We start from the raw sequence: 56,435 nt of genomic DNA, 5'->3' as shown, positions 1-56,435 counted from the left end.
AGCAGATCTGGTGTTCCCCAAACGCAAAGTCGCGGTCTACGTTGACGGTTGCTTCTGGCACAGCTGCCCGGTGCACGCGACCAAGCCCCGCAACAACGCTCAGTGGTGGGCCGACAAATTGGCCGCCAACGTCGCCCGCGATCGCGACACCGATGAGAAGCTCCTCGCGGAGGGCTGGCGCGTGGTGCGCATCTGGGAACACGAAGATCCCGCCGTCGCCGCCGACCGCGTTGAGAACGAACTCCAAGCTGAATAATCTGGGTCATTCCGCGGGCTCCACTCCCGCCTGAAACCCTTTCCCGTCCCCGCGCGTCCAACCCCATGATCGGTCGATTCGAGTTCGGGGGAAAACAGTGCGCAGAAATTGGTTGCTCGCGGCAGTGGCGCTGGCGATGTCGGTATCGACGAGCGGATGCGCGGTGGTGTTGCTCGGCAGCGCGTTTCCCGCTGGCAGTTCGTCGCCCACCGGCAGTTCTTTACCGCAGAACAGGTACGGATTCGAGATGTCGGAGTCAGACCGGTATCTGGCCGACACGGCAGCATTCGTACGCAGTCTCGATCCGTGTGGCTTTCTCACCGAGGACGATCTCGCTGCCCTCGGCACCGTGGTGCAGCTCCGCCCCGACGGCGAGTTGAGCACGTGCTCGGCCAGCCTGAACCCTGGGAGATCGAGCGCCACCGACTCCGTCTCGATCGATCTGAACGGATATCAACCGACGTCCGACGACCCGGACTACGAGCAGATCACGATCGGTGACGAACAGGTGTATCTGGACAACTCGTCGCAAGGGTCGTGCCGCATCGGGTTTCCGCTCCGCGACGAGTTCGACGGCTCCACCCCGGGGCCCATGGACGGTTTCCTCACCGAATCCGGCCGCGGCTTCGCCACAATCGACGTCTATCGCGCCGACGCGGACGCCTGCTCCGCAGCAAAGTCGGCGACCGAGACCGCACTGCGTCTCTTGGAGGATCCACCGCTGCGCGCCGATTCGAAGTACAACCTCCCGCTTGCCTCGAGAGATGTATGCGCCGTCTTGGAACACTTGCCCGCAACCTGGACGGTGGACCGCTGGAACCCTCCCTCCGATCCGTACCGTTGCCACTTCACGGCGTCCTCGGCAACGTTCGAGGACAACGTGGCGATGCTCGACGTCACTCTCGACTACGTCGACGGTGACATGCGTTCGAATGACCGCAAGACCGTCGAGCAGGGCGGCTACACCGTCGAAACACGCGGCTCGGAATCGGCGTGCTTCGCGGACATCGTGTTGGGCAACCCCGTGCTCGGTATGCCCGAGAAAGACGACACTGCCGCCCTCTTTGCCCGCACGGTTCCCACACTGACCGTCCTGACCGACCAGTGCGAGTCCGCGGTCGCACTGGCGGTGGCAGCTGCCGATGTACTGACTGGCTAGCCTTGATCGGTGCGTTCGAAAACTGAAGGCGTTGATATCCGCAGCGTCGTAGTGGCGATCTGCTTGATCCTCGCCGGCCTGCTGTACTCCGCGTGGGTGGCCGAATTCTTCATCGACACCGGTCTCGACCCCACCACATCGTTTCTCAGCGAACTCGACGCCCGCGATCAGCCGTACCGCGAATTCTTCTCCACCGCAGACGTCGTCACCGGTTCACTGATGATCGTCGCGGCGGTCCTCGGCTTCCTCGCCACCCAGCGTCGACGGCTCGTCGTCACCGGCTGGGTGGCGTCGGGCATCTTCGGTATCGCCACCATCGCCGACGCAAAACTTCCCCTCGAGTGTGTGGCCGCCGACGATCCGACCTGTCCGATCGAACCCAGCGGATTGTTCCCGCAACTCCATCACCTGCACGCACTCACCAGCACCATCGCGGTGTTCGCGATCTTCACGGTCATGATCGCGTTCACGCTCGCTGCATTCCGTTATGAGCCCTATCCCCTCCTCCGGACGCTCGGTGTCGCGGTGCTGGCTGTCACGACCCTGGCAACGGCATGGCTGATGATCGCCGACAATGTTCCTGGCGATCACGGCCTCGGTGTTGCCCAGCGGGTTCAGGTGGGCGGTATGTCGGCGTATCTGGTGGTGCTGGGGTGTGCGCTTAGACTCGGTGCATGTCTTTCACCGCGACCGAACTGAACGGGTCCAAGGTAGAGCAGTATCAGCAGCTGGCCGAGCAGGCCAAGGGCCTCGTCTACGAAGAGTCGAACCTGATCGCCAATGCCGCCAACCTCTCCGCGTTGGTCTATCACGCTCTGCCGGAAGTCAATTGGGTCGGATTCTACCTGTACGACGGCACCGAACTCGTCGTCGGGCCGTTTCAGGGGCAGCCGGCCTGTGTCCGCATCGCGTTGAGCAAAGGCGTATGCGGCGCTGCCGCCACCACCCGCGAGACGCAGCGAGTTGCCGACGTCCACGCCTTCCCGGGTCACATCGCGTGCGATGCCAACACCCGCTCCGAGGTCGTCGTACCGCTGTACCAGGGCGACACTCTGATCGGTGTGTTCGACTTGGACAGCCCCGTGCCGAATCGCTTCGACGCCGACGATCAGGCCGGCCTCGAAGCGATCGCGGAGGTCTTTCTCAGTTCGCTGAGCTAGCTGCCGCCTCGAAGAACCACGCCATGACGAGCGCACCGGGGTCGACGACGCCTCGCGCGGCCTCACCGACGTAGCTGGCGCGACCGCGGTTGGCGGTCATGTCCTTCGTCGATTCGGCTCCGGTTTTCGCGGCGTCGGCGGCCTGCTGCAGGGTGCCGCCGTCCTTCTCGAGCGCCTCGACGGCCGGGGCGATGGCGTCGACCATCGTCTTGTCGCCCACCCGTGCGCCGCCGAGTTCGGTGATGCTGTCCAGTCCCGCCCGGGCGGCCTGCCCGATCGCCGCGCGATCCGGCTCGGATTCCAGCATCGACCGGTAGAACTGGCGGAACCAGATGCCGAACAGCGCGCCGGACGTACCGCCCGCATGGCCGAGGTAGGCCTCACTTACCGCCTCGAATACCGTTGCTGCCGAGTAGGTTTCCTTCACGGCGTCCAGATCGAGTTGTTCGAGTGCGGCCACCATGTTGGTTCCGAAGTCGCCGTCGCCCGCCTTGCGATCCAACTCGGTCAGTGCCGGCTCCTCGTCGAGTACGCGCTGCGCCCACGACCCGATCCACTCGGAAACGAATGCCGACTTCCCACCGGTGTCGGACGGCGAGAACGTCGGTCCGAATCCGCCACGCTCGGCCACCGGCTTCGCGCCTCGACTGTGAGCGTTCGGCCAGCCGGGAGCGTCGGTCGGCTCGTCCCAGAGTTCGAGCATCTCGTCGTCGGCGCGCACGAGGGTGATCGACGCTCCGCCCATGTTCAACGCGGTGACGAAGCTACCGACGAGCGAGCGGGAGATCTCGATCCCTTTGCCGTGCAGGTACTCCGAGAGTTCACCGAACAGCAGGTGCAGCTCCAGCGGGTGCGTTGCCCCGAGCCCGTTGACCACCGCGATCACCGATTCGCCCGAGTTCAACCCGAGTGAGTCCACGATGGGATCGGTCAGTTTCGCGACGATCTCCTGGGCAGGCAGCCGGGGCACGCGGTCGGTGCCGCGTTCTCCGTGGATACCGATGCCGAGTTCGATTTCCTCCTTGGGCAATTCGAACGACGGTTCGTCCGCTCCAGGCAACGTTGGCGGATTCAGTGCGACCGCCATACTGCGTGCGTTCTCCGCTGTTCGACGCCCCAGTGCGACGACCGCCTGCAAACTGTCGCCGCGTTCTGCCGCTGCGCCGCAGACCTTTTCGACGACGATGGTCGCTGCGGTGCCGCGGCGACCCGGACCGTCCTCGCTCTCACTGGCCACGTCGTCGTCGACGAGAACAACGTCGGCGACGATGCCGTCCTCCTGCAACAACTCTCGGGCGATCTTGAAGTTCATCACGTCGCCGGTGTAGTTCTTCACGATGTGCACCACTCCGCCGCCGGAGTCCACGGCCTTGGATGCCTCGTGCACCTGAAGGGCGTTCGGTGAGGTGAAGACCAGACCGGGGCACGCTCCGGTGAGCATGCCGCGACCGATGAATCCGGCGTGCATCGGCTCGTGACCCGATCCCCCACCGGACAGGAGGGCAACTTGCCCGTCGGAGATGCGATAGCGGCGGGTGAGAAATCCGGGATCGGCATGCCAGGTGACGTCGTCGGTGGCGGCGACGAAGCCGCGGAGGGCGTCGGCAACGAATGTTCGAGGGGAATTGGAGAACATGGCTCCACCCTAACCACCTGCGCCGCGTCCCTTCTTCGGTTCTGCGGGACCGATACAGTCGGGGCATGACTACCGCGACCTGGACGCTCGACGCATCGGACGATGGACAGTTGGCCGTTCGGACGGATGTCACCGGACGGGCAGCCAAGATGGGCCATCGCCTCACGATTGCGGTGACCTCCTGGACCGCGACAGTCGAGTGGTCGGGGGAGGCACCCACCGCGGTCACCCTCGTTGCCGAGGTGAGTTCACTCGAGGTGGTCCATGGAGAGGGTGGACTCACACCCTTGATCGGACCGGAGAAAATTGTGGCGAAGGCAAACGCGCTCAAGAGTTTCGAGGCCGACCGATATCCATCGATTCGATTCGTTTCGGAAGAGATCACCGCCGTCGACTCCGGATTTCGACTGGCCGGCACGGCCGAGATTCACGGCGTGTCCAGGGAGATCACTGTGGATGTGACCGCCACCGACCTCGGTGATCGATGGCACATCGAGTCCGAAACTATTGTGCGCCAATCGGATTACAAGATCACTCCGTATTCGCAGATGTTCGGAGCCATGAAGGTGGTGGACGAGGTGACCGTGACGTTCGACGCCGACTACCGCAAGCCCTGAGCCTTTCCAATTCGCCTGTCATGATGGACACTACGGCGATGAGTCGAAATCGATGGATGATCGGATCGTGCGCATCGGCCCTGGTGCTGACCGTGGCCTTGACCGCGGGCTGCAGCAGCCCAGCGACGTCGTCCCCCGATGGACCTCCCGGAGTGAACGTCAACGGCGTGGGAGAAGTCCAAGGTGCACCGGATACGTTGACGACCCAGATCGGTGTTCAGGCCACTGCCGAGTACGTCACTTCCGCGATCGAACAGGCCAATTCTGCCGTCAGTGAGGTCACGGACGCAGTGATTGCGGCCGGCGTCGCTCGCGAGGACATCCAGACCCAACAGGTGTCGATCGATCCGCAGTACTCGGGCGCATTGCCGGGCGGCACCTCGGCCATCTCCGGATATCAGGCCACCAACACCTTGCAGGTCACGGTTCGCGACCTGTCGAAGGCCTCCGCGGTGTTGGGCGACGCCACAACGGCCGGCGGAAACGCGACCCGCATCTCGGGAGTCTCCTTCAAGATCGACGACGATTCCGAGCTGATCTCCGATGCCCGGTCCAGGGCGTTCGCCGATGCCCGCGATCGCGCCGAGCAGTACGCATCGCTCGCAGGTGGAGAACTCGGCGACGTTCTGTCGATCACCGAGTCGATCACCGGCCAGGAGCAGCCGAGGTCGTTCGGCGAGTCCGCCACTTCGTTCGACACGGCGGTGCCCATCGAACCGGGACAGCAGACCGTCAGCGTGTCCGTGTCGGTGAAGTGGGCGTTGAACTAGATCCCGGCGGGCGGTGCCAAGCGGTAGTTCACCGGAGTGGCCGAGAAGTCCAGCGGATTTCGGACGCCGTCGGCCACTGAACCCGGAACCTGCACTCGCGGTTCGAGACCGAGCGATTCCGCGAAGGCAAACGCCTCTTCGATGGAATTGACCGGCCCCGCGGGGACGTTGCGGGCCATCAGATCTCGGTACCATTCGTCCGCGGTACGTGCCCGCAGCGCCGAGGTCAACGCGTCGACCAGGTGATCGCGATGTTCGACGCGAGCAGAGTTGGTGGAGAAGCGATCATCCTCTGCCAGTCTCGGCTCGTTCAGCACCTCGACCAACGCCTGGAACTGCCGGTCGTTTCCCACGGCCAGTGCCAATGGACGGTCGGCAGTCTCGAACACCTCGTACGGCACGAGCGAGGGATGCTTGTTTCCCATCGGGACGGGCACAACGCCTGCCCCGAGGTACGCCGCCGACTGGTTGCTCAACGCGGACAGCACCGACGCCATCAGCGAGGTGTGCACCTGCTGACCAGCTCCGGTCTGTGATCGATGATGCAGTGCGGCAAGGATTCCGCTCAGCGCATGTAGACCGGTGACGATGTCGACCATCGCCACTCCCACCTTGGTCGGTGTCGAGGCGTCGGGGCCGGTGACGCTCATGAGCCCGCCGACGGCTTGGACCACCAGATCGTATCCGGGGAGCGCAGCTCCTCCGCCGGTGCCGAAGCCGGAGATCGAGCAGTAGATCAGACCCCGGTTCGATTGCGACACAGTCGAATAGCCCAGACCGAGGCGGTCCATCGTTCCGCCGCGGAAGTTCTCGATCACGATGTCCGCGCCCGAGACGATCTCACGTGCCTCAGCCACCCCGCTCTCGGACTGCAGGTCCAGGAACTTCGACGTCTTGTTGCGATTCACCGAATTGAAATACGTTGCTGTGCCTGCAGAGTCGTATGGCGGGCCCCAGGATCGGGTGTCGTCACCGATTCCGGGTCGCTCGATCTTGATCACGTCCGCGCCCATGTCGCCGAGCATCATCGTCGCGTACGGGCCGGCGAGCACACGGGAGAAGTCCGCGACCACGAGGCCTGCGAGTGGACCGGTGGCAGGTGTCATCGGTCCACTGTATTGCGCCACACGCTGCAGTTCAGTTCAGGTCCGGAACGAACGCTCCCAGAACGGCAACCATCGTCTCCACGATGTGCTCGATAGGTGGGCGAGGGGGATCGGTGCGGGACCAGTCTGAGACGATCTCGGTGAGCGCACCGAGGAATGCCGTTGCGGCCAAACGGTATCCACCTGGCGGAACGAAATCGGAACCGACTTCCGAGCGCAGGGTGTTCTCGAAGAACTCCACCCACTGTGCACGACGGCGCGTCCGGTGCTGTTCGACGGCATCGCTGACACCCAGCATTTCCAGATACGAGATCCGCGCGCGGCGCGGATCACCCCCGATCGATCCCACCAAGGCCGTCATCGCAGCGGCGACAAGCGCGCGGCGATCTCGGTCGACGTGACCGTCGAGTGCGGCGACGACCGCAGCCAGCGCGTCGTCTTGGATCAGGTCGTACACATCCACGAGCAGCGCCTCACGGTTGGCGAACTCGGCGTAGAACTGACTGCGCGCCAGACCGGCAGCCGCGCAGATATCCGCTACCGAGGTGGCTGCGTAGCCGCGTGCCCCGATGACCTCGATCCCGGCGTGCAAGAACCGTGCGCGGCGATCGGCTTTTCGCGCGGCGGACGATTGTCCCGCGTAGATGCGGCCCTGGTCGTCGGCGACTGTCACCGGCGGAGTCTACCGCCGGTGACACTGCGGCTTCCCGTACGCCGACCGGTTCCCTCACGCCCCGATCGGCTTACCGAACAGTCCGGCGATTATCTCGCCTACCGCATCGACGAAGAGCGGGTGTGCACTCGTGTCGAGCGCCATCGAGCCGACATCGTTCGTTCGGCAACCCGGTTCCACCGGAATACCGGCAAAGCGATCGCGCATCCACAGCACCGCGCTCGGAAAGGCGATCAATTCCAGGGTGATGTGCTCACTGAAATGGTCGCGGGTGTACGTGACATCGGCACCCGGACGGCTGCAATACGAATCGACCATCGCGTTGACCGGTCCGACCGGCACCAGCCAGTCCGGGTTGGAGTGATAGACGTAGAGCGGCATGTTCGGAGTGGTGTCGCCGAGCCGCATCGCGGACAGAGCCTTCTTCACCACTGGTTGTTGGATCGGGTCACCCTCGGTGTGCAGAAAGCCTTTCAGATTGACGAACGGCAGCAGCGCCGAGCTGTAACCGACGCAGAGATTGTCCTTGGCCGCGAACAACGCCCGGCCGAGCGGATCGATGTGTTCGTCGATGAAATCGGCCAACTCGGGATCTTCACGACTGGCACCGATGATTCCGGCAGCGACGATTCCCGAGCCGAGTGTGTTGTTCGCGTTGTCCACCAAAGCCCCGAGTTCAGCGGGGGTTCCGCCCTCGGTGACTCCGACGATGTCGAGCTCAGGGGCGTAGCGTTCGGCCAGTTCGGCTGCGTGTCCGGTCGCTATCGCGCCACCGGAGTAGCCGCTCATCCCCACCTTGGTGGCCTCCCCGGCCAACTGCATGGGCGCGAAGTTCTCGGCGGCTCGGATTCCGTCGAGGGTGATCCGCCCGGCGACCGGCCCTGCGGCGAACGAGTTGTTCGGACCTTGATGATCGGGTACCGATACCGCCCAGCCCTGCGCCAACGCTGCTTGCACCTCGAGGAACTGAGCACCCGACGTCACCGCGCCTGTGACCGGCCAGGGAATCGCACCCGCGCGCATCGCATACGAGGGCGCGCAGTAGGCCGCGAGAGAATCCTCGGCCAACTGAATGGATATCAAAGGCCGCGATGCGGCAGGGACGCCACGTGGCTTGATGACCGTGGTCACCGCAGCGATCGGCTCGTCGCGACCGTTGTTGGACCGGAAAGACAACTGCCACGCGTCGACCTGCGTGGGGATGACGTTGAGAGTGGCCAGCTCGACCGGCCGCGCAGCGATGATCTGACCCGGCGCTGCCGCGGCCACCACGTCGGCGGGCGGAACGTAGAAGTCGGTGTCGAACTCCGGAATCTTCGGCCACGTGAACGGTGCCAGAGGCGGCTGAATTTCCACCTCGGGCGAATCAGGTGCTGCAGCAGCGGGCGTCGTCATGGCAGTAAAAGCCGCAGCGGCGGTCATCACGCTGATCGCTGTACGCAGCGTCCACGAGCGGGCAGAAGACACGGGTGCACTCCTTCGCGCCGGAGGACGGGATCCACAGGAGGCGCGCCCGGCGACGGTTCGTACAGCGCATCCGTCCATCTTGGACACCGATGTCCGAGATGGTGCTCAGAACTGTAGAGCGAAGTGGCGTGGATAACAATCCCCGAATCGAAAGAGATTCAGAAGTGAACCGATCCCAAGTGCACTGAGTTACGCCGGTTCGTCACGCGACCGCGAATGACCGCTTCGCCAAACCGAACTGGAAGCCGGTGATCGCCGTGGCGACCGGGGCTTCCGGGTTCTCGGCGGCACCGAGCGTGACGAACAGCGGCGTGAAGTGTTCGACGGTCGGGTGGGCATAGGGCATTCCCGGTGCGGCACTGCGGAAGTCCGCCAGTGTTGCGACGTCACCACGCGCCAACGCGTCGGCCGCCCAGAGATCGAAGTCCTCGGACCACGTCGGGACCGTATTGGTGGTGAAGTTCGCGCGCGAGAGGAACGGCAACCCGTGCGTCATGAATCCGGATCCGATGACCAAGACTCCCTCGGCGCGAAGCTCTTTGAGTGCCGCGCCGATGGCCATCAACCGGTCGGGAACATGGGTCGGCAGGCTCAACTGGAGAACGGGGACGTCGGCATACGGGTACATCACCTTCAGGGGAACCCAGGCACCGTGATCGAGTCCGCGAGAAGTGTGTCGGTGCAGATTTTCCGACGCCGGGATTGCCGCAGCAACGCGAGCGGCCAAGGCCTCGGCGTCGGGTGTGCGGTATTCCATCGAGAAGTACCGCTGAGCAAAACCACCGAAGTCGTAGACCAGTGGGGTCGCGGCCGCCGAGGCAGACAGGCTCAGCGGAGCCTCTTCCCAGTGCGCGCTGACGATGAGAATCGCCTTCGGCTTGGGCATCGACTGCGACCAGGTGAACAGCTGGTCCATCCAGAGTGCGTCGTCGAAAACCGGGGGCGCGCCATGGCTGATGTACAAGGCGGGCATCGGGCCGTCGTTGGGGGTCCACATCTGCTGCGACCGGCTCGCGGGAGCGGTATCGGCGAGAAATGCGTCGAACGCGGCTCCCGCGATCGGCGGGTTGACGACAGATGTCATGGCGGGTCCTTCGAAGGCTGAAGTTGAACCTTCAACCTACCACTCGAAGGGCAGATCAGCTACCCCACTACTACGCGGCCACCACCAGGAAGGTTGGGAGTGTCCGTCGTGATCGTGAGATCGACACGGCCCGCACCGGTAGCGAGAGTGATCGGCTCGGTCGATATCCCACCCGCCGAACCGGATCGGCCGTTGTCGATGTTCGTCCACACCACGGTCACCGGAACCGGCAGCAGGCTCACCGCAGACGAGCCCATGTCACCCGCACCCGAAATCTTGCTCGCCGTCGTCACCGTGACTTCCCCTGCCTCGACGCCCACCGTCGCCGTTGCCTCGACTGGCCCCGACCCGAAGCTGACCCCGTGTTGGAAGAACAAGAATGCCTGCACTGGGCGTAACTCGGTCGTGTTCGCGGCCGCAGCGATTCCTGCCGTCCCCAGCGTCAAGGCCCCCGCCATCAACGGTGCCGCAACGAGGCGAATAACTCTTTTTCTCGAAAACACGATGCTCCCCAGTTCGTCGAATTCGTCCGATGTCCGAGTACATCGTGCAACGGACCAGAAGGTCTGTAAACCCCTCGGGCTCTAGGCTCGGCGATATGCCGAATGTCTATCGCGCACCGATGCCGGACGGCGTCGAGCGTGCCCTTACCTATGGACTGTTCGGCATGGCGGCCGACGACGAACGATCGCTACGACGGGTCGAGCGCTTCGAACAGGTTCCGGACGGATCTTTCGTCTGGACGCGAACCGCGAGCGGGGAGTACTTCCTCGGCCGAATTTTCGGCTCACTGCGGGAAGATCACAGCGACGACGCAGTGGCGTCGAACATGATCTTTGTTCGTGACTGCGAGTGGACGGGCGAGCCCGTTCCCGAGCACGAGGTACCCGCCGCCACGCTCCGCACGTTCGCCCGCGGCGGCCGAAACTTTCAGCAGACACACGACCCGCGGGTCGCCGCAGAGTCGGCTAGCGCGTGGCGAGCGCGAGGTCGCTGACCTGGGAATCGACCTGAACAACCGAGTAGCCCTGGATCTCGAACTTGTTCTCACCCTCGGGCGGCCCGAGCACAGCACGGACGATCAACGTCGCGGCGGCAGCGACGAGTGCGATCACGATGACCACTGCCGCCACGATCAGCAGGGTCCGGGGGCCGCCGAACAGGTTCTTCGAGCTCATGCGTCCATCATGACCCCTCCGGGATGAGACACGAATCGCGCCCGCCAAAGTAATAAAGGTGTTGATCAGATGATTTCGTGGATACAGTGAATCCGTGACCGACGCACCCGAGCCCGATTTCTGGTCGTTCATCGAGACCGCCAACACCACGCTGGCCCGGGACTACGGGTTCGAGCACCAGCTGGCCACCGAAGTTCTGCTGACGCTCAACCGGGCGTCGAACATCGTCACCTACGACTTGGAGGCGACGGTTCATCGCCCCCGAGGCTGGTCGTGGTCGTCGTTTCGACTGATGTTCGTCACGTGGCTGGCAGGCCCGATCGAACCGCGACGAGCAGCCGAACTGACCGGCATGAGCCGCGCGGCCGTGTCGAACCTGTCCAAGACCCTCATCTCCGGCGGCCTGCTCGCCAGTACGCCCGACGAGAAGGACGGGCGTTCGGTGCGCCTCGCCCTCACCGCGCAGGGGCACGACGAAATGGTGGAGACCTTCGCCGAACAGAACGAACGGGAGAACGCGTGGGCCAGCGCGCTCACCGAGCCCGAACAGCGGATTCTGGTGATGCTGTTGACCAAACTCATCACTCACCGCAGCCAGTTCGACGTCCGGGGACGCAACTGAAGGTTGTGTAGATCACGTCAAAGTAGTTAATGTATTTATTACAAGCGGTGAACAGAGCACAGGAGCGATGACGTGGCCTACTACCGGCAACTCGGATCGATACCGCCGAAGCGGCACACCCAGCACCGAACTCCAGAGGGCAACCTCTACTTCGAGGAGCTGATGGGCGAAGAGGGCTTCTCGTCGGACTCGTCTCTGCTCTATCACCGCCACATACCATCGGCCATCGTCGATGCCACGGTGTGGGAACTCCCTGATCAATCCACGACGCCCAACCATCCACTCGTGCCGCGGCACCTGAAGTTGCACGAGCTGTTTCCCGAATCCGCGGTGGCCGGCACCGACGTCGTCACCGGCCGGCGACTCGTCCTCGGCAACGCCGACGTCAGACTGTCCTACGTCGTCGCATCGAAAACCTCACCGCTGTATCGCAATTCGATCGGCGACGAGATGGTCTACATCGAATCCGGCTCTGCCACAGTGGAAACGGTATTCGGCGCGCTGCAGGCGCAGCAGGGCGACTACGTGCTCATTCCGCGCGCGACGACGCACCGCTGGATTCCTCACGGTCCACTTCGCGCGTACGCCATCGAAGCCAACAGTCACATCGCGCCACCGAAGCGGTTCCTGTCGAAGTACGGCCAGTTGCTCGAGAACGCTCCCTACTGTGAACGCGATCTGCACGGCCCCAGCGAGCCTCTGCTCGGCGAGGGAACCGACGTGGAAGTGCTTGTCAAACACCGCGGTTCGACGGGGATCGTCGGGACCCGATACGTCTACCCGCAGCATCCGTTCGACGTGGTGGGGTGGGACGGCTGCCTGTACCCGTACACGTTCAACATCTCCGACTACGAACCGATCACCGGCCGCGTGCATCAACCACCGCCCGCGCACCAAGCGTTCGAGGGTTCCAATTTTGTGATCTGCAACTTCGTTCCACGCAAGGTCGACTACCACCCGCTGGCAATTCCGGTGCCGTACTACCACTCCAACGTCGACTCGGACGAGATCATGTTCTATGTCGGCGGCGACTACGAGGCCCGCAAAGGTTCCGGAATCGGCCAGGGTTCGATCTCGGTGCATCCAGGCGGGCACGCTCACGGGCCGCAACCCGGTGCCTACGAACGCAGTATCGGTGCCGAGTTCTTCGACGAACTGGCCGTCATGGTCGATACGTTCCGCCCGCTCGAACTGGGCGAAGGTGCGCTGGCGTGCGAGGACACCGGGTATGCGTGGACCTGGGCAGGCCGGGGACCGAACCGATGATTCCAAAGTTCTTTCATCGCCTGTGCGACGATGCCGCTGTTTTCCCTCCCGGCAATGCGCCGCTCGATGTTGCTGCGGCACAACATCTCGAGTACCGGGGCAGCTCTTTCGCAGACCTCGTCGGCCCGTTGGTCGTTCCGATGGACCGGGTGAACGAGCTCGTCCTCGGTGCTCGGATGGAGGTGGCGTTGACCGCACCGGCCGGCCCGGGCAGCGTGGAGGCAGGCCTGCGAGTCGCCGACCGTACCGCCGGGGTGACGGTTGTTGCCGTCGAAGTGGCAGTACCCGACGGCACGAGCATCGACGCCTTGCGCAACATCACTCAGGACATCGACATCTATGTCGAAATTCCCCGAGACTCCCGACGAGACGACATCTTCGACGCCGTCGACGAGTTCGGGTATCGCGCCAAATTCAGGACCGGCGGTGTCACGGCCGACCAGTATCCGGACGAACAGGAGCTCGCCGCGTCCATTTACGAGGCGGCTCGGCGCGAGGTTCACTTCAAAGCGACCGCGGGTCTGCACCATGCCGCCCGTAACACCGATCCCCACAACGGGTTCGAGCAACACGGTTTCCTCAACGTGATCCTCGCGGCGCAGGCCGCACACAGCGGCGCACGAGTCGGTGAGCTCGAGAAGATACTGGCGATTCGAGACGCAGATGTCCTCGCCGGGATCGTCGCCGGGATCGAGGGCCAACGCGCCTTCGCATCTTTCGGCACCTGCAGCATCCGTGAACCCCTGGACGATCTCGTCCGCCTCGGACTCGTCCCACCTCAGTGAGCCCCACCCCCCCGTGAATCAGGAGTGCCGTTCATGACGCACATCGATATTTCCGCCGATTCCGAATTCGGAGTCGACAACCTGCCCTACGGCATCTTCAGCACTCCGGGCACGGACGCTCGTGTGGGAGTCCGCTACGGCGACAACGTGATCGATCTATCCATAGCTCTTGGCGATCCAGATTTTTCCTCGCCAAGTCTGAACGCGTTCATGGCCCGCGGACGCAGTCGATGGGTGGAGGTGCGCACGTCCGTCACCGACATGCTCGTCAATGGCACCGCCCCCGAGGAAGCAATCATGTCCGTTTCCGATGTCACGATGCACCTGCCGTTCGAGGTGGCCGACTACGTCGACTTCTACGCCTCCGAGCATCACGCGTCCAATCTCGGCCGGCTCTTCCGGCCCGATGCCGAACCGCTGCTACCGAATTGGAAGCACCTGCCCGTTGCTTATCACGGACGGGCAGGCACGGTTGTCGTCTCCGGTACCGACATCACCCGGCCTCGTGGCCAACGAAAGGCACCGGACGAGCCGTCGCCCACGTTCGGTCCGAGTCGACGACTGGACATCGAAGCCGAGATGGGCTTCGTCGTCGGCGTTCCGGCGGATGGTCCCATCTCGCCGGATCAGTTCTCCGAGCACGTGTTCGGAGCCGTCATCGTCAACGACTGGTCGGCTCGCGACATCCAAGCCTGGGAGTACGTGCCACTCGGGCCGAACCTCGGCAAGAGTTTCGCGACGTCCATCTCACCCTGGGTTGTACCCCTGCTAGCTCTGGAGCAGGCGCGAACCTCGACACCGGTGCAGGATCCTGAGCCGCTCGAGTACCTTCGCGAATCTCGTTCTTGGGCTTTGGATATCGACCTGACGGTCGAGTGGAACGGCCACGTCGTATCCCACCCGCCGTACAGTGCGATGTACTGGTCGCCGGCTCAGATGCTCGCGCACGAGACCGTCAACGGCGCGACATCGCGAACCGGTGACCTGTTCGCGTCGGGCACCATCTCGGGACCGGAAAAGAATCAGCGCGGCGCTTTCATCGAACTGACCTGGGGCGGAAAAGAACCGGTGTCACTCGGCGGCGAGACTCGAACCTTCCTCGAAGACGGTGACGAGGTCGCCATCGCCGCGAGTGCTCCAGGCGCGAACGGTGCCCGTATCGGATTCGGTGAGGTCCGCGGCCGCATCGTGTCGGCCTGACCCGCCCCCCCTACCACTCCGGCCGGACCACGAGGGACTGCTCGATCTCCGACGCGGCATCGCACACGGCTTGCCCCCAGAGAAGCCCTGCAGTCGTGGGTACCCGCTCGATCGGGCCTGCCACACAGACGGCCGCGACGATGCGTCCGTCCCGGCGGACCGGGGCGCTCACCGACGTCAGCCCCGGCGTGCGCTCCGATCTCGACTCCCACCAGCCGCGTTCCCGACTCTCCTCGTCGGCGTCGAAGTCCCCGGCCAGTACGTGGCCGGCCGAACCGGCACCGAGTGGAAGTAACGCGCCCGCAGGCAACGAGGCTCGCAACTCTTGCCGAGAATCCTCCGACACCAGACACAGCCGATTCGAGCCTCGCACTACCCACAACTGTGCAGACTCGCCGGTGTCTTCCCGCACCCGACGAAGAATCGGTACCGAGAGGTCGACGAGCGAGGACGTCCCGAAGCGGTCGCCGGGATGCAACAGACCTCCGTCCCCGCGGCGCAACATCGAGTGCTTCGCCATGTCTCCCACCAGGCGGTAGACCGTGGATGCCGACAGGCCGAGCCGATTTGCGAGGTCACTGGTGGTCTGCGGGCTTGCCTCGACTGCGTCGAGGATTGCGGCCGCGCGAGCCAGCACGCCCGTGGTGTCGGTGTTGTTCGCCGTCACTGCTCGACCTCCGCCATCGAATGCACCTTTCTCACCCTTCGATTGTGTCAGCCGACCCGAGCGTCGGTTTGCGATAGTTCGGATCACAGTGGTTGCGGAACGTGATCCACCGCACTATGGTCATTCCTACCAGGAGCGAATGCAATTATCAAATAATGATAATCAGCGATCCAGCCTCCACATCCTCAGGAGTGACGTCAGGTGCACACCGACAACCAGAACGGCCCGTTACACGGAATACGTGTCATCGAACTGGGCAACTTCATCGCCGCACCGTTCGCCAGCCGCCTTTTTGCGGACTTCGGTGCCGAGGTGATCAAGATCGAGCGCCCCGGCGTCGGCGACGAGCTTCGCGGCTGGCGCCGAAACCGCGGAGACACGTCGATGATGTTTCGCACGATAGCCCGCAACAAGCACTCGGTCACAGTCGATCTACGTACCGATGAGGGCCGCGACCTTGCGCTGAAGTTGGTCGAGACTGCCGATGTCGTCGTGGAGAACTTCCGTCCCGGCACTCTCGAGCGTTGGGGTCTCGGGCCCGACCGCCTGCACGAGGCCAATCCCGACGTGGTTCTGGTGCGGATCTCGGGGTACGGCCAAACCGGGCCTCATCGCGACCGAGCCGGGTTCGGCGGGGTCGCAGAGGCATTCGGCGGGCTGCGCCACGTCACCGGACACGCCGATCGCGAGCCGGTGCGGGCGGCTGCGCCCGTCGGAGACGTCCTGGCCGGGTTGCATGGAGCCGTGGGAGCTCTGGTGATGTTGTTGGCGCGTGAACGCAGCGGAGATCACTCTCGGCCGAAGGTGGCCGACGTCGCGCTGTACGAGGCCGTCTTCATGGCGATGGAGTCACTGGTTCCGGACTACGACGCGTACGGTGCCGTTCGCCAGCGGACCGCGGGCAACCTGCCCGGCGTGGTCCCCAGTGGGATCTATCCGACCTCGGACGGAAGCGTCATGATCGCGGGCAATTCGAGCAGCGTGTTCGGACGGCTCATGACGGCCGTGGACCGGCCGGACCTTGCCGACGACTCCGATCTGGCCGACGGCGTCGGGCGGTTCGAGCGTGAGACCGAACTCGACGGTGCCATTTCTGCATGGACCGGCGCACGCCCGACGAGCGTGGTCGTCGGCGAGCTAGGTGCCGCAGGCGTTCCCGTCGGAGAGGTGTTCGACGCCGCTCAGATCGCCGAGGACGAGCACTATCTCGCACGCGGGATGGTGCAGGCGCTGAAAGTCTCCGTCGAACCGGGCAGCACCGAGGAAGTGCGCTTTCCCGGGGTGGTTCCGCGCTTCGGCGATACCACCACGACCGTCAAGTGGGCCGGCCCGGATCTGGGCGAGCACACCGACGATGTCCTCGGCCGCACACTCGGTCTCACCGAAGAACAGCTCGACGACCTCCGCGCGCGGAAGGTCATCTGACATGCCACGCGTACACATCACCGACGTCTATCTCCGCGACGGTTTGCAGGACGAGAAGTGCATCGTCCCCACAGAGGACAAGCTCGCCGTACTCGACGCCACCCTTGCGTCGGGAATTACGTCCCTCGAGATCGCGTCGTTCGTCTCGGCCACCAGAGTGCCGCAGATGGCCGACGCCGAGGAGGTCATCTCACGCGCGCCCCGTCGAGACGGAACCCGTTACAGTGCACTGACATTGAACGGCCGAGGCGTCCATCGCGCCGCAGAGACGGACATAGACGTGATCCAGATCGTCACGTCGGCCAGTGAGGGGCACAGCCGCGCCAACGCCGGCCGATCCCCCGACGACGCGCTACGGGACCTGAGTTCCGCCGTCTCGACGTATCCGGACCGCTCGTTCATCGGCGGTGTCAGTACCGCGTTCGTGTGTCCGTTCGACGGCGTCATCACGCCCGAGCGGCTCGTCGAGGTGTGTGAACGAATGGCCGACACCGGCGTATCGAGCCTCGGTCTGGCGGATACTTTGGGGATCGCCACCACCGATCAGGTACTGACCGGTGTCGACGCCGTCCGAACAGCCCTGCCCGAGTTGACAATCAGCCTCCATCTGCACAACGCTCACGATCAGGCCCTCGAAACAGCAGTACGTGCCGTACTCGACCTCGAGATCGAACACTTCGACAGCGCACTTGCCGGCTACGGCGGTTGCCCCTTCGCGCCCGGCGCACACGGGAACCTTGCGACTGAGCAGCTCGTGGAAGCATTCCATCGTGCCGGAATCGACACCGGAATCGACCCTGTATCTCTGGGCACCGCGGCCGATCTGGCTCGCGATGTCGTCGCGAGAGCGCAACCTCTTTCCACCGCCACACACTGATTTCGTTGGGCAACCAGCCCACACCCGCCGCGCTCCCCGCGGCTCACCTCATCCCCCGTCCGAAAGGCCAGCCATGGTCTACGCAATCTCGATCATTGCCTTGATCGCAATCTTCACCGTCGCCACGATCACACCCATCAACATGGGTCTGCTCGCTTTCGCCGGCGCATTCGTCGTCGGTGGCGCAATATCCGGCATCCCTGTCGAGGATGTGATCGATGCCTTCCCAGGAAGCACTTTCATCATCGTCGGCGGCATCACCTTGCTGTTCGCCATCGCCAAAGCCAACGGCACCATCGATGTCGTCATCGATCGATCTCTCCGACTCGTGGGCGGACGGCGCTGGGCCATCCTGTGGATGATGTTCCTGCTGTCCGGTCTGCTGATGGCCCTCGGATCCGTTCTTGCCGTGGGCATGCTGGCACCGATCGCGATGCCACTGGCCAAGCGCAACAACATCAATCCCTTCCTGATGGGCATGGTCGTCAGCCATGGGGCTCTCGCGTGCTGCTTCTCCCCGATCAACCTCTACGGTGCCTTCGTCAACGGCTTGATGGACTCCACCGGCGTGGGCTCACATCCGCTGGCTCTGTTCCTCATCCCGTTCGTGCTCAACACCCTCATCGCCCTCGTGCTGTTCCTCGTACTCGGCCGTGACCTCATTCGTGATCGGACCCGCGCGTTCGATGTCCAGGACCTGCGCGACAACGAAGGCGGACTGCCCGTACCGTCGAGCCCGCGCCCGGGCTACACCGGACTGCCCGAGGGTAGCGGGGGCGGCACTTCCGTACAGGTCGAGGTCGATCACATCGAATCCTCCTCTATCACAACAGTTCCCAATGAGACCGTACCGCTCAACCGAATCCGAGTACTCACTCTGCTCGGCATCGCGGCCCTGGTCGTGTTGTCCGTGAGCCTGGGGCTCGACATCGGAGTCAGCGCAATCTGTGTGTCGGTCGTGTTGCTGCTGCTGACACCCAAGACTCACCCCAAGGTCGTCGACAACATCGCCTGGCCCGCCGTGGTCCTGGTCTGCGGTGTTCAGACGTACATGGCGGTCATGACCCAGAACGGCACGCTCGGATTCCTCGGCGACGCTGCATCGGCCCTCGGTTCCCCCCTGTTGACGGCGCTCATCCTGTGCTACGCGGTAGCGATCATCTCGGCATTCGGATCATCGATCGGAACCATCGGCATCGCTCTTCCTCTCGCCGCACCGCTGCTCGCCGCCGGTGAACTCGGAGCGATCGGATTCGTTGCTGCCATTGCCTTCTCGGCGACCGTGGTCGATGTCAGCCCGTTCTCCACCAACGGGGTCATGGTTCTGGCGGAAGCCCGAGTGGACGACAAGGCCCGGTTCCAGCGAAAGATGATGGGGTACTGCGCACTCGTCGTTCTCATCGCCCCACCGACGGTGTGGCTGCTGACGGTGGTCGCCCCCTCGGTCATCTGACCCGATCGCACAGCCCCTGCTCACCGACCCCTCACTCAGTAGAGGGTTGGTAGGCAGGGGCTTTCGGCGTCTCGGCGGTAGTGCGTGACTCGACCGGATCGGGCGATCAGCGTTCGGTGGCCGGCCTCGTGCGCCCAAGACCGCCTCGGTCCTCGTCGAAGATCAACCACGTGCGGGTCGCCCGAACGCCGTCGAGCGATTGCAGCCCCTCCAGCACCACTTGCCGCAGACTCTCGTTGTCGGGAGTCCTGATGAGCACCAGCACGTCGAAATCCCCTCCGAGCAAACTGAAATGGTCGACGAACTCCATCGATCGCAACCCCTCGGACACGCTGCGCCACGAATCCTGACGGATCGACAGCGCGATGAATGCAGAGGTCCCGAGTCCGGATGCCGCGTGGTCGACCTGCACGGTGAACCGCTCGATGACGCCCGCATCCTTGAGCCTGTCCACTCGCGTATAGGTATGTGCACGAGAGAGATTCAGTCGATCTGCCAGTACCCGCATGGAGATCCGACCGTCGGCGGTGAGTTCGGTGAGAATGCGGCGATCGGTGTCGTCCAGTTCCACTCGCTTCGAGACCTCGTCCATTCGTCCGCTCCTCTGCGTCAGTTCACCGCCCCGATCGGACATATTTCAACTCTGATCCATCGTCGGCAGCCATATGTCTGCAATTTTACGCCGTTAGGTATTCCACATGACGCTATCGGCCAGAATCGCCCTACAAGCCAATTTCAGGAGAGTGCGCCATGACGACCGTCGAGAAGGTTCCGGCAACGTCCTACCAACAGTTCATGCCCGCCGACCGTCCCGTGCAATATCTCGCACCGGACGGGACGGGCGTCGACAGCGCCGCACGCTATGCGCGGCCGTCCGACGAACGCCTGTTGGAAATGTATGGCTCGATGGTGCACGGCCGCCGATTCGACCAGCAGGCAACAGCATTGACCAAGCAGGGCCGCCTCGCGGTCTACCCGTCGGCCCGCGGACAGGAGGCCTGCCAGATCGCGGCTGCATTGTGCCTGGACAAGCAGGATTGGATGTTCCCTACGTACCGCGACTCGATGGCTCTCGCGGCGCGTGGAGTCGATCAGGTGGAGCTGCTCGGCATGCTCGCCGGCTACTGGCACTGCGGCTACGATCCGGCCGCCTACAAGGTCGCTCCCCAATGCACGCCTCTGGCAACACAGTTGTTGCACGCGACCGGCTTCGCATACGCCGAGTCGAAGCAGGGACGCGACACCGTCGCCCTCGCGTTCTGCGGAGACGGTGCCACCAGCGAGGGTGACTTCCACGAGGCTCTCAACTTCGCCGCGGTGTTCCGCGCCCCGGTCATCTTCCTGGTCCAGAACAACGGATTCGCCATCAGCGTTCCGCTGGCGCGCCAGAGCGCCGCGCCGTCGTTGTCGCACAAGGGCGTGGGCTACGGCATCGGTAGCGAGCAGGTCGACGGTAACGACCCCGTCGCGATGATGGCGGTGATGGACGAGGCCGTGAAATACGTCCGCGCAGGCAAGGGACCGGTGGTCGTCGAGGCGCACACCTACCGCATGGACGCCCACACCAACGCCGACGACGCCACCCGCTACCGCAAGGCCGACGAAGTCGAGGGCTGGCTGGCCCGAGATCCCCTCTCGCGCCTGGATTCCTACCTGCGTGCCCAGGGGGTTCTCACCGACGAACTCCGCGAGCAGATGACCGTCTCCGCCGACGCGGATGCCGCGGCGCTTCGGGCAGGAATGAACGCAGAGCAGGATGTCGACCCCGAGGACCTCTTCCGGTTCGTCTATTCCTCCCCCACCCCCGGTCTGATCGAACAGCGCAATCAGATCGCCGCCGAGATCGCAGCAGGAGAACTGTCATGACCACGATGACCATGGCCGGAGCCCTCAACGCCGCCCTGCGCGATGCGTTGACCGAGGACGAGAAGGTCGTCGTGTTCGGCGAGGATGTCGGCACCCTCGGCGGCGTCTTCCGCGTCACCGACGGCCTCACCCGCGACTTCGGCGACGACCGCTGCTTCGACACCCCGCTCGCCGAGTCGGGCATCGTCGGATTCGCGATCGGGATGGCGATGTCGGGCTACAAGCCCGTCGTAGAGATGCAGTTCGACGCGTTCGCCTACCCGGCTTTCGAGCAGATCGTCTCCCACGTGGCCAAGCTGCGCAACAGAACTCGTGGCTCGCTGACCGCACCGATGGTCATTCGGATTCCATTTGCCGGCGGCATAGGCGGCGTCGAGCACCACTGCGACTCGTCCGAGGCCTACTACGCGCACACTCCTGGCCTGAAGGTCGTCTCGCCGTCCACCGTCGCCGACGCCTACTCGCTGATGCGCGACGCCATCGCCGATCCCGATCCGGTGATCTTTCTCGAACCGAAGCGGCTGTACTTCTCCAAGGACGACATCGAGCTGACCAAGACCGAGCCGATCGGCACGGCCGTCGTGCGCCGTGCCGGTACCGACGTCACGCTTCTCGCCTACGGACCGACGGTGTCCGTGGCCATGCAGGCCGCAGAGTTCGCGGCGGAGGACGGCCGGAGCGTCGAGGTGATCGATCTGCGATCGCTCAATCCGTTCGACGACGAGACCGTTGCGGCCTCGGTGCGCAAGACCGGACGCTGCATCGTGATTCAGGAAGCGCAGGGCTTCTCCGGCGTCGCCGCGGAGATCGCCTCACGAGTATCCGAGCGCTGCTTCCATCACCTGCACGCTCCAGTACTTCGAGTGACCGGACTCGACATCCCCTATCCTGCACCGAAACTCGAACACTTTCATCTGCCGTCCGCAGACCGCGTACTCGACGCGATCGACCGGCTGCAGTGGAACGACGCACCCGATCTCAGCAAGGCGGTCACAGTATGAGCATGCAGGTGTTCCTGCTCCCCGACCTCGGTGAAGGACTGACCGAGGCCGAGATCGTCGAGTGGAAGGTCAAGCCCGGCGACACCGTCACCATCGACCAGGTCGTCGTCGAAGTGGAGACCGCAAAAGCGTCCGTCGAGGTGCCCTGCCCGTTCGAGGGCGTCGTCGGCGAACTGCATGCGGCCGAGGGCACGTCACTCGCGGTCGGCGCGCCGCTGATCAGCATCACCGGCGGTGCCGTCGCCGACGTTCCCGCCGCCCACGAGCAGTACCGCGAAGAGGAACGAGCCGGCTCGGGAAATGTGCTGATCGGCTACGGCACGGGGCACGGTCCCACCGGCCGTCGCAAACGGAGAGCGGCTGCGCCGCAGGTGAGCGGAAACTCGACCCAGGCTACGACTTTCCATTCACATGCACCGAAGGTGCTCTCTCCCATCGTCCGGAGCATGGCACTGCAGGGCGGGCTCGATCTGGGCAGTATCGACACAGGAGGCAGCCACGGCGTCATCACTCGTGCAGACGTCGAGCGCGCCTTGTCGACGAATGTTCCTACGGTTGCGTCCTCGACCGACGGAGTCACTCGAATCCCGATCACCGGGATACGTAAAGCCATCGCAGACAAGCTCTCTCGCAGTCGTTCGGAAATTCCCGAGGCCACCGTCTGGGTCGACGTCGATGCGACGGCTCTGCTGCAGGCCCGACGCGACCTCGACGCCTCCATAGACGGCGTCAAGGTGACGTTGCTGGCGGTACTCGCCAAGCTGACGATGATCGCGTTGGCGAAGTTCCCGGAGCTCAACAGCACCGTCGATACCGCTGCGGGTGAGATCCTGCGCTACGAGAACATCGGGCTCGGCATTGCTGCCCAGACCGATCGCGGACTGATGGTTCCGGTTGTGCCGCAGGCCGACAAGGCAGATCTGAAGGAACTCGCCGAGCGGCTGGCCGAGTTGACCGAGCTCGCACGGACCGGTTCCCTCCCCGCAGCTCGCCTGAGCGGAGGAACGTTCACCCTGAACAACTACGGCGTGTTCGGGGTCGACGGCTCGGCCGCGATCATCAACCATCCCGAGGCTGCGATTCTCGGCATCGGACGAATCATCGACCGCCCGTGGGTCGTCGACGGCCAATTGGCCGTGCGCAAGGTGGCGCAGCTGTCGTTGGCGTTCGATCACCGCGTGTGCGACGGCGGGGTGGCCGGCGGGTTCTTGCGCACGGTGGCGGACTATGTCGAAAACCCGGTCGTGGCATTGGGATCCGTCCGATGAGCGCTCATGACGTCGATGTTCTGATCCTCGGCGGCGGCTCCGGTGGTTACTCCTGCGCGCTGCGTGCCGACCAACTCGGCCTCTCGGTCGCGCTGGTCGAGGAAGACAAGCTCGGCGGCACCTGTCTGCACCGCGGATGCATCCCCACCAAGGCGCTGCTGCACACCGCCGAGGTCGCCGATGCAGTTCGAGGCTCGGCGCATGTCGGCGTCACCGCATCGCTGACCGGGGTGGACATGCCCGCGGCACTGGACTACCAGCGCAGCGTGGTCGCCGGCCTGTACGGAGGTCTGCAGGGACTGCTGAAGCGGGCGGGTATCGAGATCGTCTCGGGCCGTGGCCAGGTCGTCGGTCCTCGCACCGTCGAGGTGGAGGGTCGACGCATCACCGGAGCCTCGCTGGTTCTCGCCACCGGGTCGTATTCGCGCACCATTCCGGGAATCGAACTGGGGCCGCGGGTGCTCACCAGCGACAGCGCACTGTCGCTGGATCGGGTGCCCGAGTCGGTCGTCGTGCTCGGCGGCGGTGTGATCGGCATCGAATTCGCCAGCATCTGGGCATCGTTCGGTACGAAGGTCACAGTCGTCGAGGCACTCGATCGCATCGTTCCGGGTGAGGACGAATGGTCCTCGAAACAGCTCACCAAGGCACTACGCAAGCGCGGCATCGACATTCGTACCGGTACCAAGGTCGAGACCGTCACCGAATCATCCGACGACGTCTCGGTGGCCCTGTCGTCCGGGGACACCCTCACGGCCGATCTGGTGCTGGTGTCCGTCGGCCGCGGACCCCGCACCGACGGTCTCGGTCTGGCCGAGCAGGGCATCGCCACCGAACGCGGTTTCGTCACAGTCGACGACAACCTGCTCACCACTACGGACGGCACCTATGCCGTCGGCGACATCGTGGCGGGATATCAGTTGGCACACCGCGGTTTCCAGCACGGCATATTCGTCGCCGAGCACATCGCCGGCCTCGCGCCCGCGCGCATCGACGGCGATGTCGTTCCGCGAGTAACGTATTCGCACCCCGAGGTAGCGTCGGTGGGGCTCACCGAGAAGGCCGCAGAGGAGAAGTTCGGCACGGTGACGTCGGTGGTCTACGACCTCGGCGGCAACGGCAAGAGCCGCATTCTGGCCACAGCGGGCGGTGTCAAAGTGATTCGTGCACGCGACGACGGTCCTGTCGTCGGGGTTCACCTCGTCGGCGACCGAGTAGGCGAATTGATCGGCGAAGCCCAACTCGCAGTCGCATGGGAAGCACTACCGTCCGAGGTCGGCAGTTTCGTCCATGCCCACCCCACCCAGAACGAGGCACTCGGTGAAGCGATGATGGTGCTGTCGGGTCGGCCACTGCACGCGCACAGCTGATCCGGGGGCAGCGGGCCTTTCTCGACGTGGCCACCGACACAGCACTTACGTCCGATGTCGGTGGCCCGTCAGGGGTCGTGTCCCGCTCACGGTTCGCCCTTCCGGAAAGCAGGTGCCTTGCTTGCTTTCTCGGTGTTCAGTGTTGCGATGAGAGGCAGTGTTCGCAACGAGATGATCTCCGACAGAGCGATCACGCTGGTCGACCTCGACACCACGCCGGACTTGTTCAGGGCGATCAGTGTGGCTTGTAGGCCGTCGTGGGATGCCGCAGCGATACGGCACAACACGTCTCCGGCCCCGGTCGTCGCAAAAGCCTCCAGCACACCCGGGATCGATTCCAATTCCGATGTGACCGAATCCAACGCACCCTGCACTATTTCGAGAGTCACGAAGGCTTGCACCCCGAAGCCCGCGGCCGAGAGGCCGATCCGGGGTTCGTATCCGGCCAGAACACCCGCATTCTCCAGCCTCCGGAGTCTCGAATGCACCGTCGCGCGAGCGACATTCACGAGTCTAGAAAGTTCCAGTGCCCCTGCGCGCGGGTGATGATGCATCGCAGTCAACAAAGCGAAATCCAACTCGTCGAGAGTCACCGCACCGTGCCCCGCCATCGCCTATCCCCTTCCGCACATTTTCTAGACACATCGTATAGCAACAACCGCCCTTTGCCGGTCGATCCAGACACACTGCCTAGCATCAGATGTGTTGATTGACTAGCGCCGCATCGTTGGGTTTGCTGAGTTCACAGCTACGGTCCTGCCGCCGGCTGGCCATCCACTCTTGCGCAGTCCGCCCTTCCAGCGATAGGAGCACAATCAATGTCCATCGAACAAACGCTCACCAACGAAGAGCAGCTCGCAGACCTCGACCTCGAGCAACTCCAGCAGCTCGTCGGGCTGGTGGAATACGACGGCGCACGTGACCCCTTCCCGGTCAGCGGGTGGGACGGACTGGTGTGGATCGTCGGTAATGCAACGCAGACCGCCCACTTCTTCCAATCTGCATTCGGGATGGAACTGGTTGCCTACTCCGGCCCGTCGACAGGTAACCGGGACCATCATGCCTTCGTACTGAAAAGCGGCGCAGTGCGATTCGTGATCAAAGGTGCCGTGGACCCGCAGAGCTCATTGATCGAACATCACCGCAAACACGGTGACGGAATTATCGACATCTCGCTCGCAGTCCCCGATGTCGACAAGTGCATCGCCCACGCCCGGCCGCAGGGAGCAACCGTCCTCGTCGAACCGCACGATACGTCCGACGACAACGGAACCGTCCGATCGGCAACCATCGCCACCTACGGGGACACCCAGCACACTCTCGTCGACCGTTCGCGGTACAACGGCCCCTATCTGCCCGGATACATCGAGCGAACATCTGCTTACGTCAAACGAGACGGCGCACCCAAGCGCATCTTTCAGGCACTCGATCATGTCGTCGGAAACGTCGAGCTGGGCAAGATGGACCAGTGGGTGGACTTCTACAACCGGGTCATGGGCTTCACCAACATGGCGGAGTTCGTCGGCGCGGACATCGCCACCGACTACTCGGCATTGATGAGCAAGGTCGTGTCCAACGGGAACCATCGCGTGAAGTTCCCGCTCAACGAGCCTGCGATCGCCAAGAAGCGATCCCAGATCGACGAGTACCTCGACTTCTACCAGGGCCCCGGCGCACAGCACCTGGCATTGGCCACGAACGACATTCTGACCGCAGTGGACCAGCTCCGCGCCGAAGGAATCGAATTTCTCACCACCCCGGACAGCTACTACGAGGACCCGGAACTCCGCGCGCGCATCGGCGAAGTTCGAGCACCCATCGAAGAACTACAGAAGCGTGGAATTCTCGTCGATCGTGACGAAGACGGCTACCTGCTGCAGATCTTCACCAAGCCCATCGTGGATCGACCCACGGTCTTCTTCGAGTTGATCGAACGCCACGGCTCGCTCGGTTTCGGACTCGGCAACTTCAAAGCATTGTTCGAGGCCATCGAACGTGAACAGGCCGCACGCGGAAACTTCTGAGCCTCGACCGGACTGCGTCGACAGACAACAATGGTGTGTCCCCACTGAACCGGGGACACACCATTGTCAACTACGACCCGCTGGTCGGCGGTCAGGTACAGAGTCGGACTTCACGCATCCACGGTGACAGCCGCACGTTTGACCGTAGTGATCACTCCGCTGGGGATACCACCTCGAAGGACCGTATCGAAGTTGTGCCACACGGTCTCGATTCTGCGCTGGACATTCTCCCAGCCGACTCCGGCCATATGCGGCGTGCACACGACCTGATCCAGCCGAAGCAATTCGCTCGATAGGTCGAGCGGCTCGCTCTGGTAGACATCCAGGCCGGCACCGGCGATGCGGCCATCACGCAGGAATTCGATCAGTGCGGTCTCGTCCACGACTTCGCCGCGTCCGACGTTGACGAGAACCCCGCTGCGTTTCATCATCGCCAGTTCGTCTCGGCCGATCATCCGATCGGATTCCTCGTTCAACGGGACACTGAGGCAGACGACATCTGATACGGCCATCAGTTCCGACAGTGAGACCTGCCGAGCCGAGATGAGTTCGGAAACGGTGAGGGGTATTTCGGCGTTGTCGTAGAAGACGACGTTGGCTCCGAACCCGTGATGGACTATCTTGCCCACCCAGCGACCGATATTTCCGAGACCGACGATTCCGACGGTCTTCCCGTAGAGCTCCGAGTACGAGGTCTCGTCCAGCTCTTGGCGCCACTTTCCTTCTCTCATCAGCTCCATCGACGCCGGAATTCGCCTGAGCAACGTCAACATCAACGTGAGCGCATGTTCAGCGACGGAAATCGAGTGCGTCTTCATTTGCGCAACCGGCACACCCAGATCGTTCAATACGGGGAGCGAGAGTTGCCCGTAGCCGGAACTCATGTACTGGATGAACTTGACGTTCTTTGCTGCGCGGAACACGTCCTCCGGAACGTCGACGCCCGAGATGATGAAGTCGGCATCGGCCGCTTCCTCGCACATCTCGGACACGTCGGAATCCAAAGACATGATTTTGACCTCGAATCCATCCGGAACGGATTCGGTGATTCGGTCGATGTAGTCCTTCAACGGATTGACAAACAAAATTTTCATTGTCGTGGCGTCACTTTCGGTGTTCGTTGTCGAACCGCGATCCGCGGTTCTCGTCGATCTCTACGCAGCACGCGAGGTGCCGCACTGGATCAGGCCGGCAGAGCGTCGACGACCGCTTCCACTACATCTTGGGTACTTGCCGATCCGCCCAGATCACGCGACCGCGGGCCCGACTCCAGCGCGGACTCGACAGCATCCTGGATACCCCGTGCGGCGGCGATGCATCGATCGTCTCCACGTCGTTCGCCGAGCCACTCCAGCATCATGGCGGCAGAGAGAATCATCGCGATCGGATTTGCTATGCCTTTGCCCGCGATATCGGGCGCGCTCCCGTGCGAAGGCTGGAACACTCCGCGCTCCAAACTGACATCGGCCGACGGCGCGACACCGAGACCTCCGACGAGACCTGCTGCGATCTCGGACACGATATCGCCGAAAATGTTCTCGGTGACCACGACGTCGAAGCGCCCGGGGTCGGTGACCATCAGCATGGATCCCGCATCGATGTAGAGCTTTGCGCTCCCGATATCGGGGTTCTTCGCCGCAACCTCGTCGAAGACTTTCTCCATGAGGACATTGCTGCGCAGGGCATTCGACTTGTGCAGCAACGTCACGTGCCCCGGCGTTCCCCTCTTGCGGCGCTCCCGCGCCTGCCCGAAGGCCATTGCGAAGAGCCTCTCGCAATTGGCCCGGGTGATCGTCATCCGATCGCTCGCCTGCTCGTCGCTGGGCTCGTGCACGTCGGCCAATCCAGCGAACATGCCCTCGGTCGTCTCGCGAATCACGAGCATGTCGATGTGTTCCGCCTTCACAGCACTATCGACTCCTCGGAACAGCCGAACCGGCCGGAGACTCGAGAAAAGTCCGTAGTGCGCGCGCATTTCGACCTGAGCGCCGAGCTCGAGCCCTTCGGGATCACGGACATCAGGTAGGCCCATCGCGCCGAACAACACGGCGTCGGACTTTCCTATCTCGTCCATGTCCGCCTCGGTGATCCTGCGCCCCGTGCGGCGGTACAGATCTGCACTGAAGTCATGGAATGCGTATTCCATCTCCAACCCGTAGCGCGCTTCACATTTTTTCAGGACGGTCAGGGCGGCATCCACCACTTCGGTTCCGATTCCGTCGCCGGGGATGACGGCAATGTCGTATCGAGTCACTGTTCTCCTGCTTCGCTTGTCGCACGTGCCTGGACTGTCGGATGGGAAAGGAGAGGCTCTTTCGATAACCCCTACTGGTTCTCATTAAATGAGAATTAGATTACTGTCTTCTGATAAGAAGGGTAGCAGCGCGTGACTCGCCTCACAAGCGACCGTGTACAGCGATGGGAACCACGCTCCGCACTGACGAACGACGGCTTTCCTTCGTGCGCCCTTGCGGTACACGCTGGATGCCGACCGATAGGTTCTACGAACGCGGAGTCCGAGCAGGGGACGGTTCTCGACATGGAGATCAAGCAGCTCAGGTACTTTCTAGTGGTCGCCGAAGAACTGCATTTCGCCCGTTCGGCGGAGCGATTACACGTGGTCCAGGCCGTGGTCAGTCAACAGATACGAAGACTCGAACACGAGCTGGGTCAGCCGCTGTTCGACAGGTCCAAACGCCAAGTAGCGCTGACCGCCGCGGGGTGCAGGCTGGTCCCAGAAGCTCGAGCAGTGCTCGATGCTGTGTCACATGCCGCTGCGGCTGTGCGATCTCGCTCCGACGAGTCCGACGCACCACCGCATCTTCGATTGGGAATAGCAGGCGGGTCAGGCAAACGCGTCGATCTACTGCTGGACCACCTCGGAACACATTTTCCCGATCTGCTCGTCACACTGGAAATCGGGCAGGTATGGGAACAACTCGACGCCGTCCGTTCGGGTGCACTCGACGCCGCACTGGTTCGCCTGCCCAGAAACGACCAGGACCTGAACCTCATTCCGGCCTGGGTCGACCGGATCGTCGTCGCGATTCCCACGCGCCACCCGCTGGCTTCCAAACCCGATCTAGCGCTAGCGGATCTGGCGGACCTTCCGCTGCGCCTGATTCCGTCCGAGCAGAACCCCGCCTTCGCCGCCACCGTGCTCCGTGCCTGTGCGGACTCCGGGTTCGAGCCGGGCACGGGAATTCCATTCCGAGACCTACAAACAACAGTGCTCGAACTCGGCTCGGGACCACCATCGTGGACAGCGATGTACGAGGGCTCAGCACAAGCGATGTCGACCGAACGCGTCACCTTCCGGCCCGTGACCGATCCCGGCATGGTCGTGCAGATGTGGCTGGCGGTACGAGAACGGACCACGCTCGTCGACGCCCTGGCCGAAGCGTGCGCCCACATCTGACCTCCGATTGCTTTTCGTGAACGCTGAGTGCACGAATTGCTTCTGGTTCACACCGACGGATCGGCGTTGACTCGTCGTCGTACAGATTCACACCCTCTCGGTGTGACCACACGACGAGATCGGATACGCCGATGTACACGACGATCAACACCCCCGACTCTGATACTCCCATCCAACGTCTCGAAGCCGAAGATCCGAAGCCGGCCGCCGATGAGGCTCTCGTGCAGATCCATTCGTTCTCTGTCAACCGCGGGGAACTGTCCCTCATGGCCGCGAGAGGCCACGGCTGGCGACCCGGCCAGGACATCAGTGGCGTCGTGATCGATGCGGCCGCAGACGGGAGCGGACCCCAAGCAGGCACACCGATTGTCGGAATGGTCGACGGAGCCGGATGGTCCGAACTCGCGGCCGTGCGCACCGATCGAATGGCAGTTCTCCCGGATACACTGGGCACCAACATCGCTGCCGCTCTGCCAATGGCGGGACTGACCGCGCTACGCACCGTACGTTTGGGCGGCGACCTGCTGGGACGCAAGGTTCTCATCACCGGAGCCAACGGCGGCGTGGGTCGGTTTCAGATCCAATTGGCCAGTGCCGCAGGTGCGTCGGTCACAGCGATCACGACAGCCGGCGAGAACGAAGCCAGTGAACTGGTCGAACTCGGGGCAACCGAGGTCACAGCCACTCCATCGAACGCATCCGGTCCCTTCGATCTGATCATCGAATCCGTCGGCGGTGCAGTACTCGAAGCCGCACTGTCCGTGCTGGCCCCCAAGGGCACGCTGGTAATGATCGGCAACAGTTCCGGCACCAAGGCCGAGCTCGATGTCTTCTCGTTCATGGGTCACGAGGGCGCGACGATCACCAACTACATGTCGTATGCAGTCGCGTACCCCGAACGCGAGGACCTCGAATTGCTCGTGAGCTTGGCCGCCGACGGCCGCATCGATCCGACACCGGGGCACTCCGTCGATTGGTCGGAACTCGTCCACGTGATCGAACTGATGAAACGACGCGAATTGCCCGGCGGAAAAGCCGTACTCACGATTTCCCACTAGTTGGTCGATGCGGGCCCAAGTAACGCAACCGTCAGCGGCCCAGATCCGACTGCCCGCGAGGAGTTTCGAGCCTCGGCCGAAGCTACTCGCATTCGGGGTCCGTTGCCGTTGACGATTTCGCCGGGCACCGAGGAGACTCCAATGCTGGATCTGCGACCAGGCCGTTTACGTGATGGGACCACGCGGACGGCACCATGAAGACCGAACATCTGTGCACCGTTGTTGATGTCCGGCACTGGCCTTAGGCTTCGCTCATGGTCTTTCGTCGCTCCAGGCTCGTTGCGCTCGCTTGTGGGGTTGTGGTTCTGGCAACAGTGGGTGCGTGCGGAACTGGCGACACTGCAGACGAACAACCCCCAGTCGAAGCCGTGGCCAATCCGTATCTCCGCGGGAACACCTGCGCACCTGATGGTCCCGCCGACGAGAACGTCGACCCGGCTCGTCGGTTGACGGAGCTGTCCAGGACTGCGGGGGAGCTTCTGCTCGTCAACGGCATCGTGCCCGGGCCTGACCTTGCAGTCGATGGGCAGCTGACGTCCAGTCAGGCCGCAGACCGTGCCAGTACCGTACCCGGCGACGCGTCCATCGCCGAAGCACTCTGGATAGCAGCACCCAGCCCGGATACGGGCTTGGATCCCATTCGCGACACCGCGGAGTACTACGCCGCAGACGCGCAACACATCTCGACGTTCGAGGTCACCGAACAGAGTCTGAATCGGATGCTCGGACCGAATTGGTCATCCGTCATCGAGGTGGTCGAAGAGTTCGCCGGCGACGGGTACGAACAATACGTCGAGGCGGTTCGCGACGCACCGCCGATGCGAGCATCGGACGCAGCGGCAATACGAGCGCAGCTGCGTGCCGCCGCAGTTGATGCCGGTCTGGAGAGCCAGTGGGAGACGGCACAATCCATAGTCCCCATCTACTTTCAGTCGTGCACGTCGTCATCCGATGCCGCCGGGCACGATGTCGACCTGTCCTCGTCGGTCCTCGGGGAAATTCTCGCGGCGGACGCGGTCGGCGCGGCATTTGCCGAGACCATCGGACCTTCCGATTCGACCGAACCGTTGGCACTGGGCCTGCAGATTGTCCTCGGCACAGATCCGAACTCGGCTGGAGATAGTCAACTGACCAAGAATTACGACCCTAACGAAATTCTGTCGCCCGAGGACGTCGAACTGATGGAGGCGGAAGAACCAAGCCTGGATGGCCCCTGAGCAGCAGTGCCGCAGTAGTCTGAAGAACAGACGACAAAAGCCCCGAAACCGCAGTGGTTCCGGGGCTTTCGTCCTACGTGTGTCAGACGTTCAAATCCTCGTCCCTACGGTTTTTGATTCGCGAGGTCGCAACGAAGGAGATGGCGGCCAGGATCATCAGGTAGATCGAGATCGACATCGAGGTGCCGGTTCCCTTGAACAGTGCCTCGGAGATCGTGGGAACGAATGCTCCACCGAGCACCGTGCCAATGGCGTAGCCGATGGACGCACCACTGAATCGAACTGCAGCAGGGAACATCTCGGCGTACAGCGCCGGCTGCGGACCGTACGACAGTCCGAGTCCGACGGCGAAGAGACCGAGGGCCACGTAGATCCAGTGCAGTTCACCGGTGTCGACGAGCAGGAAGAACGGGATGGCGCACAGCACCATTGCCGCGTTTCCGAGGTTCATGATGGTGGTCCGGGCGTAGCGATCGGACAGATACGCGCCGAGGAGGGTGAAAATTCCCCACACGATGGCCGCGAACAGGCTGGCCACCAACACGTCCACGCGAGCGAGACCGTGCTCTCTGGTCGAGTAAGCCACTATGAAGCCGCCGACGATGATGTAGCCGTTGCCGTTGGTGCCGATGAACGACAGCGCGGCCAGCATGACCTGCTTCTTGTTGGTGCGCCACAGTGCACGAACTGGAGTGTGGTTGCGCTCCTTACGTTCTGCGAGCTCCTTGAACACCGGAGTCTCCTCGACGCGACGTCGGATGTAGAAGCCAACGAGGATCAGCACGAAGCTGATGAGGAACGGAATGCGCCAGCCCCAGGCCTCGAACTGCTCTTCGCTGAGCAAGCCGGTGCACAGTGCCAACGTTCCCACCGCAATGAGCATGCCGAGCGGAACACCCATCTGGGTTGCTGCGCCGTAGATTCCACGCTTGCCCTTCGGGGCGTGCTCGACGGCCATCAGCGCTGCGCCGCCCCACTCGCCGCCGGTGGAGAACCCCTGCAGAATGCGCAGCACGATCAGAATGATCGGAGCCCAGATGCCGATGGTCGCGTAGGTCGGCAGCAGTCCCATACCGACCGTGGCAGCACCCATCAGGGTGAGGGTCGCGATGAGGACCTTCTTGCGACCGATCTTGTCGCCGAAGTAGCCGGCGACGATGGCCCCTAGAGGACGGAAGACGAAGCTGATACCGATGGTCACGTAGGCGACCAGCTGTCCGGACGAGCCCATGGGCGCAAAGAACAGTTGGGCGAAGATGAGCGACGCCGCCTGCGCGTAGATGAAGAAGTCGTACCACTCGACGGTGGTACCGACCATGCTGGCCATGGCGGCGCGGCGATGCTCACGCGACACCCCGGTGGGCGTCTCGACCTGAGTTGACATCGACTTGTCTCGTTTCAATCGGGCTCCGGCGCTCGGGCATCGAGCGGCCGTTCGGAGTGGGGCGGGGCGGGTTGCGATGGGTGAAGGACGGCGACTACGTGCAAGCGCAGAATCGGATAAAACTCACCGTCCATTCGGTCGGTAATTACTGTGACCGGCGCCACCGTAGTTTGTCAAGGTGGTCGCGTACATAACAAGGCGATGGACGCACTTCGTCGGAATCTACCGATCGGGGCCTGTCGCTTCGTCCGAAACGACGCAGACGTCCACAGTGACGCCGGTCATACTCGAACTCATGGCCGCACCCACGTCGACTCTCGTTCACCACTCTCACGTCATCGACGAACTGATGCGCACCCTCGGTGCCGACGCGGTGGTGACCGACCCGGACATTCTCGCCGGTTACCGGCACGACGCCGCAGCGTTGTGCGAATCCACCCTGCCTCTGGTGGCGGTACTGCCGACCACGGAATCGGACGTGCAAGCCATCATGGAGATCGCGTCGGCACACCGCATTCCTGTTGTGCCACAGGGAGCATTGACCGGCCTGGCCGGAGCCGCGAATGCCAGCGTCGGAGCCATCGCCCTCAATACCCGGCGCATGAACAAGATCGTCGAGCTGGACGTCGTCAACCGCACCGCCGTCGTGCAACCCGGTGTCACCAACAAAGAGTTGAAAGATGCTGCCGTGCAGCAGGGACTGACGTACCTCCCTGATCCATCCAGCTGGGAGGCCTCGACGATCGGCGGCAACATCGCCACCAACGCCGGCGGCCTGTGCTGCGTGAAATACGGTGTTACAGCACGATTCGTCCGTGGGCTGCGCGTCGTACTCGCCGACGGCCGCGCGACGTTCGTCGGTCGACGCACCGTCAAAGGTGTTGCAGGCCTCTCTCTGGCCGAACTGTTCGTCGGCTCGGAGGGAACGCTCGGCATCATCACCGAGGCCACCGTCGGCCTCGACTTTCCCAGTTCAACTCCGCTGACGACGGCTGCGACCTTCCCCTCCACTGTCGCTGCAGGAGAGGCAGTGTCGAGGATTCGTGCAGCAGGTATCACCCCGAGCCTGTTCGAGCTGTTGGACCGCACCACTATCGCCGCGATCGACGCCTACGCCCGGATGGACTTCGGCACCGACGCAGCCGCAGTGCTGATCGCCCAATCCGACATCGGCGCAGGCGCTGTGGAGGAGCTCGAGGCTATCGCCGCACTGTGCACCGCAGCCGGTGCGACCGATGTGGCCGTTGCCGAGGACGAGGTCGAATCGGAGCAGCTCGTGCAGGCCCGTCGACTGGCGTACCCGGCACTCGAGCGTCTCGGCTCGCCGTTGGTCGACGATGTGTCCGTTCCCATTTCACAACTCGCCACGATGATCGACGAGGTGGGTCGGGTCGCAGACCGGCTGGGTATCGTCATCGGAGTCGTCGGCCACGCCGGTGACGGGAACATCCATCCGACGGTCATCGTCGACCCCCTCGACCCCTCATCGTTGACGAAGGCGCACAGCGCGTTCGACGAGATTGCGGCATTCGCCCTCTCACTCGGTGGAACCATCACCGGCGAGCACGGGGTGGGACTGCTCAAGCGGGACCTTCTCGAGACCGAACTCGACTCGGTTGCAGCGGAACTGCAGCGCGGCATCAAAGAATTCCTCGACCCGCACTACCTGCTCAACCCCGGGAAGGTCCTCACCGCCCGGCCCTGAGCCGTAGCGACATCCAGACCAGCAACCGGGTGTCCGCGTCGTCGAGATCGAGACCGAACAACTCCTTGGTACGCCGGAGTCGGTAGCGGAAGGTGTTGGGGTGCAGGTACAGCGATGCAGCTGCGGCGGCAACGTTGGACTCGTGCGCCAACAACGCCAGCACCGTCGCGGCGTACTCGGTACCTTCCGAAGCATCGCAGGAAAGCATCCGTTCGACGGCAGGCAACGCCAACGACACCTCCGACAGAGCTGCCCCTGCCCTGCGCAGCGTGGCTTGGACTCGGACGTCCTCGAACATGATGGTCGGAGAACCGTCCTCGCAGGCGTCGAGCGCCCACTGCGCATGCACTCGAGCAGTCATCGGGCGTTCGTCCGGCCCACCGAGCGCGAACGTCACCGGAATTCCGAGGGCAGATACAGCCCTGCGTCGAAGGTGCTCGAATTCGTCTACGGTGATTGGGATTTCGGAACGCATCACGAGGAAGGCAGCGCCGTCGATCACGACAGCACCCGAGTCGAGCTGTTGCCCGAAGGTCAGGTCGAGCATCCCCCGCAGTCGCGACGCGGTGGCTTCCGGCCTGTCCGACTGCACCCGGGTCGCCAGCACCGTGTACAGCTGCCCATCGGGTGTGACGGCTGCTGGATCGGTCAGTAGTTCACGTGCCCTGGGTTTTTCGACACCCACAGCCTGCGGTCGCTGACTCAGCAACGGTATTGCTTCGGCTGCTGCCCGTAGCAGTGCAGCCATCGCGGCCGGCTCGGGCCGCGATACCGCCGCGGTGGGGACAATGCACCAGATCGAACCGAGATATTCGCCGCCACTGGTTACCGGCACGGCCAGGCGAGGTAGCACCCCGGCTACGGCGACGATCCGCACAATGGAACTGCGCCGGAACTCCTCGTCGGTATGGTGCGCCATGTACTCGGACGGAACCTGCTTGCCGAGAATCCCGTCGCGCCGCACGTCGTCGATCGGTTGCCCGGGCAGCGACGAGTAGGCCACGACGTAGCCGGCCGGGTCCATCACCGATACCGCGCCGCCCACAGCAGCCGCCGTGGCGTCGGCCAAGGCAGACAGATCGGCAGTGGTCATCGACTCACCGTACTTCCGAGCAGATCCGACTACCTGGCCACGGTGCGACTGTCACCTCGGAATTCGGCGACCAGCTCGTCTCGACACGTCACCGACACGTCGTAGAGGCCGTTCCGGCCGAACCGGGCACGTTCGACGGCATCTGCAACCAGCACGTCCCCGGCCTTCGTCGGACGGAGGTATCGGATGTCGCAACGTGCCGCGACGGCCGAATCGTCGTGCGAATTACAAGCCATTGCGAACGTTGTGTCCGCCAGCAGGAAGACGTAGCCGCCGTGGGTGATGGCATAGCCGTTGACCATGTCCTCGGTCACGACCATCGACATCCTCGCGTGTCCAGGTGACAGCTCGATCAATTCGATGCCGAGCTTGCGGGACGCGGCGTCGACCTCGAACATCTCTCGCGCGATCATCGAATCCGTCACGGCTGCAACACCGACTGCTCGTTCTGGGTGAACATCGTGACGCCACCGGTTGCGAAGTTGCGCAAGTCCTTGCCCGCGGCCTTCATCTCGGGCGAGGCCAATCCTGCCTTCAGCGATGTCTCGTCCGCGAAGTACAGGCTGGCGATCGCGTAGTACGGCGGCGGTGAATCGTCGAGCGAGTCGAGCGTGCCCCAGGTGAAGTCGACCAAACCGGGGACAGCCCGCGCGAGGGGCACGTGCACCTCGGCGTAGTGACGATCGAATGCGGCAGTGTCCTCGGGCATCCCGTAACAGACGGCTACTCGTACGCTCATGATGCGGCCTCGGGCTTCGCGACCAGGGTCAGCACGTCGTAGGTCGCGACGGGGTCACCGTCCTGGTTGACAACCACTGCATCCCAACGCACCTCGCCGTAATCGGCACTCTGACGCGGTGTGATGAGCTTGGCCGTCAACGTGACCGTCAACGAATCCTCGGCCTTGACCGGCGTCAGGAAGCGAAGGCTGTCGACGCCGAAGTTGGCCAGGACGGGGCCCGGGGCCGGGTCGACGAACAGCCCGGCGGCCATGGAGACCACCAGGTAGCCGTGGGCCACGATTCCACCGAACAGCGGATTGGCGGCTGCCGCTTCAGGATCGGTATGAGCGTAGAACGTATCCCCGGTGAACTCGGCGAAATGATCGATATCAGCGCGGGTGACCTGCCGTGGTCCACCGATGATGGTGTCGCCCAGTTTCAGCTCGCCGAGGTTCTTACGGAACGGGTGGACGTCGCCGGTCGTCTGCTTCGCCCCGGCGACCCACTTGTTGCCGATGGCCGTCAGGACGTCCGGTGTTCCCTGAATTGCAGTGCGCTGCATGTGGTGCAGGACGCCGCGGATACCGCCGAGTTCTTCACCGCCGCCTGCGCGACCGGGTCCGCCGTGCACCAGTACGGGCAGAGGCGATCCGTGGCCGGTCGATTCCTTGGCGTCCTCGGAGTTCAGGACCAGGATGCGGCCGTGGTACGGCGCGCTGCCCAGGACGATCTCACGCGCGATCGCAGAATCCTTGGTCACGAGAGATGCAACCAGAGAGCCCTTTCCGCGGGCTACGAGATCGAGCAGGTCTGCGGTGCCGTCGTAGCCGATGACGGTCGATACCGGCCCGAACGCCTCGATCTCGTGCGGTTCGGGCGCGGCCTTGTCGCCGGCCTTCAGCAGCACCGGTGCCATGAACGCGCCTGCTCGCTGATCCACCGCGTCGGGATCGCCGAAGACCACCGATGCGGACTTGGTCAGTCCACGAATGGATTTGAGGACTTCGTCTCGCTGATCGATGCTGGCGAGGGCACCCATGGTGACCCCCTCGTCGGCCGGATCACCGACGACGACCTTCTCCAGCTTGGTCTTCAGTGCCTCGATGACGAGCTCGACAGAGTCCTGCGGAACCAGCACCCGGCGAATGGCTGTGCACTTCTGCCCGGCCTTGGACGTCATCTCGGTGAAGACACCCTTGACGAAGAGATCGAACTCTGGATCGTCCTGTGCCACATCGGATGCCAGTATCGAAGCATTGAGGGAATCCGCCTCGGCCGTGAAGTGCAGTCCCTCGCCTACGACGTTGGGATGAGAACGCAGGGTCGCAGCGGTATCGGCGGATCCGGTGAAGGCAACCGAGTCCTGGCCGCCGAGGTGGTCGAGCACACCGCGGGCACTGCCGCACAGCAACTGCACCGAACCCTCGGGCAGCAACCCTGACTCGATGATCCGGCGGAACACCAGCTCGGTGAGGTACGCAGTTTGGCTGGCAGGCTTGACGATCGACGGCACGCCCGCGATGAACGCGGGGGCCAGCTTCTCGAGGAAGCCCCAGGCTGGGAAATTGAACGCATTGATCTGGACGGCGACGCCGCGCCTCGAGGTGTAGATGTGCTGACCGAGGAAGGTGCCCTTCTTACCGAGCTGCTCGATCGCGCCATCGAGATAGACCGTCTCGTTGGGGAGTTCGCGTCGGGCCTTGCTCGCGTAGCTCAGCACGGTTCCGAATCCGCCGTCGATGTCGACACCGGAATCGCGGGTGGTGGCGCCGGTGTGCCGGGAGAGTTGGTAGAACTCCTCCTTGCCTGCCATCAGCGTCAGGCCCAGTTGCTTGAGCAGAGCTGCACGCTCGTGGAACGTCAGGGCTGCGAGCGCGGGCCCTCCGACGGTACGGGCGTAGTCGATCATGCCCGCAACATCGAGTCCACTGGATGACACCCGGGCGATCTCGCTGCCGTCGACGGCGCTCAGCAGCGGCGCGCCCTCATCGGTTGCGGAATACCACGTGCCCTGGGCATAGCTTTCCAGAAGTCTGCTCACAACGCCTCCATCTCACCGTACGTTCGGTCGGTAATTACCATCGCCGTCGAACGCCGAGATGTCAAGACTTGTCGCCCTACGTGCGGCGCAGGCCGTCGAAGGTCAGGGCCACGACGGCGTCGGCCAATTCCTCGACGGATCCGCCGGTGCGCGGGCGGTACCACTCGATGAGCGAGTTGACCGTGCCGAACACGAGCTTGGACGCCAGTGCCGGATCCACCCCTGGACGCAGGTCGCCCTCCTCGGCGGCGGCCACCACGAGCCCGGTAACGAAAGAATCGAACTCGCGTCGACGGGCGAGGGCCCGGCGCTCGACGTCGGTGTTGCCGCGGACTCGCAGCAGAAGCGTCACGTAGGGCAGCTCCGCACACAGGATGTCCACGCTGCGACGCACCAGGTATTCGAGGCGGTCGATGTATCGCCCGGTCGTGGCCCGATCCTCGGTCGTCACGGCGAACAGCGCATTGAGAGCCCGCGACAACGCGAGTTCGAGCAACTCGGACTTGCCGGACACATGGTGATAGATCGAGGACTTGGTGATGCCGAGCCGCTTCGCCAGAACTTCCATGCTGGTGCCGTCGTATCCACGGTCGTTGAAGACCTTGACCGCCACTGCCAAGAGCGAGTCCAGGTCGTATCCCGGCCGCCCTGGCTGTCCGGTCTTGCGCGGCGCGCGTGCGGTTGTCATTGCCACATCTTCTCAGTCGGCGCCCGATTCCACAGCACCGTGGGCAGCAAACCTTGCCAAACGACCGAATGTTCGGTTATTAATGACGCAACCGTACGGAGGAGATTTCAAGTGGGCGAAGTATTTCTCGTGGCCGGCGCACGCACGCCGCACGGACGCTACGGCGGAGCACTGGCGTCGGTGCGCCCCGACGATCTGGCCGGGCTGGTCGTCGCCGAGGCGGTCCGGCGCGCGGGTGTGCCCGTCGACCGGATCGACGAGGTGATTCTGGGCGCCGCGAACCAGGCAGGCGAGGACAATCGAGACGTAGCGAGAATGGCGGTTCTGCTCGCAGGTCTTCCGCACACGGTGCCGGGATATACCGTCAACCGCCTGTGCGCGAGCGGACTGACTGCGGTTGCGAATGCCGCCAGCACCATTCGCAGCGGTGAGGCCGACATCATCGTCGCCGGTGGCGTCGAGTCCATGACCCGCGCGCCGTGGGTCGTGGCCAAGCCGGGAACCGCGTGGGCCAAACCCGGAGAAATCTTCGACACCTCCCTCGGCTGGCGATTCACCAATCCGACCTTCGCCTCCCACGACGCAGGAACCGATCCCAAGATCACCCTGTCGATGGGCGAAACCGCCGAAGAAGTGGCGCTCAGCGAGGGCATCACCCGCGAGGAGTCCGACGCCTTCGCGTTCCGCAGTCAGCAGCGTGCCGTCGCCGCCCAGGACGCCGGACGCTTCGCCGACGAGATCGTGCCCGTCACGACCAAGAGCGGCGAGGTCACCGAGGACGAGACGCCGCGACGCGGAACCACAGTGGAGAAGCTCGGCACCCTGAAGACCGTCTTCCGCAAGGACGGCATCGTCACCGCCGGAACGTCCTCGCCGTTCACCGACGGTGCGTCGGCATTGGTGGTGGCATCGGAAGAGGCCGTGAACAAGTACGGCCTCGAGGTGCGCGGACGCATCGTCACCAGCGCGAGTGCCGGTATCGCGCCGCACATCATGGGGCTCGGGCCGGTGCCCTCCACACAGAAGGCGCTCACCCGCGCAGGATGGTCGGTCGAGGATCTCGGTGCCGTCGAACTCAACGAGGCCTTCGCGGCACAGTCCCTCGGCGTCATCCGCCAGCTGAAGCTCGACGAGAACATCGTCAATGCCGACGGCGGTGCCATCGCCCTCGGACACCCTCTCGGCTCGTCGGGTGCTCGAATTCTGTTGACGCTGTTGGGCCGGATGGAACGTGAGAAAGCGTCCCGCGGACTCGCGACGCTCTGCGTCGGCGTCGGGCAAGGCGTGTCGATGTTGATCGAGGCACCGTGAACACGCTCGTCGTCGAGGAGCTGACGGACCGCGTTGTCGTCACTCTGAGTCGCGAGAAGCAACGCAACGCAATTGATTCCGAGATGATCGGCGAGTTGCACGAGGTGTGCGCGCTCGTGGAGCAGGATCCGAGAATCGTCATCCTGACCGGCGCGGGCGAGCACTTCGCCGGGGGTGCCGACATCAATCAGCTGCGGGCCCGCACCCGCGACGACGCATTGCGCGGCATCAACCGAAACCTGTTCGACCGCTTCGCCGCACTGCCCCTGCCGACGATCGCAGCAGTGCGCGGTTACGCGCTCGGCGGTGGAGCAGAGTTGTCCTACGCCTGCGACATCCGCATCGCGTCGCCGACGGCCGTGTTCGGCAATCCCGAACCGGGCCTGGGCATCATGGCTGCCGCCGGGGCCAGCTACCGGTTACCGACACTGGTGGGAGTGTCCGTCGCGAAGCAGGTTCTCCTCGGTGGCCGGACGCTCGACGCCGAGGTGGCACTCCGCTCCGGCCTGGTGCTGGACGTCGTCGACGAGCCCTTGGCCGCAGCGCATTCCCTCGCGGATCGCATCGCCAAGCAAGCACCGTTGGCACTGAAGCTGACCAAGAAGATTCTCGATGCGCCCGGTTCGCACCCGTGGGCCGACGACATCGCGCAGGCCGTGCTGTTCGAGACCGAAGACAAACAACGCCGAATGACGGCATTTCTGGAGAAGAAGAAATGACAGTTCCCTCTAACGTGGCCGTCGTCGGTGGTGGACGCATGGGCGCCGGTATTGCCCAGGTGTTCGCGGCTCTCGGCTCGAACGTCGTCATCGCCGAAGCCGCCGACCAGCAGGCCGCCCTCGGACGAGTCTCCACCGGACTCGACCGGGCGCACGAGCGCGGCAAACTCAGCGAGGATCCCAATGCGATTCTCGCCCGGGTCTCCACCGTCGCCGGGCCCGCGGATCTCCCGGCCGAACTCGACCTGATTGTCGAAGCCGTTCCCGAGATCCCGTCACTCAAGGTCGAGGTGCTTGCTCTCGTCGACAAGATCGCCGGGCCCCAGACCGTCATCGCGTCGAACACGAGCTCGATCTCCATCGCCGAACTCGGCGCAGCACTGGGTGATCCGAGCCGCTTCATCGGGATGCACTTCTTCAACCCGGTTCCGGCGTCGACTCTCGTCGAGATCGTGCGCGCGCCTGCCACCTCCGCGGACGTGGTGGAGCGAGTACAGCAGTGGGTGTCGCTCCTGGGCAAGACCGAAGTGCTTGTCAACGACTCCCCCGGCTTTGCGACGTCACGGCTCGGCGTCTGCCTCGGACTCGAAGCCATTCGGATGCTGGAGGAGGGCGTCGCCGACGCCGAATCCATCGATCGCGCCATGGAACTCGGCTACAAGCACCCGATGGGTCCGCTACGGTCGACCGACCTCGTGGGGTTGGACGTCCGGCTCGCGATCGCAGAACACCTGGCGTCGACCCTCGGCGACAGGTTCACTCCCCCGCAGTTGTTGCGAGACATGGTTGCTCGCGGCGACATCGGACGCAAGTCCGGTCGCGGCTTTCACGATTGGACGAACGCATGACGGTACGGTTCGACATCAAAGACGGCCTGGCGACCATCACCCTCGCGCGCCCCGAGGCACACAATGCCCTCGACGTCGCGACGAAGCTCGCGTTGGCGGAGGCCGTTCAGAACGCCGCCGCACCCGAGGTGCGTGCCGTATTGATCACCGCCGAGGGCAAGAACTTCTGCGTCGGCCAGGATCTGGGTGAGCACGTCACCGCGCTCGAGGCCGATCCGGCCACGGCGATGGATACCGTCGGTGAGCACTACAACCCGGTCATCCGAGGGTTCGCTGCGCTCGAGGTGCCGATCGTCGTCGCCATCCCCGGCGCATGCGTCGGCGCAGGTCTCGGGATCGCTCTGGCCGGAGACATCCGAGTGGCCGGCACCAAGTCGTCGTTCGCGACGGCATTCACCGGCATCGCCCTGGCCAGTGACTCGGGATTGAGCTACACGTTGGTCCAGGCACTGGGATCGAGCCTGGCCGCGGGTCTGATGCTGCTCGGCGACAAGGTCACCGCCGCACAGGCCCTCGACTGGGGCCTTGTGCATCGCGTCGTCGACGATGCGGATGTTCTCGAGACAGCGCGCACGCTGGCCGCGTCACTCGCATCCGGACCGACCCAGGCCTACAAACAGGTCAAGGCACTGATCGCTCGATCCGGACTGTCCGACGCACTGGACCGCGAGGCGCAGGCGCAGACCGCCCTGGGCCAGACGCAGGACCACAAGGCCGCCGTCGACGCGTTCCTGAACAAAAAGAGAGCCTCCTTCGTCGGCATGTGAGCGGAAACTCGACCCCTGCTACGAGGTTTCGCGCACCTGCGGCGAAGCCGCTCTTGTGCCAGGGGTCACTTCGAGGCATACTGGTTACCAACCGATCATTCGGTAATGAAAGTAGGACTTATGACCACGTCAAACACCTTGTCCGCCGAGACGCTGCAGGACGGGTTCGACGACACCGTTGCCCGCGAACAGCGCGTCGAGCCCCGCGACTGGATGCCCGACGGCTACCGCAAGTCGCTCATCCGCCAGATCGCCCAGCATGCGCACTCCGAGATCATCGGTATGCAGCCGGAGGGCAACTGGCTCACCCGTGCGCCGTCACTGCGCCGCAAAGCGATCCTGATGGCCAAGGTGCAGGACGAAGCCGGCCACGGCCTCTACCTGTACTCCGCCGCAGAGACGCTCGGTGCAGACCGCGCCGATCTGACGGTCAAGCTCATCGAGGGCAAGCAGAAGTACTCCTCGATCTTCAACTACCCCACCCTGACGTACGCCGACGTGGGCACCATCGGCTGGCTCGTCGACGGTGCAGCGATCTGCAACCAGGTTCCCTTGTGCCGCAGCAGCTTCGGCCCGTACGCACGCGCGATGATCCGCGTCTGCAAAGAGGAGTCGTTCCATCAGCGACAGGGCTACGAACTGCTCGCCACGATGATGCGCGGCACCGACGAACAGCGCGCCATGGTTCAGGAATCAGTCAACCGCTGGTGGTGGCCGGCTCTGATGATGTTCGGCCCGCCGGACGACGAGTCCCCCAACACCGAGCAGTCGATGAAGTGGGGCATCAAGCGCCACACCAACGACGAACTGCGCCAACGCTTCGTCGACATGTCCATCCCGCAGGCGAAAGCACTGGGCGTCACGTTCCCGGACCCGGATCTGAAGTGGAACGAGGAGCGCAAGTCGCACGATTTCGGCGAGCCCGACTGGTCCGAGTTCATGCAGGTCATCAAGGGCAACGGAGCCTCCAACGTCGAGCGCATCGCGAACCGGCGCGCAGCCCACGACGGCGGAGCCTGGGTCCGCGAGGCCGCAACCGCATTTGCCGAAAGGAACGCAGCATCATGAGCGAGTTCACCGCAGAGGGCGGCCACGGAGCAGTGCCTACCGAGGGTGTTCCGGTCGAGCCGAAAAGAGAAGCGGTCAAGGCCGATTGGCCGTTGTACGAGGTATTCCTCAGAGGCAAGCGCGGCCTGAACCACGTCCACGTCGGATCACTCCACGCCGCCGACGACCACATGGCGCTGCGGCATGCTCGCGACGTCTACACCCGCCGCAACGAAGGCGTCAGCATCTGGGTGGTTCCGTCCAACTCGATCGTCGCGTCGTCGCCGTCGGAGAAGGATCCGTTCTTCGCTCCGAGTGGCGACAAGGTGTACCGCCACCCGACGTTCTACGAGATCCCCGACAACGTTCCCCACATGTGAGACCCACACTTCAAGAGGACAAGCACTCATGACTGATCACGACAGCGCCTACGAGGGCCTCGTCGACGAGGATTCGCACGGGCAGTGGGCATTCGGGACGAGCTTCGACGACCCGCTCGCCGGAGTCGATACCACCGTGCCCGACGACGTCGACCTGAAAGCCCTTGCCGCGTACTGCCTCATGCTCGGCGACGATGCGCTGATCAGCTCACAGCGCCTGGCCGAGTGGAGCACCCGCGCACCGGAACTCGAAGAGGAAGTGGCACTGGCCAACGTCGGCCTCGATCTCCTCGGCCAGGCCCGGCTACTGCTGGCCCGCGCCGCCAAAGCCGACCCGACGGTCGTGCCGTTCATCTCGGACACCTCCCCCGCGCCGGCCGAGGACGCGCTCACGTTCTTCCGCGACGAGGCCGACTTCCGGAACGTACGACTCACCGAGCTCGACAACGGTGATTTCGCCAAATCTCAGGTGCGCCTTCTGGTGTTCTCGACGTGGCGTCTCGCACTCTTCACTCGGCTGCAGGATTCCCGCGATCCCGTTCTCGCCGCGGTTGCGAACAAGGGCGTCAAAGAGCTGACGTACCACCGCGACTACTCGGCACGCTGGGTCGTCACTCTGGGCTGCGGCACGGAGGAATCGAAGCGACGCGTCCGCGACGCCGTGACTCGGATCTGGCCGTACGTCTCCGAACTGTTCGTGCCGACGGACGAGGAGATCGCACTCGCGAAGGTCGGTGTCGGCGTCGACCCACGCGACGTTCGCGAGGAGTTCGATTCCGTTCTCGCGCAGGTGCTGCACGCAGCCGAGTTGGAGGCACCCGAGGGCAAGTCCGTGGGCACCATCGGCGGCCGCGGTGGTCGTCGCGGCATTCACACCGAGGCGTTCGGGCCGTTGATCGCCGAGATGCAGGTCGTCGCGAGAGCGCATCCGGAGGGAGTCTGGTGACCACTCTCGAACGAACGGCACGCGAGATCGCCGCCACCGTCATGGATCCCGAGATGCCGCTGCTCACTCTCGACGACCTCGGCGTCCTCCGTGACGTCGTGGTACGCGAGAACGGCAGTGTGCTCGTGACGATCACTCCGACGTACTCCGGATGCCCGGCGATGGCGACGATGCGCGACGACATCGCGCACAAGCTCACCGACCACGGCTACTCCGACGTCGAGATCGTCACCAGCCTCTCCCCCGCGTGGAGCACCGACTGGATCTCCGAGGAGGGCCTGCGCAAGCTTCGCGAAGCCGGCTACTCCGTGCCCGGCCCCGCCCCGACTCGGACGGGTGGTCCGGTCCCGTTGACCCTGACAGTGAAACCGCGGCAGATCGCCTGCCCCCAGTGCACTTCCACGAATACCCGCCTCACCTCCGAGTTCGGTGCCACCCTCTGCAAAGCCCAGTACCGGTGTGACGACTGCCTCGAGCCCTTCGACCACGTGAAGGAAATTTGATGACCGTCACCGCTGAACCCGAACAGAAGAATCTGCGGAACAAGCCTTTTCACACGTTGACCGTCGCGGATGTCGAGTCACTGTGCGACGACGCCGTGGCCGTCACGTTCGACGTGCCCGAACACCTCACGGACGAATTCGACTTTCGCCCAGGGCAATCCCTGATGCTCAGCCGCACGGTGGACGGCGTCGAGCACCGTCGCTCCTACTCGATCTGCGCACCGGTGGGCGCGCGTCCCCGCGTCGGTGTGCGGGAGGTGAGCGACGGCCTGTTCTCCTCGTGGTTGGTCCACGACGTCAAGGCAGGCGATCGAATCGACGTTCAGGGGCCCACCGGCACCTTCCACGCCGATCCGGCCGAGGCGGGCAGGCATGTTCTCATCGCGGCCGGCTCGGGCATCACCCCGATGCTGTCGATCGCCGCCTCGGTCCTGACCAACCCCGACGCCGAAGTGGTTTTGCTGTACGGTAACCGGCGGACCCGAACGGTGATGTTCGCCGAGGAGATCGCGGACCTGAAGGACCAGTACGGCAGCCGGTTCGACGTCATTCACGTCCTGTCCAGGGAGCCGCGCGAGGTCGAACTGTTCAGCGGAAGACTCGACGCCGAACGACTGCGCGAGATACTCGACACCGTCGTCGCCACACCGGAAATCGATCATTTCTGGTTGTGTGGCCCGTTCGGGATGGTCACCGATGCCCAACAGGTTCTCGGAGACCTCGGTGTGGCGAAGACCAGCATCCACGCCGAGCTGTTCTATGTCGACGACGTGCCCCCACCGCAGGAGAAGCATCGCGAACCGGGCATCACCGGCCCGAGCAGCGAGGTCACGATCATCCTCGACGGCCGTGAGGTGACAGGTGCACTGCCGCAGGACGAGTCGATCCTCGACTCCGCCGAGCAACTGCGCTCCGATCTTCCCTTCGCGTGCAAGGGCGGGGTGTGCGGCACCTGCCGCGCGAAGATCACATTCGGCGAGACGGATATGCGGCGCAACTACGCATTGGAAGACAACGAAGTCGATGCCGGCTTCGTGCTCACCTGCCAGACCTACCCACTCAGCGACACCGTCACCGTCGACTTCGACGCCTGAGACCACGAGAGAGCAATCATGACCAGTGTGCTGTCCGCCCCCACAGACACCCCCGACATCGAATTCGCGTCCCGGGATCGAATCTCCACTCTCCAGTTGGAGCGCCTGCAGTGGTCACTGCAGCACGCCTACGACAACGTTGCGCATTACAGGAAGGCCTTCGACGACGCCGGTGTGCATCCGACCGATCTGAAGGACCTGTCGGATCTGGCGAAGTTCCCGTTCACCGCGAAGAAGGATCTGCGCGAGAACTACCCCTTCGGCATGTTCGCCGTCCCGCAGAACCAGGTCTCGCGCATTCATGCGTCCTCGGGCACCACCGGCCGACCGACCGTCGTCGGATACACCGCGAACGACATCAGCAATTGGGCGGACCTCATCGCCCGTAGCCTTCGCGCCGGCGGGGTGAAGCCGTCCGACAAGGTGCACGTGGCCTACGGATACGGACTTTTCACCGGCGGTCTCGGCGCGCACTACGGCGCAGAACGACTGGGCTGCACCGTCATTCCGATGTCGGGTGGTATGACCGATCGTCAGATCCAGCTCATCGAGGACTTCGAGCCCGACGCGATCATGGTGACGCCGTCCTACATGCTCACCATCGTGGACGCGATGGTCAAGAAGGGCATAGATCCGGCCAAGACCTCGCTGAAAACCGGTGTCTTCGGCGCGGAGCCGTGGACCGAGGAGATGCGCAAGGAGATCGAGAAGACCCTCGACATGGACGCCGTCGACATCTACGGCCTGTCCGAGGTGATGGGGCCGGGCGTCGCGATGGAATGCGTCGAAACCAAGGACGGACTCCACATCTGGGAGGATCATTTCTACCCGGAGGTCATCGACCCGGTGACCGGCGAAGTCCTGCCCGACGGTGAGGAGGGTGAGTTGGTGTTCACGTCCTTGTCCAAGGAAGCCATGCCGATCATCCGGTACCGCACCCGCGACCTGACTCGTCTGTTGCCCGGCACTGCCCGCACGATGCGCCGGATGCAGAAGGTCACCGGCCGCACCGACGACATGATCATTCTGCGCGGCGTCAATCTCTTCCCTACGCAGATCGAAGAGCTGATCCTGACGGTTCCCGCGCTGGCACCACAGTTCCAGTGCGTGCTCGAGAGGGCAGGCCGCATGGACTCGTTGACTGTTCTCGTCGAGGCCCGCCCCGACGCCGCACTCGACTCGCATGCACCAGCAGCGGCGACACTGAAGAAGCTCGTCAAGGACCGCATCGGCGTGAGCGTTGCGGTCGATGTCGTTGCACCCGCGGCTCTCGAGCGTTCCATCGGTAAAGCCCGCCGTCTGATCGACAACCGCCCAGCCGTATGACATGAGCCCGGTGGCACAGAGTTTCGAGCAATGGCGCGAGAACGTCTCGACGGCGTTCGTGCCGCTCGACGCTGTGTCCACTGGGCCGTCGTCGTTCGAAGGCACGCTGGTCTCGTCGACGCTGGGGGCCTTGCAACTGAGTGAGGTCACCGGCCGAGAAGTCGACGTCAGGCGCACGCGCGCAACCATCCGGCGGTCCGACCCCGGATTGATCAAGGTGGGTCTGCAACTGACGGGGTGCGGCACGATCGTCCAGAACGAGCGCGAGGCCGTGCTGCGTCCGGGCGACTTCGCGGTGTACGACACCAGCGCACCGTACGAGCTGCATTTCTCCGGCAATTTCGAGATGTTCGTCGTGATGTTCCCGCGTCGAGAACTGCGCATCGACGCCCGGGAGTTGACGACCGTGGCTGCACGGCGCATCGAGGGTGCCCGGGGAGTGGGTGCGTTGGTGTCACCGTTTCTGCATACGCTGCGCCGCAACGCTCTCGATGGCACTCTGCCCACCACACCGATGCTCGAGCACGCTGTACTCGACCTTCTCGGTGCCGCTCTCGACGACGCAGCGCCGCACGAGGCTCCAGGTTCGACTCTGCTGATCGAGGCCAAGGCTCTCGTCGAATCGCACCTGTCCGATCCCTCGCTGTCCACGGCGTCTCTCGCTGCGCGTCTGCATATTTCGACGCGCTACCTACAGAAGCTCTTCGAGTCCGACGGTCGCACGGTCGCCGGCTGGATCAGATCCAGGCGACTGGATCGATGCCACCGCGATCTGCGTGACCCTCGTTTCGCCGCGGACAGCATCGGAACCATCTGTGCGCGTAACGGTTTGATCGATTCCTCGAACTTCTCGAAGCTGTTCAAGGAGACGTACGGCATGTCGCCGCGGGAGTATCGAACCGGGTGAGCCGACGAGCTCAGGCCATTCCGGACGCAGCGAGTGGATCCCATCCCGCAGTCCGCATCAACTCGTGCATCTGCCGACGGCGTACACCGGTGTTGCTTCCCTCGATGATCGGATACGCAGTGGCGTCGGCGAGATATCGCAGTATCGGAAAGCTCGGATTGTATGCTTCGACGCCGACGATCTTGACCAAGTCGTTGATCACTGCGACCGCCGTCTCGGATCCGAAAATCTTGGCGTGCAGGGCCATTTCGAGCGCGCTGGGATGTTGCGACAGCACCGCGTCGAGCGCACGCCACGACAGCAGTCGGACCGCTTCGATCTTGCCTTTCGCATCGGTGAGTACGTCGGCAACCGCTTGATGATCGATGATCGGCACCGTCCCGCCCCTCTTCTCCGACGTGGCGAACGCAAATGCCGCAGCGAAGGCCTGGCGCATGGCAGCGACGGAGAACGTTCCGATCGATGCACCGCTCGCCAAGAAGGCATTGCGAGTCAATTGCACTCCCTGTCCCTCTTCCCCGATCAGGTTGGACCTCGGGATGCGGACGTTGTCGAATGTGACGCGTGAGGTCAGGCAGCCCTTGAGGCCGGGCAGGTCGTACACCTCTTCCACCGAGAATCCGGTCGAGAGCTGTTCGCGCTCGACGACGATGATCGACACGCCGCCGGGAGTCCGGCAGACGACCGTCATGATGTCCGGTCCGAGCCCGTCCCACCCTCCCAGGTGTGACGCCCAGATCTTTTCGCCGTTGAGGACCCAGTGGTCTCCGTCGAGGATTGCGGTCGTCCGGGTGCCTTCGGCAGGCGGCGGCGCGTCGAAATTGGCACTGCCACCGGGTTCGCTGTAGGCCATGGCCGCGACCGGGCTGCCGGCGTCGACCAGGAACGGTGCGACGAAGCGAGCGATCTGCTCCGGGGTCCCGGCCTCGTACACCGGAGCGAGAGCTATCAACGGCCCCGCCAGACTGATCGTGAAATCAGGACTGGCAGATGCGAATTCCTCGACGAACAGCGCCGCGTCCACACCACTCGAGGCGAGTCCACCGAAGGGTACCGGAATCAAGCCTTTGAGGAATCCCGCCTCCACCGCTTTTTCGAATACCGGTCGGGCCAACAGGGCGCGTTCGAGTGGGTCGGGCGTGGATCGCACCTGCGCGGACAGGTCGTGGAGATAGGTGTCGGCGAACTGACGCGCGCCCTTCTTCAGTGCTTCCTGCTGTTCGGTGAGATCGAAACTGATGGGCATGGGGCGTCCTCTTCCAGTCGGCGGGTTGCAGACTCCCATCACACCGCCGGAGGGAACCGATGGTCTTGCTGTGCAGCGCAAGACTCTGTGCCGTGTGCGCAACGCCCCCGCGCCCTCACGCCGAGCAGCGCGCCTGTGCCCGATAGTCACGTGCAGACATGGAGTACTTCTGCCGGAAGGCTCTACTGAACGAGCTCGCGTCGATCATGCCGTGGCGCAACGCAATACGTGAGATGCCGGCCGAGTTGTTCGGATCTCGCAGCACAGCGGCAATCGCAGCCAGTCGGTGCTCACGCACCACCGTGGCGAACGACGCGCCCTTGGAAAATGCGTAGTGGACGGTCCGCGGCGACACGGACAACGCGCGCGCGACGACCGAAACAGACAAGTCGGGGTCACTCAGATGGGTGCGAATGTACTCGGTTGCCGACGCTGCGATCGAGCTCGACGAATCTGCAGCAGTCCCCCACGTGTCGCCGAGAACTGCCGCCACCGTGGCGTGAAAGGCGCGCTCGAGATGAGCGCCTGACGACCACGGCGTCGACTCGCCGGAACTGTGCTCCCACAGCGCTTTCATGACCGACGCCACTGCCAGACCGGTACCCGAACCCGTATCCATCGATCGCCCGATCGCCGCGGTATGCAACAGGTCGGACTCCGTCAGGCAGCTGTGCGGCACCTGGTAGGACATGACGCGCCAAGGACCCTCGTAGTCGAACCAGAACGGGCGAGTGGTGTCCACAACGGTGAACTGACCAGGGACGACACTCGTCACACCTGCAGATTCCGTGCGGACCCGACAGGTACCGGCCAATTGAATGTTCACGTAGAACACCCCTTCACCGGTGTGCGCTACTTCTTTCTCTCCGTGCGCGATCCGTTGCCCGACCGATTCGAGCACGGCGCGATTGGTCGAACCCAGTGGCCTCAATTCGACGCGGGCATCGAAACCGCCGTCGACGGTCGGCTCGGTCTCGGGTGTGAGCGGAGTGAATTCACGGCAGATCACCTCCCGCCACACCTCGAATCGATCGTTTCGACGGTGGGTGGACAAATCGTGCACGACCATGTCGACTCCGCTCGAATACCGATGACCTCCGCACGAGGCATGCACCATCCATGGTGACGTCACCGCACTTCGGTGACGTCACCTCCACGTTTCGCGGGTGCAACAACCCAGTCCGTTCCCTAGCTTCCCAGGATCAGATCCGAGGCCCGCTCACCCACCATGATCGACGGCGCGTTGGTGTTGCCCGACGGCACGGTGGGCATGATCGACGCATCCGCGACTCGCAGTCCTTCGACGCCTCGCACTCGAAGATCGCCTCCGACAACAGCATTGACATCCGATTCGGTACCCATCTTGCAGGTGCCGACCTGGTGGTGGTACGTGCCCGCGGTTTGGCGAACGTAGGCTCGCAGGTCGTCACGAGTACGCGCGCTCGGTCCCGGAACCACCTCGGCCTTACGCCACGGTGCGAAAGCGTCGGACGCACCGATCTCGCGGCAGATCTCCACCGCATCGACCATGGCCTCGAGATCGTAGGGATCGGCCAGAATGTTCGGATCCGCCAGTGGCAGTTCACTCGGATCCGAGGACGCCAACCGCAGCGTGCCACGCGAGCGGGGAGCGACGATTCCCGGAGCGATCGTGTAGCCGTTCTCGGGCACCGGGTATCCGTCTGCCGGGTAGGGAATGTGCATGAACAGCGGCTGCAGATCCGGTGCGGCACCGGCCCATCCATTGCTGCGGGCGTACAGCTGCGCCTCGAGCAGATTGTTCGTACCGGCGGCGAGCGGCTCGAGGGACTCGTAGATGTTGCTGAGCAGCAGGTGGTCGTGCAGATTCTCGCCGACCCCCGGCAGGTCGACGACGGTGTCGATTCCTAGTTCAGCCAAGTGCCCGGACGGCCCGATTCCACTGAGCATCAACGCCTTCGGTGATCCGAGAGCTCCGCCACACAGGATCACCTCGTGATCGGCGAACGATCGCTCCAGCTCGGAACCACCGAGGCTGTACTCGATTCCCACCGCGCGGCCGTTCTCGAGCACCACCTTGTGCACGAGGGCCCCGGTGGTGACGGTCAGATCGGGGTTGTCCAGCACCGGGCCGACGAAGCTCTTCCACGCGCTCATTCGTTCACCATCGCGGGTGGTGGTGTGGTTGTAGCCGGCACCCACCATCTCGTCGGCGTTGAAGTCGTCGATCAGCTTGTGCCCGTGTTCGACTGCCGCATCGACGAAGGCAGCCGCCAGCGGATGCGGGGTACCCATGATGGACACCGGCAGTGGCCCGTCGCCGCCGTGGAACTCGTTGGCACCGAGCTCGTGTGACTCCGAACGCTTGAACAGTGGCAGCACGTTCTCCCAAGCCCACCCGTCATCGCCGGTTGCGGACGCCCACCCGTCGTAATCGCTGGAATGCCCTCGCACGTAGATCATTCCGTTGAGGGACGAGCTGCCGCCGAGTACGCGTCCGCGCGGCCAGAAGATCCGGCGATCGTTGGCGTGCTTCTGCGGAGTGGTGAACAGTCCCCAGTCCTGCGAGCCACCCAACAGCGTGGGCCAGCCCTGCGGTGACTGGATCGCCGGATCTGTATCCACAGGCCCGGCCTCGATCACGTGCACGGTGTGCCCGGCATCGAGCAACCGCCGGGCGATGACGCTTCCTGCTGATCCTGCTCCCACTACGATGTAGTCCGTCGACATGTGCTGCCTCTTTCTGTTGTGACCGTCGACACAACAGTGGCCGAGTCCGCGCGCACATACTTGTGACTGCGCGCACACATTGTGGGTCAGATGCGCACCACCACGAGCGAGCTCGGTCAGAAGGCCATCGGGGCCATTCCCAGGACCATCAGCGCGGAACCTGCTGTCACTCGTCTCCCGGGCGGGTTGGTACGCAGCAGGTGGATCGTCACGGCCATCCACCCGACCAGGAGCAGCGCGGCGATGATCCTCGGATCTGCCTCGACTCCATGCTGGTGCCGCATCGACGACTGCGGTTCCGCGTGGGAGTGCATCGGCGGCAGCATCATCAGCAGCACGGCCATGCAGGTCAGGTCCACAGCGCACGGGATCGACCGTGTTCTGTTCGGCCGATCTGCGGTGACGTGTACGGCAGCCGCAACAAGAGCGAGTATCGAGATCAGCGCCATGGACGGGTCGGTGCCGAACACCACCATGGCGGCCATGACGGTGCCCATGCACAGGTGAGCCGACCGGACCCGCCCCGTGTGGTTGCCGCGTCCGAGCAGCGGAAGAACGGCACCCACTGCACCGAGCGCCATCAGCACCGTCATGACCATCGGCGTCAGACCTCCGTCGTCTCGAGGGTTCGACTCCGAGTCACTCGTGCCGTCACTGTTCCTCCCACGAAGAATGCCACCACGACGATCAGCAACAGGGCGGCGAGCACTTCGGAACCACCGATCAACAGCGTGAAATTGTCCAACACGAGACCGGATCGCCACCAGACCCATGGTTCCGAGCGCCGGGGCGACCAGGGTGTGCCAGGTGCGTCTATCCACGGTCGATCGACGAAAGAACGCGATGATCGCTGCGCCTGTCAGGATCATCAGGACCAGGATGCTCACGGTGGCCAGTCCCGACATCCAGGTGAACAGCTCCAACACCGGATCTGCGCCTGCGGCCGCGAAGACCACGAGAACCACCGTCGCCGAGGCTGTTTGGAACAGCGACCCCATGTGCGGGGAGCCGTGCCGCGAGTGCGTGCGCGCCAGCATCGACGGGGCGACACCTTTGCGAGCGAGCGCGAAGACGTACCGGCCGATGGCGTTGTGGAACGCGAGAAGGGCGGCGAAGAGACTGGTGACCAACATTATTTCCATGATGTCCGCCGACATCGGGCCCAAGTACTGGGCTGCAGCCGTGAACGTCAATCCCGCCGTGTCGTCGGCAGCGGCCTGCGCGACGGACGCACTGCCGAAGGCGAGTACCACGGCCCAACTCGACACCGCATACACCAATCCGATGGTGATGACGGCGGCGTAGGTCGCGATCGGAACGGTCCGAGTGGGGTTACGTGCCTCCTCACCGTAGATCGCGGTGGCCTCGAAACCGATGAACGACGCAATGGCGAACATCAGTGCGATTCCCGGGGATCCGCTGAAGAGGGCCGAGGGCGTGAAGGATTCGACGTCGATGCCGGCGGCACCGCCCTTGGCGAACACCGCGATCGACAGGATCACGATGATGCCGATCTCGAGCACCAGCAGGACCCCGAGCACCTTGGCACCGAGATCGATGCTGCGGTAGCCGAGTAGCGCCACGATCGCGACGAGCCCGAGCGCCCAGACCCACCACGGAAGATCGGGACCGCCGTACTTCACGACCAGGCTGTCGACGGTCGATGCAGCGAGGCCGTAGATGCCCGCTTGAATGGCGGTATAGGTCAGCAGCGCCAGACCCGCAGCGCCGAGGCCCATTGTTCTCCCGAGCCCCTTCTCCACGTAGGCGTAGAACGCACCGGTGTCCACCATGTGACGGCTCATGGCCGCGTAGCCGACGCTGAAGATCAGCAGGACGATCGCCGCGACGATGTAGGCGAGCGGAGCACCTGCACCGTTGCCTGTCGCAATCATGACCGGCAGAGCACCACCGATCGCGGTCAACGGCGCCGCAGCGGCGATGACCAGGAACACTATCCCGACGACGCCGATGGAACCGCGCAGTGTGCCTGCCGAACTCGACTGTGTCTCAGACATTCTGCTCACCGCCTGCGCAACTGGAGACGGCACAGTGTGCAGACGTCGAGCGCGGCACGTCGAGGGTGGGGTTGCGGTCGAAGAATCCTGCTGGCTTCAGTTTGAACCCGGTGTAGTCCACCGGCATGATCGGCCAATCCTCAGGACGCGGGAAATGGGTGAGCCCGAACGTGTGCCACAGAACGATGTCCTCGTCGACGAGGTTGCGGTTCGATGCCACGAATGCAGGCAGGCCCGCTCCCCCGTGGTGCTGATTGACGAAATCGCCTGCGGCATAACGTTCGCTCTGGTCGAACTGCGTCACCCAGAGATGCTTGGTGGCGAACGTGGCCCGTCGCGCGATCGACGAGTTGTCATC

General features: G+C 63.8%; 58 protein-coding genes and 1 pseudogene (2 of these 59 cut by a window edge). 34 read left to right on the top strand and 25 right to left on the bottom strand.

Going from position 1 to position 56,435, the window contains the following annotated elements; genetic code table 11:
* Positions 1–256, top strand: partial view of a very short patch repair endonuclease gene (locus CH286_RS10975; RefSeq protein ID WP_037154744.1) — the 3' portion only. It extends 161 nt beyond the left edge of the window; the window shows 256 of its 417 coding nt (coding positions 162–417); its start codon lies beyond the left edge, outside the window; it ends in the stop codon at positions 254–256.
* A 6-nt stretch (positions 257–262) separates the two neighbouring features.
* Here the strand turns inward: CH286_RS10975 and CH286_RS27625 are convergent, their stop codons facing one another.
* Complete coding sequence (locus CH286_RS27625; RefSeq protein ID WP_141215833.1) at positions 263–466, bottom strand: hypothetical protein; 204 nt, start codon at positions 464–466, stop codon at positions 263–265.
* A 37-nt stretch (positions 467–503) separates the two neighbouring features.
* Here CH286_RS27625 and CH286_RS10970 point away from each other — a divergent pair, with 37 nt between their 5' ends.
* Genes CH286_RS10970 through CH286_RS10960 form a run of 3 tightly spaced genes read left to right on the top strand, consistent with a single transcriptional unit; the run spans position 504 to position 2,575 of the window.
* Positions 504–1,415: a hypothetical protein gene (locus CH286_RS10970; protein WP_141215832.1), complete on the top strand. Its 912-nt coding sequence runs from the start codon at positions 504–506 to the stop codon at positions 1,413–1,415.
* Between the two features lie 9 nt (positions 1,416–1,424).
* Entirely contained in the window at positions 1,425–2,114 is a 690-nt protein-coding gene (locus tag CH286_RS10965) for a DUF998 domain-containing protein (RefSeq protein ID WP_052058762.1), read from the top strand.
* The gene (locus CH286_RS10960) at positions 2,090–2,575 is read left to right on the top strand and encodes a GAF domain-containing protein (RefSeq protein WP_037154748.1); all 486 of its coding nucleotides are present in this window, start codon (positions 2,090–2,092) and stop codon (positions 2,573–2,575) included. The genes CH286_RS10965 and CH286_RS10960 overlap by 25 nt, the downstream gene beginning before the upstream one ends.
* Here the strand turns inward: CH286_RS10960 and dhaL are convergent.
* Positions 2,559–4,211 (bottom strand): dihydroxyacetone kinase subunit DhaL, encoded by a 1,653-nt coding sequence (dhaL, locus tag CH286_RS10955; RefSeq protein ID WP_094609237.1) that lies wholly within the window; start codon positions 4,209–4,211, stop codon positions 2,559–2,561. The two genes, CH286_RS10960 and dhaL, sit on opposite strands and share 17 nt — an antisense overlap.
* A 65-nt stretch (positions 4,212–4,276) precedes the next feature.
* Here dhaL and CH286_RS10950 point away from each other — a divergent pair, with 65 nt between their 5' ends.
* Entirely contained in the window at positions 4,277–4,828 is a 552-nt protein-coding gene (locus CH286_RS10950) for a YceI family protein (protein ID WP_094609236.1), read from the top strand.
* A 38-nt stretch (positions 4,829–4,866) separates the two neighbouring features.
* A complete protein-coding gene (locus CH286_RS10945) occupies positions 4,867–5,598 on the top strand; it encodes an SIMPL domain-containing protein (protein WP_217902919.1) in 732 nt (243 codons plus the stop codon).
* Here CH286_RS10945 and CH286_RS10940 read toward each other — a convergent pair.
* The 5 genes from CH286_RS10940 to CH286_RS10920 all read right to left on the bottom strand — a co-directional run bounded on the left by CH286_RS10940 (position 5,595) and on the right by CH286_RS10920 (position 10,431).
* Positions 5,595–6,704, bottom strand: coding sequence for a CaiB/BaiF CoA transferase family protein (locus CH286_RS10940; protein ID WP_094609259.1), 1,110 nt, complete (start codon positions 6,702–6,704; stop codon positions 5,595–5,597). The two genes, CH286_RS10945 and CH286_RS10940, sit on opposite strands and share 4 nt — an antisense overlap.
* 31 nt (positions 6,705–6,735) lie before the next feature.
* Positions 6,736–7,377, bottom strand: a complete 642-nt coding sequence (locus CH286_RS10935; RefSeq protein ID WP_094609235.1) for a TetR/AcrR family transcriptional regulator — start codon at positions 7,375–7,377, stop codon at positions 6,736–6,738.
* Positions 7,378–7,431: 54 nt separating this feature from the next.
* Positions 7,432–8,799, bottom strand: coding sequence for a lipase family protein (locus CH286_RS10930; RefSeq protein WP_094609234.1), 1,368 nt, complete (start codon positions 8,797–8,799; stop codon positions 7,432–7,434).
* A 247-nt stretch (positions 8,800–9,046) separates the two neighbouring features.
* Positions 9,047–9,928: a dioxygenase family protein gene (locus CH286_RS10925; protein ID WP_094609233.1), complete on the bottom strand. Its 882-nt coding sequence runs from the start codon at positions 9,926–9,928 to the stop codon at positions 9,047–9,049.
* Positions 9,929–9,987: 59 nt separating this feature from the next.
* Entirely contained in the window at positions 9,988–10,431 is a 444-nt protein-coding gene (locus CH286_RS10920; RefSeq protein ID WP_141215831.1) for a hypothetical protein, read from the bottom strand.
* A 95-nt stretch (positions 10,432–10,526) separates the two neighbouring features.
* Between CH286_RS10920 and CH286_RS10915 the strand changes: the two genes are divergently transcribed.
* Positions 10,527–10,925, top strand: coding sequence for a hypothetical protein (locus CH286_RS10915; protein WP_094609231.1), 399 nt, complete (start codon positions 10,527–10,529; stop codon positions 10,923–10,925).
* Here CH286_RS10915 and CH286_RS10910 read toward each other — a convergent pair.
* Positions 10,897–11,106, bottom strand: a complete 210-nt coding sequence (locus CH286_RS10910; protein ID WP_032404473.1) for a hypothetical protein — start codon at positions 11,104–11,106, stop codon at positions 10,897–10,899. The genes CH286_RS10915 and CH286_RS10910 overlap by 29 nt on opposite strands.
* 94 nt (positions 11,107–11,200) lie before the next feature.
* Here CH286_RS10910 and CH286_RS10905 point away from each other — a divergent pair, with 94 nt between their 5' ends.
* From CH286_RS10905 to fahA, 4 genes are all read left to right on the top strand, one after another.
* Positions 11,201–11,728, top strand: a complete 528-nt coding sequence (locus tag CH286_RS10905) for a MarR family winged helix-turn-helix transcriptional regulator (protein WP_094609230.1) — start codon at positions 11,201–11,203, stop codon at positions 11,726–11,728.
* 72 nt (positions 11,729–11,800) lie between these two features.
* Positions 11,801–12,994 (top strand): homogentisate 1,2-dioxygenase, encoded by a 1,194-nt coding sequence (locus tag CH286_RS10900; RefSeq protein ID WP_094609229.1) that lies wholly within the window; start codon positions 11,801–11,803, stop codon positions 12,992–12,994.
* A complete protein-coding gene (locus CH286_RS10895) occupies positions 12,991–13,779 on the top strand; it encodes a hypothetical protein (protein ID WP_094609228.1) in 789 nt (262 codons plus the stop codon). The genes CH286_RS10900 and CH286_RS10895 overlap by 4 nt, the downstream gene beginning before the upstream one ends.
* 33 nt (positions 13,780–13,812) lie before the next feature.
* Entirely contained in the window at positions 13,813–14,979 is a 1,167-nt protein-coding gene (gene fahA / locus CH286_RS10890) for a fumarylacetoacetase (protein ID WP_094609227.1), read from the top strand.
* Between the two features lie 10 nt (positions 14,980–14,989).
* Here fahA and CH286_RS10885 read toward each other — a convergent pair whose 3' ends face one another.
* On the bottom strand, positions 14,990–15,646 hold the full coding sequence (locus CH286_RS10885) for an IclR family transcriptional regulator (RefSeq protein WP_037154768.1): 657 nt from the start codon (positions 15,644–15,646) through the stop codon (positions 14,990–14,992).
* A 201-nt stretch (positions 15,647–15,847) separates the two neighbouring features.
* Between CH286_RS10885 and CH286_RS10880 the strand changes: the two genes are divergently transcribed.
* The 3 genes from CH286_RS10880 to CH286_RS10870 all read left to right on the top strand — a co-directional run bounded on the left by CH286_RS10880 (position 15,848) and on the right by CH286_RS10870 (position 19,401).
* Entirely contained in the window at positions 15,848–17,071 is a 1,224-nt protein-coding gene (locus tag CH286_RS10880; protein WP_094609226.1) for a CaiB/BaiF CoA transferase family protein, read from the top strand.
* Position 17,072: 1 nt separating this feature from the next.
* Entirely contained in the window at positions 17,073–17,948 is an 876-nt protein-coding gene (locus CH286_RS10875; RefSeq protein WP_094609225.1) for a hydroxymethylglutaryl-CoA lyase, read from the top strand.
* 73 nt (positions 17,949–18,021) lie between these two features.
* Positions 18,022–19,401, top strand: coding sequence for an SLC13 family permease (locus CH286_RS10870; protein ID WP_094609224.1), 1,380 nt, complete (start codon positions 18,022–18,024; stop codon positions 19,399–19,401).
* A 106-nt stretch (positions 19,402–19,507) separates the two neighbouring features.
* On the opposite strand, the gene CH286_RS10865 is transcribed toward CH286_RS10870, so the two are convergent.
* Positions 19,508–19,993: an Lrp/AsnC family transcriptional regulator gene (locus CH286_RS10865; protein ID WP_052058764.1), complete on the bottom strand. Its 486-nt coding sequence runs from the start codon at positions 19,991–19,993 to the stop codon at positions 19,508–19,510.
* A gap of 158 nt (positions 19,994–20,151) precedes the next feature.
* On the opposite strand from CH286_RS10865, the gene pdhA reads away from it, so the two are divergent.
* Genes pdhA through lpdA form a run of 4 tightly spaced genes read left to right on the top strand, consistent with a single transcriptional unit; the run spans position 20,152 to position 24,906 of the window.
* Positions 20,152–21,267: a pyruvate dehydrogenase (acetyl-transferring) E1 component subunit alpha gene (gene pdhA, locus CH286_RS10860; RefSeq protein WP_094609223.1), complete on the top strand. Its 1,116-nt coding sequence runs from the start codon at positions 20,152–20,154 to the stop codon at positions 21,265–21,267.
* A complete protein-coding gene (locus tag CH286_RS10855) occupies positions 21,264–22,268 on the top strand; it encodes an alpha-ketoacid dehydrogenase subunit beta (protein ID WP_037154779.1) in 1,005 nt (334 codons plus the stop codon). Before pdhA ends, CH286_RS10855 begins: the two co-directional genes overlap by 4 nt.
* Entirely contained in the window at positions 22,265–23,536 is a 1,272-nt protein-coding gene (locus CH286_RS10850; RefSeq protein WP_094609222.1) for a dihydrolipoamide acetyltransferase family protein, read from the top strand. Before CH286_RS10855 ends, CH286_RS10850 begins: the two co-directional genes overlap by 4 nt.
* A complete protein-coding gene (lpdA, locus tag CH286_RS10845) occupies positions 23,533–24,906 on the top strand; it encodes a dihydrolipoyl dehydrogenase (RefSeq protein ID WP_094609221.1) in 1,374 nt (457 codons plus the stop codon). The genes CH286_RS10850 and lpdA overlap by 4 nt, the downstream gene beginning before the upstream one ends.
* Positions 24,907–24,992: 86 nt before the next feature.
* Here the strand turns inward: lpdA and CH286_RS10840 are convergent, their stop codons facing one another.
* A complete protein-coding gene (locus CH286_RS10840; RefSeq protein ID WP_094609220.1) occupies positions 24,993–25,517 on the bottom strand; it encodes an Lrp/AsnC family transcriptional regulator in 525 nt (174 codons plus the stop codon).
* A 207-nt stretch (positions 25,518–25,724) separates the two neighbouring features.
* Here CH286_RS10840 and hppD point away from each other — a divergent pair, with 207 nt between their 5' ends.
* The gene (gene hppD / locus CH286_RS10835; RefSeq protein ID WP_094609219.1) at positions 25,725–26,930 is read left to right on the top strand and encodes a 4-hydroxyphenylpyruvate dioxygenase; all 1,206 of its coding nucleotides are present in this window, start codon (positions 25,725–25,727) and stop codon (positions 26,928–26,930) included.
* 110 nt (positions 26,931–27,040) lie between these two features.
* Here the strand turns inward: hppD and CH286_RS10830 are convergent, their stop codons facing one another.
* Both CH286_RS10830 and CH286_RS10825 read right to left on the bottom strand, forming a co-directional pair.
* Positions 27,041–28,024: an NAD(P)-dependent oxidoreductase gene (locus CH286_RS10830; protein ID WP_094609218.1), complete on the bottom strand. Its 984-nt coding sequence runs from the start codon at positions 28,022–28,024 to the stop codon at positions 27,041–27,043.
* Between the two features lie 89 nt (positions 28,025–28,113).
* Complete coding sequence (locus tag CH286_RS10825) at positions 28,114–29,184, bottom strand: isocitrate/isopropylmalate dehydrogenase family protein (protein WP_037154796.1); 1,071 nt, start codon at positions 29,182–29,184, stop codon at positions 28,114–28,116.
* Between the two features lie 285 nt (positions 29,185–29,469).
* Between CH286_RS10825 and CH286_RS10820 the strand changes: the two genes are divergently transcribed.
* The 3 genes from CH286_RS10820 (at position 29,470) to CH286_RS10810 (ending at position 32,623) form a co-directional block, all read left to right on the top strand.
* On the top strand, positions 29,470–30,348 hold the full coding sequence (locus tag CH286_RS10820; protein ID WP_037154798.1) for a LysR family transcriptional regulator: 879 nt from the start codon (positions 29,470–29,472) through the stop codon (positions 30,346–30,348).
* Positions 30,349–30,479: 131 nt separating this feature from the next.
* Entirely contained in the window at positions 30,480–31,406 is a 927-nt protein-coding gene (locus tag CH286_RS10815; protein WP_094609217.1) for a zinc-binding dehydrogenase, read from the top strand.
* A 254-nt stretch (positions 31,407–31,660) separates the two neighbouring features.
* Entirely contained in the window at positions 31,661–32,623 is a 963-nt protein-coding gene (locus CH286_RS10810) for a hypothetical protein (protein WP_141215830.1), read from the top strand.
* 82 nt (positions 32,624–32,705) lie between these two features.
* On the opposite strand, the gene CH286_RS10805 is transcribed toward CH286_RS10810, so the two are convergent.
* On the bottom strand, positions 32,706–34,007 hold the full coding sequence (locus CH286_RS10805) for an MFS transporter (protein WP_037154805.1): 1,302 nt from the start codon (positions 34,005–34,007) through the stop codon (positions 32,706–32,708).
* A 295-nt stretch (positions 34,008–34,302) separates the two neighbouring features.
* Here CH286_RS10805 and CH286_RS10800 point away from each other — a divergent pair, with 295 nt between their 5' ends.
* Positions 34,303–35,712, top strand: coding sequence for an FAD-binding oxidoreductase (locus tag CH286_RS10800; RefSeq protein ID WP_094609258.1), 1,410 nt, complete (start codon positions 34,303–34,305; stop codon positions 35,710–35,712).
* Here CH286_RS10800 and CH286_RS10795 read toward each other — a convergent pair.
* From CH286_RS10795 to CH286_RS10775, 5 genes are all read right to left on the bottom strand, one after another.
* A complete protein-coding gene (locus tag CH286_RS10795; protein ID WP_094609216.1) occupies positions 35,696–36,805 on the bottom strand; it encodes a helix-turn-helix domain-containing protein in 1,110 nt (369 codons plus the stop codon). The two genes, CH286_RS10800 and CH286_RS10795, sit on opposite strands and share 17 nt — an antisense overlap.
* 29 nt (positions 36,806–36,834) lie before the next feature.
* Positions 36,835–37,203, bottom strand: a complete 369-nt coding sequence (gene paaI, locus CH286_RS10790; protein WP_170944730.1) for a hydroxyphenylacetyl-CoA thioesterase PaaI — start codon at positions 37,201–37,203, stop codon at positions 36,835–36,837.
* 23 nt (positions 37,204–37,226) lie between these two features.
* On the bottom strand, positions 37,227–37,544 hold the full coding sequence (locus CH286_RS10785) for an EthD family reductase (protein WP_094609215.1): 318 nt from the start codon (positions 37,542–37,544) through the stop codon (positions 37,227–37,229).
* Positions 37,541–39,568, bottom strand: a complete 2,028-nt coding sequence (gene paaZ, locus CH286_RS10780) for a phenylacetic acid degradation bifunctional protein PaaZ (RefSeq protein WP_094609214.1) — start codon at positions 39,566–39,568, stop codon at positions 37,541–37,543. Before paaZ ends, CH286_RS10785 begins: the two co-directional genes overlap by 4 nt.
* Positions 39,569–39,644: 76 nt before the next feature.
* Complete coding sequence (locus CH286_RS10775) at positions 39,645–40,256, bottom strand: TetR/AcrR family transcriptional regulator (protein WP_032380646.1); 612 nt, start codon at positions 40,254–40,256, stop codon at positions 39,645–39,647.
* A 111-nt stretch (positions 40,257–40,367) separates the two neighbouring features.
* Here CH286_RS10775 and CH286_RS10770 point away from each other — a divergent pair, with 111 nt between their 5' ends.
* The 11 genes from CH286_RS10770 (at position 40,368) to CH286_RS10720 (ending at position 50,104) form a co-directional block, all read left to right on the top strand.
* Positions 40,368–41,567 carry a thiolase family protein gene (locus CH286_RS10770; RefSeq protein ID WP_094609213.1) on the top strand — a complete coding sequence of 400 codons (1,200 nt, stop codon included), beginning with the start codon at positions 40,368–40,370 and terminating at the stop codon, positions 41,565–41,567.
* Positions 41,564–42,286, top strand: a complete 723-nt coding sequence (locus tag CH286_RS10765) for an enoyl-CoA hydratase/isomerase family protein (protein WP_037154820.1) — start codon at positions 41,564–41,566, stop codon at positions 42,284–42,286. Before CH286_RS10770 ends, CH286_RS10765 begins: the two co-directional genes overlap by 4 nt.
* Positions 42,283–43,134 carry a 3-hydroxyacyl-CoA dehydrogenase family protein gene (locus CH286_RS10760; RefSeq protein WP_037154823.1) on the top strand — a complete coding sequence of 284 codons (852 nt, stop codon included), beginning with the start codon at positions 42,283–42,285 and terminating at the stop codon, positions 43,132–43,134. Before CH286_RS10765 ends, CH286_RS10760 begins: the two co-directional genes overlap by 4 nt.
* Complete coding sequence (locus tag CH286_RS10755; RefSeq protein WP_094609212.1) at positions 43,131–43,901, top strand: enoyl-CoA hydratase/isomerase family protein; 771 nt, start codon at positions 43,131–43,133, stop codon at positions 43,899–43,901. The genes CH286_RS10760 and CH286_RS10755 overlap by 4 nt, the downstream gene beginning before the upstream one ends.
* A 120-nt stretch (positions 43,902–44,021) precedes the next feature.
* Positions 44,022–44,969 carry a 1,2-phenylacetyl-CoA epoxidase subunit PaaA gene (gene paaA, locus CH286_RS10750; protein ID WP_032379887.1) on the top strand — a complete coding sequence of 316 codons (948 nt, stop codon included), beginning with the start codon at positions 44,022–44,024 and terminating at the stop codon, positions 44,967–44,969.
* Positions 44,966–45,328, top strand: coding sequence for a 1,2-phenylacetyl-CoA epoxidase subunit PaaB (gene paaB, locus CH286_RS10745; protein WP_032379886.1), 363 nt, complete (start codon positions 44,966–44,968; stop codon positions 45,326–45,328). Before paaA ends, paaB begins: the two co-directional genes overlap by 4 nt.
* Before the next feature lie 28 nt (positions 45,329–45,356).
* On the top strand, positions 45,357–46,274 hold the full coding sequence (paaC, locus tag CH286_RS10740; protein ID WP_094609211.1) for a 1,2-phenylacetyl-CoA epoxidase subunit PaaC: 918 nt from the start codon (positions 45,357–45,359) through the stop codon (positions 46,272–46,274).
* A 41-nt stretch (positions 46,275–46,315) separates the two neighbouring features.
* A complete protein-coding gene (paaD, locus tag CH286_RS10735; RefSeq protein WP_094609257.1) occupies positions 46,316–46,777 on the top strand; it encodes a 1,2-phenylacetyl-CoA epoxidase subunit PaaD in 462 nt (153 codons plus the stop codon).
* On the top strand, positions 46,777–47,871 hold the full coding sequence (paaE, locus tag CH286_RS10730; protein ID WP_094609210.1) for a 1,2-phenylacetyl-CoA epoxidase subunit PaaE: 1,095 nt from the start codon (positions 46,777–46,779) through the stop codon (positions 47,869–47,871). Before paaD ends, paaE begins: the two co-directional genes overlap by 1 nt.
* 18 nt (positions 47,872–47,889) lie before the next feature.
* A complete protein-coding gene (gene paaK / locus CH286_RS10725; protein ID WP_094609209.1) occupies positions 47,890–49,197 on the top strand; it encodes a phenylacetate--CoA ligase PaaK in 1,308 nt (435 codons plus the stop codon).
* 1 nt (position 49,198) lies between these two features.
* On the top strand, positions 49,199–50,104 hold the full coding sequence (locus CH286_RS10720) for a helix-turn-helix domain-containing protein (protein ID WP_037175745.1): 906 nt from the start codon (positions 49,199–49,201) through the stop codon (positions 50,102–50,104).
* A 10-nt stretch (positions 50,105–50,114) separates the two neighbouring features.
* Here the strand turns inward: CH286_RS10720 and CH286_RS10715 are convergent, their stop codons facing one another.
* The 6 genes and pseudogenes from CH286_RS10715 to CH286_RS10690 all read right to left on the bottom strand — a co-directional run.
* Complete coding sequence (locus CH286_RS10715; protein WP_094609208.1) at positions 50,115–51,350, bottom strand: acyl-CoA dehydrogenase family protein; 1,236 nt, start codon at positions 51,348–51,350, stop codon at positions 50,115–50,117.
* 115 nt (positions 51,351–51,465) lie between these two features.
* Positions 51,466–52,419, bottom strand: coding sequence for a helix-turn-helix domain-containing protein (locus CH286_RS10710; protein ID WP_176458212.1), 954 nt, complete (start codon positions 52,417–52,419; stop codon positions 51,466–51,468).
* A 119-nt stretch (positions 52,420–52,538) separates the two neighbouring features.
* On the bottom strand, positions 52,539–54,059 hold the full coding sequence (locus CH286_RS10705; protein ID WP_094609206.1) for a GMC family oxidoreductase: 1,521 nt from the start codon (positions 54,057–54,059) through the stop codon (positions 52,539–52,541).
* 116 nt (positions 54,060–54,175) lie between these two features.
* Positions 54,176–54,658 carry a DUF5134 domain-containing protein gene (locus tag CH286_RS10700; protein ID WP_032404443.1) on the bottom strand — a complete coding sequence of 161 codons (483 nt, stop codon included), beginning with the start codon at positions 54,656–54,658 and terminating at the stop codon, positions 54,176–54,178.
* 5 nt (positions 54,659–54,663) lie between these two features.
* Positions 54,664–56,077 (bottom strand): annotated as a pseudogene (locus CH286_RS10695) (APC family permease).
* A protein-coding gene (locus CH286_RS10690) for a primary-amine oxidase (protein ID WP_094609205.1) crosses the window boundary here: on the bottom strand, positions 56,070–56,435 show its 3' portion. The gene runs 1,581 nt beyond the window's last position; only the last 366 of its 1,947 coding nucleotides appear in the window; its start codon lies off the right edge, out of view — the gene reads right to left on this strand; the stop codon is at positions 56,070–56,072. The pseudogene CH286_RS10695 and the gene CH286_RS10690 overlap by 8 nt, the downstream one beginning before the upstream one ends.

The sequence above is a fragment of the Rhodococcus sp. WWJCD1 genome (genome assembly GCF_002258735.1).
Taxonomy (GTDB): Bacteria; Actinomycetota; Actinomycetes; order Mycobacteriales; family Mycobacteriaceae; genus Rhodococcoides.
Note: the sequence above shows the minus strand (reverse complement) of the source record. Positions and strands in the feature narration are given on the sequence as shown.

What these genes read in the sequence shown, in the direction of transcription:
- CH286_RS10840 (WP_094609220.1), bottom strand. Translation starts at nt 25,517, where the DNA reads ATGGCGGGGCACGGTGCGGTGACTCTCGACGAGTTGGATTTCGCTTTG.
- CH286_RS10915 (WP_094609231.1), top strand. Translation starts at nt 10,527, where the DNA reads ATGCCGAATGTCTATCGCGCACCGATGCCGGACGGCGTCGAGCGTGCC.
- CH286_RS10970 (WP_141215832.1), top strand. Translation starts at nt 504, where the DNA reads ATGTCGGAGTCAGACCGGTATCTGGCCGACACGGCAGCATTCGTACGC.
- CH286_RS10760 (WP_037154823.1), top strand. Translation starts at nt 42,283, where the DNA reads ATGACAGTTCCCTCTAACGTGGCCGTCGTCGGTGGTGGACGCATGGGC.
- CH286_RS10925 (WP_094609233.1), bottom strand. Translation starts at nt 9,928, where the DNA reads ATGACATCTGTCGTCAACCCGCCGATCGCGGGAGCCGCGTTCGACGCA.
- CH286_RS10870 (WP_094609224.1), top strand. Translation starts at nt 18,022, where the DNA reads ATGGTCTACGCAATCTCGATCATTGCCTTGATCGCAATCTTCACCGTC.
- CH286_RS10805 (WP_037154805.1), bottom strand. Translation starts at nt 34,007, where the DNA reads ATGTCAACTCAGGTCGAGACGCCCACCGGGGTGTCGCGTGAGCATCGC.
- paaA (WP_032379887.1), top strand. Translation starts at nt 44,022, where the DNA reads ATGACCACGTCAAACACCTTGTCCGCCGAGACGCTGCAGGACGGGTTC.
- paaK (WP_094609209.1), top strand. Translation starts at nt 47,890, where the DNA reads ATGACCAGTGTGCTGTCCGCCCCCACAGACACCCCCGACATCGAATTC.
- fahA (WP_094609227.1), top strand. Translation starts at nt 13,813, where the DNA reads ATGACGCACATCGATATTTCCGCCGATTCCGAATTCGGAGTCGACAAC.
- CH286_RS10855 (WP_037154779.1), top strand. Translation starts at nt 21,264, where the DNA reads ATGACCACGATGACCATGGCCGGAGCCCTCAACGCCGCCCTGCGCGAT.
- paaE (WP_094609210.1), top strand. Translation starts at nt 46,777, where the DNA reads ATGACCGTCACCGCTGAACCCGAACAGAAGAATCTGCGGAACAAGCCT.
- CH286_RS10815 (WP_094609217.1), top strand. Translation starts at nt 30,480, where the DNA reads ATGTACACGACGATCAACACCCCCGACTCTGATACTCCCATCCAACGT.
- paaD (WP_094609257.1), top strand. Translation starts at nt 46,316, where the DNA reads ATGGATCCCGAGATGCCGCTGCTCACTCTCGACGACCTCGGCGTCCTC.
- CH286_RS10720 (WP_037175745.1), top strand. Translation starts at nt 49,199, where the DNA reads ATGAGCCCGGTGGCACAGAGTTTCGAGCAATGGCGCGAGAACGTCTCG.
- CH286_RS10775 (WP_032380646.1), bottom strand. Translation starts at nt 40,256, where the DNA reads ATGACAACCGCACGCGCGCCGCGCAAGACCGGACAGCCAGGGCGGCCG.
- paaB (WP_032379886.1), top strand. Translation starts at nt 44,966, where the DNA reads ATGAGCGAGTTCACCGCAGAGGGCGGCCACGGAGCAGTGCCTACCGAG.
- CH286_RS10945 (WP_217902919.1), top strand. Translation starts at nt 4,867, where the DNA reads ATGAGTCGAAATCGATGGATGATCGGATCGTGCGCATCGGCCCTGGTG.
- CH286_RS10755 (WP_094609212.1), top strand. Translation starts at nt 43,131, where the DNA reads ATGACGGTACGGTTCGACATCAAAGACGGCCTGGCGACCATCACCCTC.
- CH286_RS10930 (WP_094609234.1), bottom strand. Translation starts at nt 8,799, where the DNA reads ATGACCGCCGCTGCGGCTTTTACTGCCATGACGACGCCCGCTGCTGCA.
- CH286_RS10715 (WP_094609208.1), bottom strand. Translation starts at nt 51,350, where the DNA reads ATGCCCATCAGTTTCGATCTCACCGAACAGCAGGAAGCACTGAAGAAG.
- CH286_RS10705 (WP_094609206.1), bottom strand. Translation starts at nt 54,059, where the DNA reads ATGTCGACGGACTACATCGTAGTGGGAGCAGGATCAGCAGGAAGCGTC.
- CH286_RS10865 (WP_052058764.1), bottom strand. Translation starts at nt 19,993, where the DNA reads ATGGACGAGGTCTCGAAGCGAGTGGAACTGGACGACACCGATCGCCGC.
- hppD (WP_094609219.1), top strand. Translation starts at nt 25,725, where the DNA reads ATGTCCATCGAACAAACGCTCACCAACGAAGAGCAGCTCGCAGACCTC.
- paaI (WP_170944730.1), bottom strand. Translation starts at nt 37,203, where the DNA reads ATGTTCGAGGTCGACGCCGCGTCCCGCAAGCTCGGCATCGAATTGATC.
- CH286_RS10820 (WP_037154798.1), top strand. Translation starts at nt 29,470, where the DNA reads ATGGAGATCAAGCAGCTCAGGTACTTTCTAGTGGTCGCCGAAGAACTG.
- CH286_RS10850 (WP_094609222.1), top strand. Translation starts at nt 22,265, where the DNA reads ATGAGCATGCAGGTGTTCCTGCTCCCCGACCTCGGTGAAGGACTGACC.
- CH286_RS10710 (WP_176458212.1), bottom strand. Translation starts at nt 52,419, where the DNA reads ATGGTCGTGCACGATTTGTCCACCCACCGTCGAAACGATCGATTCGAG.
- CH286_RS10700 (WP_032404443.1), bottom strand. Translation starts at nt 54,658, where the DNA reads ATGGTCATGACGGTGCTGATGGCGCTCGGTGCAGTGGGTGCCGTTCTT.
- CH286_RS10810 (WP_141215830.1), top strand. Translation starts at nt 31,661, where the DNA reads ATGGTCTTTCGTCGCTCCAGGCTCGTTGCGCTCGCTTGTGGGGTTGTG.
- pdhA (WP_094609223.1), top strand. Translation starts at nt 20,152, where the DNA reads ATGACGACCGTCGAGAAGGTTCCGGCAACGTCCTACCAACAGTTCATG.
- CH286_RS10785 (WP_094609215.1), bottom strand. Translation starts at nt 37,544, where the DNA reads ATGAGCGTACGAGTAGCCGTCTGTTACGGGATGCCCGAGGACACTGCC.
- CH286_RS10795 (WP_094609216.1), bottom strand. Translation starts at nt 36,805, where the DNA reads ATGACCACTGCCGATCTGTCTGCCTTGGCCGACGCCACGGCGGCTGCT.
- lpdA (WP_094609221.1), top strand. Translation starts at nt 23,533, where the DNA reads ATGAGCGCTCATGACGTCGATGTTCTGATCCTCGGCGGCGGCTCCGGT.
- CH286_RS10800 (WP_094609258.1), top strand. Translation starts at nt 34,303, where the DNA reads ATGGCCGCACCCACGTCGACTCTCGTTCACCACTCTCACGTCATCGAC.
- paaC (WP_094609211.1), top strand. Translation starts at nt 45,357, where the DNA reads ATGACTGATCACGACAGCGCCTACGAGGGCCTCGTCGACGAGGATTCG.
- CH286_RS10950 (WP_094609236.1), top strand. Translation starts at nt 4,277, where the DNA reads ATGACTACCGCGACCTGGACGCTCGACGCATCGGACGATGGACAGTTG.
- CH286_RS10830 (WP_094609218.1), bottom strand. Translation starts at nt 28,024, where the DNA reads ATGAAAATTTTGTTTGTCAATCCGTTGAAGGACTACATCGACCGAATC.
- CH286_RS10895 (WP_094609228.1), top strand. Translation starts at nt 12,991, where the DNA reads ATGATTCCAAAGTTCTTTCATCGCCTGTGCGACGATGCCGCTGTTTTC.
- CH286_RS10875 (WP_094609225.1), top strand. Translation starts at nt 17,073, where the DNA reads ATGCCACGCGTACACATCACCGACGTCTATCTCCGCGACGGTTTGCAG.
- CH286_RS10960 (WP_037154748.1), top strand. Translation starts at nt 2,090, where the DNA reads ATGTCTTTCACCGCGACCGAACTGAACGGGTCCAAGGTAGAGCAGTAT.
- CH286_RS10940 (WP_094609259.1), bottom strand. Translation starts at nt 6,704, where the DNA reads ATGACACCTGCCACCGGTCCACTCGCAGGCCTCGTGGTCGCGGACTTC.
- dhaL (WP_094609237.1), bottom strand. Translation starts at nt 4,211, where the DNA reads ATGTTCTCCAATTCCCCTCGAACATTCGTTGCCGACGCCCTCCGCGGC.
- CH286_RS10910 (WP_032404473.1), bottom strand. Translation starts at nt 11,106, where the DNA reads ATGAGCTCGAAGAACCTGTTCGGCGGCCCCCGGACCCTGCTGATCGTG.